This is a genomic window from Limnospira indica PCC 8005, assembly GCF_000973065.1.
Lineage (GTDB): Bacteria > Cyanobacteriota > Cyanobacteriia > Cyanobacteriales > Microcoleaceae > Limnospira > Limnospira fusiformis.
On record NZ_FO818640.1, the window covers coordinates 1,322,610 to 1,380,280 of the forward strand.

51 protein-coding genes and 4 pseudogenes (2 of these 55 cut by a window edge) are annotated in these 57,671 nt (G+C 46.0%); 23 read left to right on the plus strand and 32 right to left on the minus strand.

Annotated elements, in window-relative coordinates; genetic code table 11:
- From XZ46_RS05925 to galE, 3 genes are all read left to right on the plus strand, one after another.
- Positions 1-199, plus strand: partial view of a fasciclin domain-containing protein gene (locus XZ46_RS05925; RefSeq protein ID WP_008049083.1) — the 3' portion only. The gene continues 407 nt to the left of window position 1, outside the view; only the last 199 of its 606 coding nucleotides appear in the window; the start codon falls outside the window, past its left edge; its stop codon occupies positions 197-199.
- Between the two features lie 76 nt (positions 200-275).
- Positions 276-653, plus strand: coding sequence for a V-type ATP synthase subunit I domain-containing protein (locus XZ46_RS05930; protein ID WP_006616978.1), 378 nt, complete (start codon positions 276-278; stop codon positions 651-653).
- A 20-nt stretch (positions 654-673) separates the two neighbouring features.
- Complete coding sequence (gene galE / locus XZ46_RS05935; RefSeq protein WP_006616977.1) at positions 674-1,672, plus strand: UDP-glucose 4-epimerase GalE; 999 nt, start codon at positions 674-676, stop codon at positions 1,670-1,672.
- Here galE and XZ46_RS05940 read toward each other — a convergent pair.
- Together XZ46_RS05940 and XZ46_RS05945 are read right to left on the minus strand one after the other, a co-directional pair.
- Positions 1,669-2,895, minus strand: a complete 1,227-nt coding sequence (locus XZ46_RS05940; protein ID WP_008049088.1) for a lipid-A-disaccharide synthase-related protein — start codon at positions 2,893-2,895, stop codon at positions 1,669-1,671. The two genes, galE and XZ46_RS05940, sit on opposite strands and share 4 nt — an antisense overlap.
- A 34-nt stretch (positions 2,896-2,929) precedes the next feature.
- Entirely contained in the window at positions 2,930-8,266 is a 5,337-nt protein-coding gene (locus XZ46_RS05945) for a PAS domain S-box protein (protein ID WP_006617061.1), read from the minus strand.
- 208 nt (positions 8,267-8,474) lie between these two features.
- Between XZ46_RS05945 and XZ46_RS05950 the strand changes: the two genes are divergently transcribed.
- Positions 8,475-12,422: a calcium-binding protein gene (locus tag XZ46_RS05950; RefSeq protein ID WP_008049091.1), complete on the plus strand. Its 3,948-nt coding sequence runs from the start codon at positions 8,475-8,477 to the stop codon at positions 12,420-12,422.
- Positions 12,423-12,765: 343 nt separating this feature from the next.
- Here the strand turns inward: XZ46_RS05950 and XZ46_RS05955 are convergent, their stop codons facing one another.
- A complete protein-coding gene (locus XZ46_RS05955) occupies positions 12,766-13,191 on the minus strand; it encodes a hypothetical protein (RefSeq protein ID WP_008049092.1) in 426 nt (141 codons plus the stop codon).
- Between the two features lie 85 nt (positions 13,192-13,276).
- Positions 13,277-13,669: pseudogene (locus tag XZ46_RS28435) on the minus strand (zinc ribbon domain-containing protein); the annotation flags it as partial.
- Positions 13,670-13,832: 163 nt separating this feature from the next.
- Between XZ46_RS28435 and XZ46_RS05960 the strand changes: the two are divergent.
- On the plus strand, positions 13,833-15,263 hold the full coding sequence (locus XZ46_RS05960) for a family 10 glycosylhydrolase (protein WP_006670960.1): 1,431 nt from the start codon (positions 13,833-13,835) through the stop codon (positions 15,261-15,263).
- A 406-nt stretch (positions 15,264-15,669) separates the two neighbouring features.
- Here XZ46_RS05960 and ureG read toward each other — a convergent pair whose 3' ends face one another.
- Positions 15,670-16,269, minus strand: a complete 600-nt coding sequence (gene ureG, locus XZ46_RS05970; RefSeq protein ID WP_008049095.1) for an urease accessory protein UreG — start codon at positions 16,267-16,269, stop codon at positions 15,670-15,672.
- Between the two features lie 27 nt (positions 16,270-16,296).
- Positions 16,297-16,911 carry a cob(I)yrinic acid a,c-diamide adenosyltransferase gene (cobO, locus tag XZ46_RS05975; protein ID WP_008049097.1) on the minus strand — a complete coding sequence of 205 codons (615 nt, stop codon included), beginning with the start codon at positions 16,909-16,911 and terminating at the stop codon, positions 16,297-16,299.
- 97 nt (positions 16,912-17,008) lie between these two features.
- Here cobO and XZ46_RS05980 point away from each other — a divergent pair, with 97 nt between their 5' ends.
- Both XZ46_RS05980 and XZ46_RS05985 read left to right on the plus strand, forming a co-directional pair.
- Positions 17,009-18,235, plus strand: coding sequence for a molybdopterin molybdotransferase MoeA (locus XZ46_RS05980; RefSeq protein WP_008049099.1), 1,227 nt, complete (start codon positions 17,009-17,011; stop codon positions 18,233-18,235).
- A 151-nt stretch (positions 18,236-18,386) separates the two neighbouring features.
- Entirely contained in the window at positions 18,387-19,013 is a 627-nt protein-coding gene (locus tag XZ46_RS05985) for a response regulator transcription factor (RefSeq protein ID WP_006621040.1), read from the plus strand.
- Between the two features lie 78 nt (positions 19,014-19,091).
- Here the strand turns inward: XZ46_RS05985 and pckA are convergent.
- Positions 19,092-20,621, minus strand: a pseudogene (gene pckA, locus XZ46_RS05990) (phosphoenolpyruvate carboxykinase (ATP)); the annotation flags it as partial.
- A gap of 18 nt (positions 20,622-20,639) precedes the next feature.
- Positions 20,640-20,813 (minus strand): hypothetical protein, encoded by a 174-nt coding sequence (locus tag XZ46_RS35250; protein WP_006621038.1) that lies wholly within the window; start codon positions 20,811-20,813, stop codon positions 20,640-20,642.
- A gap of 590 nt (positions 20,814-21,403) precedes the next feature.
- Here XZ46_RS35250 and XZ46_RS05995 point away from each other — a divergent pair.
- Positions 21,404-22,822, plus strand: coding sequence for an NADP-dependent isocitrate dehydrogenase (locus XZ46_RS05995; protein WP_006621037.1), 1,419 nt, complete (start codon positions 21,404-21,406; stop codon positions 22,820-22,822).
- A 197-nt stretch (positions 22,823-23,019) separates the two neighbouring features.
- Positions 23,020-24,120 carry a recombinase RecA gene (gene recA / locus XZ46_RS06000; protein ID WP_008049115.1) on the plus strand — a complete coding sequence of 367 codons (1,101 nt, stop codon included), beginning with the start codon at positions 23,020-23,022 and terminating at the stop codon, positions 24,118-24,120.
- A 118-nt stretch (positions 24,121-24,238) separates the two neighbouring features.
- On the opposite strand, the gene XZ46_RS06005 is transcribed toward recA, so the two are convergent.
- The 9 genes and pseudogenes from XZ46_RS06005 to XZ46_RS06045 form a co-directional block, all read right to left on the minus strand.
- A complete protein-coding gene (locus XZ46_RS06005) occupies positions 24,239-25,111 on the minus strand; it encodes an alpha/beta fold hydrolase (RefSeq protein ID WP_006670314.1) in 873 nt (290 codons plus the stop codon).
- Positions 25,112-26,107: 996 nt separating this feature from the next.
- Positions 26,108-26,741, minus strand: a pseudogene (locus XZ46_RS38530) (reverse transcriptase N-terminal domain-containing protein); the annotation flags it as partial.
- Between the two features lie 764 nt (positions 26,742-27,505).
- Positions 27,506-27,850: a DUF1815 family protein gene (locus tag XZ46_RS06020; RefSeq protein WP_006618255.1), complete on the minus strand. Its 345-nt coding sequence runs from the start codon at positions 27,848-27,850 to the stop codon at positions 27,506-27,508.
- A 416-nt stretch (positions 27,851-28,266) separates the two neighbouring features.
- Positions 28,267-28,446, minus strand: a complete 180-nt coding sequence (locus XZ46_RS06025) for a DUF2839 domain-containing protein (RefSeq protein ID WP_006670312.1) — start codon at positions 28,444-28,446, stop codon at positions 28,267-28,269.
- An 89-nt stretch (positions 28,447-28,535) separates the two neighbouring features.
- Entirely contained in the window at positions 28,536-30,041 is a 1,506-nt protein-coding gene (locus XZ46_RS06030; RefSeq protein WP_008049133.1) for a reverse transcriptase N-terminal domain-containing protein, read from the minus strand.
- A 609-nt stretch (positions 30,042-30,650) separates the two neighbouring features.
- Positions 30,651-30,710 (minus strand): DUF2839 family protein, encoded by a 60-nt coding sequence (locus XZ46_RS37965; protein WP_368664009.1) that lies wholly within the window; start codon positions 30,708-30,710, stop codon positions 30,651-30,653.
- Between the two features lie 45 nt (positions 30,711-30,755).
- Positions 30,756-31,958 (minus strand): N-acetylglucosamine-6-phosphate deacetylase, encoded by a 1,203-nt coding sequence (nagA, locus tag XZ46_RS06035; protein ID WP_008049134.1) that lies wholly within the window; start codon positions 31,956-31,958, stop codon positions 30,756-30,758.
- Positions 31,959-32,013: 55 nt separating this feature from the next.
- The gene (locus XZ46_RS06040) at positions 32,014-32,415 is read right to left on the minus strand and encodes a type II toxin-antitoxin system VapC family toxin (protein WP_006621028.1); all 402 of its coding nucleotides are present in this window, start codon (positions 32,413-32,415) and stop codon (positions 32,014-32,016) included.
- The gene (locus XZ46_RS06045; RefSeq protein WP_006621027.1) at positions 32,403-32,639 is read right to left on the minus strand and encodes a hypothetical protein; all 237 of its coding nucleotides are present in this window, start codon (positions 32,637-32,639) and stop codon (positions 32,403-32,405) included. The genes XZ46_RS06040 and XZ46_RS06045 overlap by 13 nt, the downstream gene beginning before the upstream one ends.
- Positions 32,640-32,873: 234 nt before the next feature.
- On the opposite strand from XZ46_RS06045, the gene purE reads away from it, so the two are divergent.
- From purE to cysS, 10 genes are all read left to right on the plus strand, one after another.
- Positions 32,874-33,419, plus strand: coding sequence for a 5-(carboxyamino)imidazole ribonucleotide mutase (purE, locus tag XZ46_RS06050; RefSeq protein WP_006621026.1), 546 nt, complete (start codon positions 32,874-32,876; stop codon positions 33,417-33,419).
- Positions 33,420-33,859: 440 nt separating this feature from the next.
- Positions 33,860-35,350: an ammonium transporter gene (locus tag XZ46_RS06055; protein ID WP_006621025.1), complete on the plus strand. Its 1,491-nt coding sequence runs from the start codon at positions 33,860-33,862 to the stop codon at positions 35,348-35,350.
- A 360-nt stretch (positions 35,351-35,710) separates the two neighbouring features.
- Positions 35,711-36,574 carry an SGNH/GDSL hydrolase family protein gene (locus XZ46_RS06060; protein WP_006621024.1) on the plus strand — a complete coding sequence of 288 codons (864 nt, stop codon included), beginning with the start codon at positions 35,711-35,713 and terminating at the stop codon, positions 36,572-36,574.
- A 104-nt stretch (positions 36,575-36,678) separates the two neighbouring features.
- Positions 36,679-37,230, plus strand: a complete 552-nt coding sequence (locus XZ46_RS06065) for a DUF3747 domain-containing protein (protein ID WP_006621023.1) — start codon at positions 36,679-36,681, stop codon at positions 37,228-37,230.
- Between the two features lie 266 nt (positions 37,231-37,496).
- Complete coding sequence (locus XZ46_RS06070) at positions 37,497-38,180, plus strand: pentapeptide repeat-containing protein (RefSeq protein ID WP_006621022.1); 684 nt, start codon at positions 37,497-37,499, stop codon at positions 38,178-38,180.
- Positions 38,181-38,583: 403 nt separating this feature from the next.
- On the plus strand, positions 38,584-39,582 hold the full coding sequence (gene hemB / locus XZ46_RS06075; protein ID WP_006621019.1) for a porphobilinogen synthase: 999 nt from the start codon (positions 38,584-38,586) through the stop codon (positions 39,580-39,582).
- 145 nt (positions 39,583-39,727) lie between these two features.
- Entirely contained in the window at positions 39,728-40,159 is a 432-nt protein-coding gene (locus tag XZ46_RS06080; protein WP_006621018.1) for a SufE family protein, read from the plus strand.
- Positions 40,160-40,208: 49 nt separating this feature from the next.
- On the plus strand, positions 40,209-41,210 hold the full coding sequence (locus XZ46_RS06085; RefSeq protein ID WP_008049141.1) for a CobW family GTP-binding protein: 1,002 nt from the start codon (positions 40,209-40,211) through the stop codon (positions 41,208-41,210).
- Positions 41,182-41,538: a phosphoribosyl-AMP cyclohydrolase gene (hisI, locus tag XZ46_RS06090; RefSeq protein ID WP_006621016.1), complete on the plus strand. Its 357-nt coding sequence runs from the start codon at positions 41,182-41,184 to the stop codon at positions 41,536-41,538. Before XZ46_RS06085 ends, hisI begins: the two co-directional genes overlap by 29 nt.
- A 40-nt stretch (positions 41,539-41,578) precedes the next feature.
- Positions 41,579-43,039, plus strand: a complete 1,461-nt coding sequence (gene cysS, locus XZ46_RS06095) for a cysteine--tRNA ligase (RefSeq protein ID WP_006670306.1) — start codon at positions 41,579-41,581, stop codon at positions 43,037-43,039.
- A gap of 70 nt (positions 43,040-43,109) precedes the next feature.
- Here the strand turns inward: cysS and XZ46_RS06100 are convergent, their stop codons facing one another.
- The 3 genes from XZ46_RS06100 to XZ46_RS06110 form a co-directional block, all read right to left on the minus strand.
- The gene (locus tag XZ46_RS06100; RefSeq protein WP_006621014.1) at positions 43,110-43,697 is read right to left on the minus strand and encodes a DUF3318 domain-containing protein; all 588 of its coding nucleotides are present in this window, start codon (positions 43,695-43,697) and stop codon (positions 43,110-43,112) included.
- 1,112 nt (positions 43,698-44,809) lie between these two features.
- Positions 44,810-45,490, minus strand: coding sequence for a hypothetical protein (locus XZ46_RS06105; protein ID WP_006621012.1), 681 nt, complete (start codon positions 45,488-45,490; stop codon positions 44,810-44,812).
- A gap of 38 nt (positions 45,491-45,528) precedes the next feature.
- Complete coding sequence (locus XZ46_RS06110) at positions 45,529-46,962, minus strand: NupC/NupG family nucleoside CNT transporter (protein WP_006621011.1); 1,434 nt, start codon at positions 46,960-46,962, stop codon at positions 45,529-45,531.
- 242 nt (positions 46,963-47,204) lie between these two features.
- Here XZ46_RS06110 and XZ46_RS06115 point away from each other — a divergent pair, with 242 nt between their 5' ends.
- Positions 47,205-47,468: a hypothetical protein gene (locus XZ46_RS06115; protein WP_006621010.1), complete on the plus strand. Its 264-nt coding sequence runs from the start codon at positions 47,205-47,207 to the stop codon at positions 47,466-47,468.
- Positions 47,469-47,550: 82 nt separating this feature from the next.
- On the opposite strand, the gene XZ46_RS06120 is transcribed toward XZ46_RS06115, so the two are convergent.
- From XZ46_RS06120 to XZ46_RS06170, 11 genes are all read right to left on the minus strand, one after another.
- Positions 47,551-47,787, minus strand: coding sequence for a DUF4327 family protein (locus XZ46_RS06120; protein ID WP_006621009.1), 237 nt, complete (start codon positions 47,785-47,787; stop codon positions 47,551-47,553).
- 155 nt (positions 47,788-47,942) lie between these two features.
- Positions 47,943-48,608 carry a methyltransferase family protein gene (locus tag XZ46_RS06125; protein WP_008049146.1) on the minus strand — a complete coding sequence of 222 codons (666 nt, stop codon included), beginning with the start codon at positions 48,606-48,608 and terminating at the stop codon, positions 47,943-47,945.
- 76 nt (positions 48,609-48,684) lie between these two features.
- A complete protein-coding gene (ribH, locus tag XZ46_RS06130; RefSeq protein ID WP_008049147.1) occupies positions 48,685-49,290 on the minus strand; it encodes a 6,7-dimethyl-8-ribityllumazine synthase in 606 nt (201 codons plus the stop codon).
- 109 nt (positions 49,291-49,399) lie between these two features.
- A complete protein-coding gene (gene psbZ, locus XZ46_RS06135) occupies positions 49,400-49,591 on the minus strand; it encodes a photosystem II reaction center protein PsbZ (protein WP_006617715.1) in 192 nt (63 codons plus the stop codon).
- 126 nt (positions 49,592-49,717) lie between these two features.
- The gene (nblB, locus tag XZ46_RS06140; RefSeq protein WP_006670303.1) at positions 49,718-50,380 is read right to left on the minus strand and encodes a phycobilisome degradation protein NblB; all 663 of its coding nucleotides are present in this window, start codon (positions 50,378-50,380) and stop codon (positions 49,718-49,720) included.
- A 142-nt stretch (positions 50,381-50,522) separates the two neighbouring features.
- Positions 50,523-50,996: a CBS domain-containing protein gene (locus tag XZ46_RS06145; protein ID WP_006670302.1), complete on the minus strand. Its 474-nt coding sequence runs from the start codon at positions 50,994-50,996 to the stop codon at positions 50,523-50,525.
- A 148-nt stretch (positions 50,997-51,144) separates the two neighbouring features.
- Positions 51,145-51,591 (minus strand): hypothetical protein, encoded by a 447-nt coding sequence (locus XZ46_RS06150; RefSeq protein ID WP_006621002.1) that lies wholly within the window; start codon positions 51,589-51,591, stop codon positions 51,145-51,147.
- Between the two features lie 173 nt (positions 51,592-51,764).
- Complete coding sequence (locus XZ46_RS06155; protein ID WP_008049154.1) at positions 51,765-52,559, minus strand: DUF1822 family protein; 795 nt, start codon at positions 52,557-52,559, stop codon at positions 51,765-51,767.
- A gap of 21 nt (positions 52,560-52,580) precedes the next feature.
- Positions 52,581-53,117 carry a hypothetical protein gene (locus XZ46_RS06160; RefSeq protein WP_228116496.1) on the minus strand — a complete coding sequence of 179 codons (537 nt, stop codon included), beginning with the start codon at positions 53,115-53,117 and terminating at the stop codon, positions 52,581-52,583.
- A gap of 140 nt (positions 53,118-53,257) precedes the next feature.
- Entirely contained in the window at positions 53,258-53,461 is a 204-nt protein-coding gene (locus XZ46_RS06165) for a hypothetical protein (RefSeq protein WP_006620999.1), read from the minus strand.
- A gap of 72 nt (positions 53,462-53,533) precedes the next feature.
- Positions 53,534-53,695 (minus strand): hypothetical protein, encoded by a 162-nt coding sequence (locus XZ46_RS06170; RefSeq protein ID WP_228116497.1) that lies wholly within the window; start codon positions 53,693-53,695, stop codon positions 53,534-53,536.
- Positions 53,696-54,877: 1,182 nt separating this feature from the next.
- Here XZ46_RS06170 and XZ46_RS35800 point away from each other — a divergent pair.
- The 3 genes from XZ46_RS35800 to XZ46_RS06185 all read left to right on the plus strand — a co-directional run bounded on the left by XZ46_RS35800 (position 54,878) and on the right by XZ46_RS06185 (position 56,706).
- Positions 54,878-55,111 (plus strand): hypothetical protein, encoded by a 234-nt coding sequence (locus XZ46_RS35800; RefSeq protein ID WP_006620996.1) that lies wholly within the window; start codon positions 54,878-54,880, stop codon positions 55,109-55,111.
- Positions 55,112-55,585: 474 nt separating this feature from the next.
- The gene (locus tag XZ46_RS06180) at positions 55,586-56,041 is read left to right on the plus strand and encodes a hypothetical protein (RefSeq protein ID WP_006670298.1); all 456 of its coding nucleotides are present in this window, start codon (positions 55,586-55,588) and stop codon (positions 56,039-56,041) included.
- Between the two features lie 131 nt (positions 56,042-56,172).
- A complete protein-coding gene (locus XZ46_RS06185; RefSeq protein WP_006670297.1) occupies positions 56,173-56,706 on the plus strand; it encodes a DUF1499 domain-containing protein in 534 nt (177 codons plus the stop codon).
- 74 nt (positions 56,707-56,780) lie between these two features.
- Here the strand turns inward: XZ46_RS06185 and psbD are convergent.
- A pseudogene (gene psbD / locus XZ46_RS06190) lies at positions 56,781-57,671 on the minus strand (photosystem II D2 protein (photosystem q(a) protein)) (it continues 175 nt past the right edge of the window).

The following is a 57,671-nucleotide window of genomic DNA, read 5'->3' on the forward strand; positions in this document are numbered from 1 at the left end:
TGATGGAGATGACAGTGATGCCATCACCTCGGAGGAGTTAATATATAGATATTTGGCAACTCAGGAAAATTTGTTGATTCCGGTGGAGGTGGGTTCGGAGACTGTCACAGTTGAAGGGTCCCATAGTATGGATGGGGATATTCAGACAGAAAATGCCTTGATTCATGTCATTGAGCAATTAATTATTTTGACCAAATAATCGGCTCTGGTGTTACAATGGGGTGAGGCTGCATTGATGGTCAATAGAGGCCCTGAACTCTCAAGGAGATGATTTTGTGAACCAGGAACGACCAACCCTACAATTTAACTGGTCAGGAATTGGCAATTGGATCGTGGTTATAGGAATCATGGGTTTGTTAGCCTCAGTTGGTTTGGGCTGGCTAGTCAACTCGATTCTGATTCTGATTGGTCTGGCTGTCATCACCCCGATTATTTTAGTGTTTGGGGCGCGGTGGTGGCTAAACCGGAATTTGATTGAAGATTCCTGTCCGGTCTGTTCCCATGAGTTTATAGCCCTAAATCAGACTCAATGTCAATGTCCGAATTGTGGTGAGCCTATTCAAATTGAACAGGGACGTTTTACCCGTCTGACTCCACCGGGAACTATTGACGTTAAGGCGGTTGATGTTTCGTCACGAGTCCTAGAAGATTGACAATTAAAGGATGTTTGAAAGTGTCTGAAAATCAGGTAAATGTCTTGGTTACGGGAGGGGCTGGTTATATCGGTTCCCATGGGGTTTTGGCTTTGCAACGGGCGGGTTATAATCCGATAGTTCTTGATAATTTGGTTTACGGACATCAAGAATTGGTGGAAGATGTGCTGAAGGTGGAATTAATCCAGGGAGATACTAACGATCGCCTTTTATTAGATCAGCTATTTTCTAGCCGGAAAATTGACGCGGTGATGCACTTCGCCGCCTATGCTTATGTGGGAGAGTCGGTAACTAATCCTGAGAAATATTATCGTAATAATGTGGTGGGAACTCTCACCCTTTTGGGGGCGATGAACTCAGCGGGAATTGATAAATTTGTGTTTTCTTCTACCTGTGCGACCTACGGGGTTCCCCAAATTATTCCGATTCCTGAAAACCACCCCCAAAATCCCATTAGTCCCTATGGCGCGAGTAAGCTAATGGTTGAACGAATTTTGGCGGATTTTGACACGGCTTATAATTTGCGATCGGTCAGTTTTCGCTATTTTAATGCTGCTGGTGCTGACCCTGATGGATTACTGGGAGAGGACCACGACCCGGAAACTCATTTAATCCCCCTCACCCTATTTACAGCCCTAGGAAAACGAGATCATATCTCTATTTTTGGAACTGATTATCCGACTCCTGACGGTACTTGTATCCGCGATTATATCCATGTTAGTGATTTGGCAGATGCTCACGTTTTGGGGTTACAATATCTATTGTCGGGGGGGAAAACTGAGTTTTTTAACCTCGGAAATGGTAAGGGTTTCTCGGTTCAAGAAGTGATTGAAAGCGCTAGGGAAATCACGGGACGAGAGATTAAAACGGTAGAATGCGATCGCCGCCCCGGAGACCCCCCCAGTTTGGTGGGAACTAGCGAAAAAGCCCAGGAAATCTTGGGCTGGAATCCTCAATATTCCCAAATTCACGATATCATTAGCCATGGCTGGCAGTGGCATCAAAAACGTCATGGCTAACCCTTGACATTTGGGAAAATTTGTGATATGAGATAGTCAGCAATATGATCGCCTGCCCCGGCTTCACCGAGACGGCGGCGACCATTAGCGGCAATAGTGGCTAGTTGTGGGGAGTCCTGTAGAAGCGATCGCACCACTCCTGCCACTGCTTGGGGATTTTCGGCAAGAATTAGTGACGGACCGAGTAGGCGACTTTGTGCCTCAGCAAAGGCTGGTGTAAATTGCGGACCTTTTCCGGGAATAGCGATCGCAGGTTTTCCCAGACCGACAAACTGTTCGGTAGCCGTCCCCGCCATAGCGATCGCCATATCGCCTAGGTGGAGACAATCATTAAACCCCTCACGGGTCAGCAGCATAGTCATTTGGTCGCGCTGAAACAATTGTTGTTCCTTGCTGGTATGACCATCAACTGGAACCCACCCGGTCGCCTTCAGAACCGAACCGAAGGGGTCTAAATCTAAACTAGGTGCGATCGCAGCCAAACACCGGAGGGGTGAGATTTTTAGCTGCGATACTGCTTCTAAAATTAACCGCCAATTCTCATAGGCCTCTGGACTACGAGAACCCGGCAATAAAGTCAAGTTTAACACACCCGGTGGCGACGGCGCAATAATTCCCCCAGGTTCCAAATTATCCATCATAGGATTACCCAAATCAACAGCCGGAATTGACCACCTTTGCAGAGTTTCCGTGGTCAGTCTATCGCGGGGAAACACCACCCGACAACGGGGATGAGTCATTAACCAACGTTCCCAGGGTAAATATACGGAACCTGACCACCCCTCCCATTTTTGCCACCAGGACTGGCGAGATAACTGTCCGTTTTCATCCCGCAAATAATATTCAGATTTCGCCGTCCCCACAAAAGCATATTCTGCACCACTTAACCAGGCTAAAAATAGGGGGACAATATCCCCCACCGCCAAAATAAATCCCCCCTCTTTCCCCCACTGGCGGACGGTCTGCACCTGGGAATATAATAACTGTAATAACCCCCCTTTCAAATCTCCCAGGAGTTGGGAACTGTCCATATAAATAAATCCCCCAGAAGGCATTTTTTGGACTCTCCCAATAATCGGAATATCCGGTAATTGCTGGTAGGCTTTTCCTTCCCCTACTAAGGGTAAAGCGGCTAGGTTATTAACTGGTGTTCGCAGATGTTGCAGTATTCTGACAGCGATGATATCTTCCCCGTGACCATTACTTAAACACAATAGTTTCATATTCCTGAATGCTGCATCAATTATAAGTCTCCAATTATAAGTCTAAAATTTCCTGAATTTTGGCGTTGAGTTGTTTTAATTTAACGGGTTTGGCTACATAATCATTTGCGCCAGCTTCTAGGCATTTTTCGCGATCGCCTGTCATAGCCAAGGCGGTTAAGGCAATAATTGGCACTTGGGTCATGGTGGGGATTTGGCGGATACGGTTAATTGCTTCTAAGCCATCTATTCCCGGCATTTGAATATCCATCAGAATTAAATTAGGAGATTCTGATTGTGCTAAATCAATCGCCTGTTGACCGTCCTTAGCAATAATTAAACGGTAGCCTTTAGCACCCAAATAACTCGACAAACTCATGATATTAGCTTCGTTATCTTCAGCAATTAAAATCAGGGGAGAAACTTGAGCCACATCTTCAGTTTTCGTCAGGAAATCCGAGGTATTAGATGATAGATGGGGGGTGTTAGTTCCGATTAAGATATCATCACAAGGAATCTCAAAAATAAACTGACTTCCTGACCCCACTTTACTAATCACATTAACAGTACCTCCGTGCATTTCGACAATGCGTTTAACTAGGGATAATCCTAAACCTGTTCCCTCATATTGACGATTGAGAGCGCTATCAATTTGAGTAAAGGGTTTAAACAGTTTTGATAATTGTTCTTCATTAATACCAATTCCCGTATCAATCACAGCAAAACGGACTCGGGATTTATCGCTGTCTATCGGGGGTGGCTGTAACTTAACTTCCAGGCTAATTTTACCTCGGGATGGGGTGAATTTAACCGCGTTATTGAGGAGGTTAATTAACACTTGACGCAGGCGGCGTTCATCAATATATAAGTCTGGTAAGGCTTGGGGAATTTGTACATTAATGGAAATCCCTTTTTTAAAGGCTTGCTGCTTAATAAAAGCTATACTAGATTGACACAGGGGGCGAATCGAAGTATAATTAAGGTCTAGTTTCATTTCCCCGGCTTCAATTTTAGCCAGATCTAAAATATCGTTAATTAATTCCAGGAGATGACTGGCGCTGCGTTCAATAGTTTGTAATGCTTGTTTTTGCCGATCGCCTAAAGTACCAAATACCTCTTCTTGCATACCCTCGGTCATTCCTAAAATAGCATTAAGGGGGGTGCGTAGTTCATGACTCATATTGGCGAGAAACTCATCTTTCAGACGGGTAGCGCGCATCAATTCCTGATTAGTCTGGCGCAGTTTGGCTTCGGTTTCTCGGCGATCGCTAATATCTCGACAGACACAAATTAACAGGTTATCTTCCGTTAGGGTCAGAGATAATTCTTCCGCAAAACTCGTCCCGTCTTGACGAGTGGCGATCGCTTCTCCAGTCCAGTAGCGATCGCGCATTACAATCGGGAAAACCTCATTTTCAAAGCGTTGAATTTCTGTAGGAGAATAGATTTTTCTCCAACTATGACCGACTAAATCTTCAGGTTCAGAATAACCAAACATGACCAAATGAGCGTGATTTACATACTGATACAAATCATCCTGAACAATAGCAATACCATCCCCCGCAGCTTCAATACTCGCCAACTGTTTAGCAATTTCCTGTTCAGCGGCTTTCTTAGCCTCTTCCGCCTCATTTCTTTTCCGGTGTAAACGATACCCTTCAATTAAATTGCCACAGGTAACTAAAAAGGCTTGTAAATAATCAATCATTTCCTCATGATAGCCACCTGGTTTATTGGCAATTCCCACTATTCCCACGAGAGTCGAACTGCTAAAAAATGGCAACCCCAAAAAACTATTTAAAGGGGGATGACCATTAGGAGTCCCTCCCCGGCGTGGGTCACTGCTAGGACTGTTAGCTATAACAGGTTTCCCGGTCATAATTACCGCCCCAAATAAGGTATTCATATTATCAAATTCCATGCCTTCTTCATGGTTTTCTTGATAAAATTTCTCCGTGGCTTCATCCCAAGCCACATTACTTATGCTATGGGTTTTTAGATAAGGAACTCCCCGAATTTTTAGGAAAGTTTCTTCCATGGTTGCTCCCCCATTATCTCGGAACATTACCTCGCCAATAAAGCCATATTCACTATCAGTTAAAGTTAGCAAGCTGCTAAGTAAACCATCAAAAATAGTTAGGCGATTTTCCGATGTAATAAACTGGGATTGTGCGAGGGTAATTGACTGTAGAAGGTTGTGGTTTTTTTCTAAGGCTATTTGCGCTGATTTTAGGTCGGTAATATCAAACAAAGTTGAACGACTATAAAGATATTCACCTTGGGGATTATAAACGGCGCTATAATTCAAGAGTACCGGGAAAACGTGACCATTACTACTAATCATCTCCAGCAACATATCTTTGAGATATCCTTGCTGTTTAAATAACTCAAAATTACTCTCAAATATCTCTCGACTGTCCGGGGTGAGAAAATCTGCTAAACGTCTCCCAAGTAATTGTTCACGAGAGTATCCTAACCATTGCAGTTCCGTATCATTAACTTTGACATAGCGACCCTCAGCATCGAGGGAATGATAGCCACAGGGTGCTTTATTATATAAGTCCTCAATCTCATGGGAATAGTCTAATAGCCTAGCTTCCGCCTGTTTGCGAGCGGTGATATCAAAGCGAATAGCTAAATATTGAGAGACTTTTTTATGGGAATTTAAAAAAGGGACAATGGTACTTTCAGTCCAGTAAATAGAACCATTTTTAGAGCGATTACAAATTTCTCCATGCCAAACTTTACCACTAGAAATAGTCCGCCATAAATTCGCGAAAAAACCAGGGGGATGGCATCTTGAGTTAACGATACGATGGCTTTTACCGATTAATTCTTCCGAGGAATAACCGGAAATTTCACAGAAGCGATTATTGACGTAGGTAATCACTCCACTCGCATCAGTAACAGCTACGATCGCTGAATGGTCTATGGCTAACTTTAGATCGGATAACTCCCTTAGTAATTGTTGGCGGTCGGACTCGGCTTGTTTACTCTCGGTAATATCAACATTAGTACCGATCATCCTTTGAGGTTCTCCTTCGGGGTTGCGAATAATTAGAGCATTTGCTTTAATAAAAACTATAGAACCGTCAGGACGTACAATCCGAAATTCTGGATTAAATTCCCTTTCCCCTCGCAGACTTTCCTGTAAAATTGCCTGAGTTAATTCAGCGTCTTCTGGGTGTAGGGAGTTTTTCCATAATTCCACTGTCTGGGGACACTCTAAAGGTGAGACTCCATAAATTTTATACATCTGATCATCCCAGGTTAGATGATTCTGAGAAATATCCCAATCCCAAATTCCCATTTGGGCTGACTTAATCGCTAATTGTAGGCGATCGCTAAGGTGAGAAAGTTCCTGGGTTCGCTGTTTGACCGTCGCTTCTAAAGATTGATTAAGATCTTGTAATGCGGTTTCCGCTTTTTCCCGTTCACAAAGTGCCGCTTTCTGTTCGCTAATATCTGTAATAGTACCCACATAGCCATTTACTGTTTCTTCTACACTAAATTCCGGGACAATTTGACCAAACACCCACAACTGATTTTCCCCGGCTTCTAAACGATATTCTTCCTTAAATGGGTGATGATTTACTTGAGTCTGTTTCCAGGCTTCATTAATGCGATCGCTATCTTCAGGATGCACAGAAATTTGCCAAGATAAACCAATTGTTTCCCCAGGAATACGTCCCGTCATCTGACAATATTCCTCATTGACATAGATACAATCACCCTCCTTATCCGTCCGAAAAACTCCCACCGGGATTAAATCTGTCAGAGTCGCATAACGTTCTTCTGTTTCTTGTAAACAGGTTTGAATTTGTTGGCGTTCCTGTAGTTCCCTTTGTAGGTCATCGTAGGCGATCGCTTGTTGAATAGCGATCGCTACCTGTAGCGCCAACTGTTGGACTATCTGGATTTCTTCTGATAACCACAGCCGCGTATTACTACATTGATGAATCGCAAATAAACCCCACAAACTCTTAGATTGGCTTTCCGCTTCATGGTTAGATAAAACAATTGGAACTACTAAATCTGCTCGGACTTCAAATTGTTTGAGCAGAGATAAATGACATTCACTTAATCCCACCTGATCAATATCTGGTGCTACGAAAATCTTTCCGTCTTGATACATTGATGGGTTGTCCTGAAAACAGGTATCTTTAATATTTTTATCTAAGCAGGATGTATAGGGTTCCATTACTGATTCCGCTACGATATCACCGCTCAAATCTGGGTTGAATTGGTAGATTACTACCCGATCACAATTTAACAAAATCCGGACTTGTTTAACCGTTTCCTCCAGGATTTCCGGTAAATTTAACCAAGACCTAATCCGGTTGGTAATCTCAAATACCAGTTGTTCTCTGTGGTGCGCCTGTTCTAGTTCTAAAGTCCGTTTTTTGACCTGTTCATCTAGTTGTTTCGCCTGAGTTTCTAAAATGCTAATTTTTTCTAATTCTAACTCCGATATGCGACCATCTAAAATCTTCGTCATTTTATACAGATCCAGAGGATTTAGCACTTTGAGCATACTGGTTTGGGTCACTATCCCTAAGAGTTCACCATGGGAACCTGTGACTAGAACTCGCCGGATATATTGGGATGACATCAACTCATGAATTCTCCACAGATTCTCATTGGTGGCGACCGAAAACACTGGGGTACTCATTAACTGTTTACTGCTATAGTTTTCTAGGTCTAAGCAGAAGGTATTAAACTTGACAATATCTCCCTCGGTCAGGATCCCGACCGGAACATTGACAGCCGTTGAATTGTTCACGAAATCGGTTTCTACTAAAACTACACAATTGACCCGGTATTGTGTCATTAAACAGGCAATTTCTAGCAGGTTACTCTCAGGACTAGCACAAATAACCTCTGTTGTCATTACCTCTTCTACCGTTCGTAATCTCAGCAGGTCTATGGGGTGGCTAATATAACGCAGAGTTTCATGGGTTATTAACCCTACTAGGCGATCGCTATCATCCACTAGCGGTAGGTGACAGATTTGATTTTTCCTCAGCAAATCAATCACTTCAAAAAAGTCGCTCAATTCTGACTCCCTCCAGCTTAATACTGAGGCGGTCATGACTTCCCCTACCAATAACTGCTCTAAGGGTCTTTTTTCTGTACAGAGTCGGATGATATCTCCCTGAGTCAGAATACCTACTAATTGCTCCCCTTCTACTACCAAGACGCAACTGGAACGCGCCTCTCCATAAACTTCCTCTAATAGAACACTGGCTTTTGATGATATACTACAACTGGCGCGACTTTCACTCATCAGCGCGATCGCTTCCCTCGCCGTTGTTTCTACTGTTACTAATAACGGCTCTCTAATAATCGCGCTTTCTAATTCGGTCAGGGTATATGATGAGTTGCTTGCCATAGTCTTTCACCACGAAGCGTGGTATTGATAAAACTGCTGCCTATTATATGCCTCTTAATTATAATTGAAATAACTCTTTCTGTCAACCAATTAACTTAATCTTGAGGTGGAGCCCTTGCCAAAGTCGGTTAAATGTGATAAGGTAATCCGCCAGGGGTTAACTTAGGTTAATTATCAGCCAACATATATATTTTTTTAAGCTAATAAAATGCGGGAACTATTTTTTGACTTTGAAGATTTCCAAACTCGCAACTTTGCACCCATTGGCACAATCGATGGGGTGAGATTTTCCCCCAACGCCATAGCTTTGGTCAGTGTTGACGAAGGGGGAGAAGGCTTATTTGATGCCACCAGAACTTCCCCCCCTGGAACTACAGTTATCTCATATTCCGAAGCTATTATAAACACCGAAGATTCCGAAGATTCCGAAGATTCCGAAGAGATAGAAGTCAATGAATTAGTGACAGGCGATCGCATTACCATTGACCTCAGAAATTTATCACCATTAAGCATAGGAGGGGGTAACTTTTCCTTTCACTACACCTCCCCAAATCGAGAACATACCGTCGAACTATTTGACCGAGAAGGCAATTCTCTAGGGACTGGCGTTTTATTAGCCACCCCAGGAGAAACATTTAACGAATTTCGGCGCTTTAGTACCACCCTCCCTCGGAACACCGGAATTATTGCCATTGGTTCGGAAGCGACCGAATTAGCCATAGACAATATTAGAATCTCCTATTTTACCACCCTCGTCGCTGACCCGATTATGACCTCAACCCCCCGCTTAGTTGTAGGTACAGAAAATAATGATTTTCTCCAAGCCGCAGAACCCAGATTAACTATCCCCCTCCCGCCAGATTTTATTAGGGATGAAAAAGCCATCACTAATATTGAGAATGTCAGTAACGGGAGTGCTACCATTCTCCCTGGGGGAGTCGGAGTAGAATTTATCCCCGATACAACCTCCCTTGGCGGTTCTGGTAGCTTTGATTATACATTGCGCGATCGCCATAACCAATTTGCTACCGCTACCGCAACCATTAGTTTTCAGCCAGTAACAGCCATACAAGGGAGAGGCGGAAATGATACCCTAGTGGGAGACCAATTCGACCAAACCCTTGACGGGGGGACCGGAAACGACTCTATCTTGGGGGGAAGTGGTAACGATACCCTCTTAGGGGGTCCTGGTGATGATACCCTCTTTGGCGGTTTAGGGGACGACCTCCTACAAGCCGGGTCAGGAGATAATATCCTTGATGGTGGTCCTGGTAATGATACCCTGTTGGGGGGTATTGGTAATGATTCCCTATTTGGTGGGGAGGGGAATGATTGCTTATCTGGTGGCGGGGGGAATAATTGGCTAGAAGGTGGTGCAGGCGTAAACACCCTCACGGCTGGTACAGGGAATGATACCTTAGTCTACCTGTCCCCTAATGACAGAGGTACACAACCCGATCGCATATTAAACTTTACACCAAATAGCGATCGCCTAGTTTTTCAAAGCCAATCCCTAGAGGAAGGTGGTTTTGGTTTATCCGCTCTCAATACCGAGACCCAAACCCTCAACCCCGAACAGTTTACCACCAATCGAGAATCCCTACCCGAAAATACAGAAATCCCGATTCTGCTTTACGATACCATTACCGGACTTCTGGAATACGATATAGACGGCTTGGGAACCTCTCCACCTATAGCGATCGCGCAGTTACAATCAGAAGATGGCAGCATCCCCAATTTATCCCCCAATGATATTATCCTAGTTGATCCGGTTTCATTGACTCGCCCCGAAACCGTCAACATCATCGCCAGGGAAGTTCGCGCCGCCACTCCCCAGGAAATAGACGGAACCGACTCCGATGATACCATTTTTGCGATCGCGCCAGAACCCTTTAATCCCGTCGAAATTCCAGTTTTAGACAATGATAGTCCCGAGACAGGTTTATCTATCAGCAGCGTCAGCAACATCACAGGCGGGGACGTAGCCTTACTTAATAATAATACCATTGTCAGATTTACCCCCACATTGCCTGGGGGAACCCAAGCCAGCTTTACCTATACCGCCAGTGATGGCAACACCCAAGATAGTGCTAATGTATTTATCGATATTCTTCCCGTCACCCGTATTAACGGCTTAGGTGGCGATGATGTTCTGATTGGAAGTTCAGGACCAGATCTCCTCTATGGCGGACAGGGTAATGATTGCTTATTCGGAGAAGCAGGCGATGATACCCTCTTAGGAGATAGTGGTGATGATATCGTCTTTGGTGGTAGTGGTGATGATATCCTCTTTGGCGGTCCGGGAAATGACCAGCTATATGGAGGGGCTGATAATGATATTCTCTATGGCGGAAAGGGTGATGATTTCTTATCAGGAGATGATGGGGATGATACCCTGTTTGGAAATGCCGGAAATGATACCCTATTCGGAGGTGCTGGCAATGATGTTTTTGCCTATATTTCCCGCAGTCAAATCACCACCGGAACTGATTTGATTTTGGACTTTACCCCCGGAAGCGATCGCCTTCTATTTGACCGTGAGGAATTCGGCTTTATTCAAATAGGTACTACCCCGGAAAATATCCTGAGTCCTCAACAATTGGTTCTCGTGGAAACCGGAACTTATCAAGATAATCTCAGCCTCATAAATAGTCCCATTCTCGCCTATGAATTACAGACCGGAAACCTGCTCTATGACCCGGACGGTTCAGGAACACAACCCCCCGAAATTATTGCTAATTTACAAGGCAACCCTCCCCTATCTGTTAATGATATCATCTTGATTGGTACAGCCGGAGACGATACCCTAGATGATGGTGATGATGATGATCCTACAGATGAAGATACTAGAAATATCACCGCCTTCGCTTTAATTAATGGTACTCCCGGAAATGATGCGATCGCTGCTAACGATACCATCGATTTTGTTGGCGTTCCCGTCACCATTCCCGCTTCTGATAATGAACGCATAGCCGTGATAAATACCATCACCGATTTAATCGGCGGAAATGTGAATATCCTAGAAGGTGGTACAGCCGCCGAGTTTATTCCCACCCTCCCCGGCGGAAATCTTGGCAGTTTTAGTTATGAAGCGATCGACTCCGAAGGAAATCTAATTAGAGTTCCGGTTAATGTTAATATTCTTACTGCCATTGATGGTAATGCAGGTGATGATACCCTCATTGGTTCTGATGGTGATGACTCCCTATTTGGTAATCTAGGTAATGATTGTTTAATTGGTGGTGCTGGGGATGATACCCTCGTCGGTGGTGAAGGAAGCGATACCTTTGCTTATCTATCTCCCAATCAAATTAATTTAGGAGTTGACCTAATTGTTGATTTTACCCCCGGAAGCGATCGCCTTCTATTTGACAGTGATCAATTCGGCTTCACCAGAGGTACTACCCCCGAAAATAGCCTGAGTCCTGAACAATTTATTTTCCTCGAAACCGGAGAATTTAATCCCGATAACCTCGACACCATTAGCAGTCCCATTCTCGCCTATGAATTACAGACCGGAAACCTTATCTATGACCCCGACGGTTCAGGAACACAACCCCCTGTAACCGTCGCCACATTTATCGGTAATCCCCGATTATCTATTGATGATATCCTCTTAATTGGCGTACCCGGAGAAGATACTCTCGAACCACCCAACGGCGAAGAGACTTTGACTGGTGGGACTATTCCTTTTATTCCGACACTAGCACCAGACAATGATCCAGACACAGACGAGAAGTTAGAAGGATCTTTACAGGGAACCGGAGAAATAACTGGATTTTCTAACTTTAGAGATGCACTAACTGGTAACGGTTATTTGATTTCCGATTTAACTGGTCAGTGGGATGCTAATCTGATTGATACAGTCATTGATACAGACAATCAAGAAACTCGTCGCTACAGCGATGGAAGTCTTGATTTACAGCTCAGAGGCGAAGATTTAGTTGGAGGTTCTTTCCCAGACCTGACACTGATATGGGGAGGTTCTTTCCCTGGACAGACAGATTCTTGGTTTCCTCAAAATCAATCAGAGAATAGTTCACCTGGGGTGCAACAAGCAGCCGAGGCGCTGTTAACTGACATCGGCGACCAAGGAATTAGATTTGTTTTTGATGACTTTTTTGGACAATGGATAATTGAATTAAACACCATGTAGGGGCGGGTTCTACTGTCAATCGTCAGTTCCCACCGACAATACCAATAAACCCGCCCTCACCCACCAGTAGGGGCGAAAAATTTTTCGATGCTACCATTGGTAATTAATCATTATCACTCATTCGTAGGGTGAGTCAGAGGGATAACCTATCGGGTGAACGGCAAATTTTGTTCATCTGATGCACCACCTTTCCCCTAGAAGGTGCGTCAGCATTAATCATCTCTGGAATTCCTAAGTATCGGGGTCTGACGCACCCTACAATATCGGGTTTCTCCCCCACAGGTCAAGAAACCCGGTTTCTCGAAGAAACCGGGTTTCTCCCCAATTATTAATTAATTCTTTCTTAGCGACCAGAAGGGGGTAAAGACCGAAAAATACCTCTACCTGTCGGTATTCTGCCATTATCTGGAGTCACTATAGAACGACCATTACGGGGAGATGGACCTCCATTCAAGTCTCCCCTACTCCTGTTAAAGTTGTTTTGTATGGTCTGTAGGGAATCAGATCCTGTGGTAATGGTTTCTGCTGCGCTACTACCATTACTACTCTCTAATGGGTCAGCAACACCCCCCAAAGCATCCCTAAGAAAAGTGTTGGTAAACCCAGGGTCTTGGGTTTCCTCAAAAAAAGGAGCCCTGATCCGCCCTTGAGCGATCGCATTTTCTGCTATAGTCCCCGTAGAGGCGATCGCGATCGCATCAGAACTTACCGCAGCCGTAATAGTCACCATTGGTAGGAGCCACAATAGTCTTGACAAATTAGCCATCATCTCAAATCGTCCTCAAATTATCAAATTAGTAGCTATGCCTTGAAATTAGATCCCAGACCTCCAATTTTCTGCTAAACTGATACATTTACGCGACATTTATCCGGCTATTGCCTGACAATGCGACGATAGCACTATTACCCGTTAAGGTAACAGAGGCGGTATCCCGCAAAGCTTTTAGAAAGATTCCAAAAGCACCGTTCCAGTCCCTGGGTAGAGTGACCCCGCACTCAGGACATCGGAACACTTTTGAGCCACCTAGCTGGGAATGCACATGACCACAGTGAGTACAGGTTTTGCTGGTGTATTCTTCCGTCACATCTACAACTGTTAAGTTATTTCCGCGCTTATGTCTCAGGGTTAGTTTGAATCGATAATGCGCCCATGTCAGCATGGCTCCGGCAGTCTTAGACCTGATTAGACGCTTTACCTTGGCAACCATATTGGAAGTCTCGAAGGTGGGCAAAAAAATCAGGCTGTGTTATGGGATGGTCAGGGATGCGACCCAATCAACCAAGGGGTTGAAGTCCTCACCGGGTAGTCCCCACGCTCATTTCAGCTCTATTTCATACCCGAAGGTCTCGCACCATACTTGGTATTATACCGTATTGCCGTAAAATGTTAACCTAATTGGAGATTAAATCATGCTCCTAACTACAACTATGAAATCAACCTTGGTCAAAAAAGCCAGTTTCCTCATTGCCTTATTTTTTGTCAGCCTAATTGCTGTCATACAAATTCCAGCGATCGCACTCCCCCCAGCTTTCCGTACACCACCGACTTCCCCCGACTTACCCCTGTTTCCCCCAGAAGTTTTTGATGAACCTCTACCCCTAGAGCCACCACAGCCTACCATTACACCTCCTCCCGCACCAGCCACCGAGGAAACCATTACACCTCCTCCCGCACCAGCTATCGAGGAAACCATTACACCCCCACCAGTTCCTGATATACCCCCACCAGTTCCTCAGCCGCCGATCGCACCTCCACCCATTCCCCAAATTCCCAAAACCGAAATTCGTGGCGTTTGGATGACCACCAATGATACAGATGTGTTAATGAATCAACCGAGACTCGAAGAAGCAGTCAGCAAACTCGCCCAATTCAATTTTAACACAATTTATCCAGTGGTTTGGAACTCTGGTTATGTCACCTATAAAAGTTCTGTAGTTAAAGAAGCCGGAATTCAGCCTTTTGTCCGCCGGGGTTTCCAAGGACAAGATATGCTGGCTGATATCATTGAACGCGCTCATCGTCATAACTTGTTAGTGCTTCCCTGGTTTGAGTTCGGTTTTATGGCTCCCCCTAGTTCCGAGTTGGCTTTAAAACATCCCAACTGGCTGACTCAACAGCGAGACGGAACTAAAACTTCCATAAGCGCCGCTGGGGAAGTCGTTTGGTTAAATCCCTTTCACCCGCAAGTCCAGAAGTTTATGACTGATTTAATTGTAGAGGTGGTTACCGACTACGATATTGATGGCGTACAGTTTGACGACCATACCAGTTTACCTAGTACATTTGGATATGACCCTTATACCATTTCTCTTTATCAAAGAGAGACTAATCGCACCCCACCTAGTAACCCCCAAGACCCCGCTTGGGTGCGTTGGCGTGCTCATAAAATCACGGCTTTTATGAGACAATTGCACCAAGCTATTAAAGCCAAAAAACCTCATAGCATTATTTCCGTTAGTCCGAATCCTTATCATATCGCCTATAACGGTCATTTACAAGATTGGGTTACTTGGGTTAGAGATGGTCTTGTTGATGAGTTGGTGGTGCAGGTTTATCGGGATGAATTGGACTTTTTTATTGCTGAGTTAAACCGACCGGAAATGAAAGCCGCACAAAACAAGATTTCTACCGGGGTTGGTATTCTCACCGGTTTGAGAACTAGACCAGTTCCTATCAATTTCATCCAGTCTAAGGTTCGTGCCGCGCGCGATCGCCAATTCGGTGTCGCTTTCTTTTTCTATGAAAGTCTCTGGGACCACGCCGCTGAACCCCTCGCCCAAAGACAGTATAGTTTCCAGTCTATGTTCCCTCAACCTGCTATTCGCGCTTCTATTCGCTAACCGACTTCAATTGTGGGTCAGTTTGGGGCTATGCACAAAATGTCGCTTTTGTCAAGAGGTCGATTTTTGGCCGTCCCTTACTTCCCCAAAACTCGTGATTCGTGAATTATATTCTTTAGCCAGAAAATATTTTGATGGGCGCTAGAATGAGGGTTTCAGCGCTTTTTTTTGCGTGTAGACACAGGAACCCCTTGGGTGCGATTTATTCTAGGATACCAGAACCCCTATTATTTCGTCAACCTTTTGCGAGCTATTTTCAATAAAAACTTATTAATTCTTAATGTCGTTCGGAACATCAAAATTATCTGGGTGGAAGTATTAGCAAAACTTAACTATTTGCGCCAATAATAGGGGGGAGGCGATCGCCTATAGGTGTCTGTGATGTGGTATAGATATTAAGGTTTGGTCAGTTAATGATATGAGACTGAATAAAATCGAGGATAGTAGTTAATCCTTGCTTTTCCTTGAGGTTAGTAAAGACAAAAGGTTTATTTCCGCGCATCTTTTTAGCATCTCTTTCCATGACGGTTAAATCCGCGCCGACAAAGGGAGCCAAGTCAATTTTATTAATCACCAATAAATCGGACTTAGTAATTCCGGGTCCTCCTTTGCGGGGAATTTTATCACCCGCCGCCACATCAATAACATAGATAGTTAAATCGACCAATTCCGGGCTAAAAGTCGCCGCCAAATTATCGCCACCACTCTCTAAAAACACGACATCCAAATTAGGGAAAGTAGACTCCAACTCTTGAATAGCACTAAGATTAATCGAAGCATCTTCGCGGATAGCGGTATGGGGACAGCCTCCGGTTTCGACACCGATAATTCTATCAGTTTCTAAGGCTTGCGATCGCATCAAAAACTGAGCATCTTCTTGGGTGTAAATATCATTAGTAACCACAGCCATTTGAAAGCGATCGCGCATAGCTTTACAGAGTGCATCAAGTAAAGCCGTCTTACCCGACCCCACCGGACCTGCAATTCCCACTCGAAAAGGACTCATTAAATCCCCCTGATGATTATAGACAACTTAAAACTCGATACCCGGTTGAGCCTTAACCCCTTGTTCCCGGAAAGGATGCTTAACCAAAGTCATCTCGGTAACCAGATCCGCGCGTTCTATCAAACTAGGGGGAGCGCCACGACCGGTCAAAATCACATGGGAGTCGTGAGGTTTCTTTTCCAAACCCGCCAAAACCGTTTCTACGGTGAGATATCCCAACTTAATGGCGATGTTAATTTCATCTAAAAGTACCAACTTAATCTCGGGATTTTCAATTAAAGATAGACTAAGTTTCCAGGCTTCACTAACCCTTTGGATATCGCGATCGCGGTCTTGAGTTTCCCAGGTAAAACCTTCCCCCAAAGCATGAAACTGTAATTGTTCCGGCCAGAGACTGAAAACGGCCTTTTCTGCTGGTTCCCATGCGCCCTTAATGTACTGGACGATCGCCACCCGATAGCCATGACCAAGCGATCGTAAAACCATCCCCAAAGCGGCAGTAGTTTTACCCTTCCCATTGCCAGTATTGACAATAATCAAACCCTTTTCCACCTGTCTCTCAGCTACCCGCTGGTCTTGAATTTCCTTGCGGCGCTGCATTTTTTGGCGGTGTTGTTCCGCTGTCAAACCCGTAGTTTCCATAGCGATCGCATCACTGAGTAGGACCTGATCAACTGTAGCATAGAGGCGACTAAAGCTGCTATAGAATATGGAGACGAAAACCCAGAAATGAGATTGTATGTTATCAGCCCAAGCCGCAGAGGCAATTATCCTAGAACAAGTAGGACCACCCCACCAACAAGATATAGAACTGGTCAAATTATCCGAGGCTACCGGACGCATTCTCGCCGCCCCGATTACCAGTGAATTAGACTTTCCCCACTGGGATAACTCCGCCATGGATGGTTATGCCGTCCGTTATGCTGATGTCGCCCAAAGTAGCGCCGAAAATCCTGTAACTTTGGCAGTCATAGAAGAAATACCCGCCGGATATTGTCCCCAAAAAACTATCGCCCCCGGACAAGCGGCGCGCATTTTTACAGGAGCCTGTTTACCTGCTGGGGCTGATACAATTGTAATCCAAGAAGATACCCAACCCGATGGCGATCGCATCAAAATCCTAACCACCCCGGAACTGAGAGCCTTTGTGCGTCATCAGGGGTCCTATAGTCGCGCCGGAGACCCTCTACTCCCTGCCGGAATTAGCTTAGGAGTTGCAGAAATCGCAGTTTTAGCCGCGGCCAAATGTGTGCAGGTCCCAGTTTATGCTAAACTCAAGGTAGGATTGATATCAACCGGGAACGAATTAATCCCCCCAGAGCATCCCATAGCCCCAGGAAAGCTAGTAGACTCTAATCAGTATGCTTTAGCGAGTTGGGTGATGCAAATGGGCGCAGAACCGGTTATTTTAGGGATTATTCCTGATGAACCGGAAGCCCTCAAAACAGCGATCGCCAAAGCCCTACTCAGCGCTGATATAGTATTATCAACTGGGGGAGTGTCCGTCGGGGATTATGATTATGTTGGTCAAATTCTGGCTGACCTTGGGGGAGAAATTCTGGTCAACTCAGTAGCCGTCAAACCCGGAAAACCCCTTACCTTCGCGACTTTTCCCCATTGTTTGTATTTTGGTTTACCGGGAAACCCGGTGTCAGCCTTAGTCACCTGCTGGCGGTTTGTCCAACCAGCCTTGAGAAAACGAAGCGGACTCACTTCTGAGTTTTGGGGACCAGAATGGTGGCGGGTGCGATCGCCAATGGAATTGCGATCGGGGGGTAAGCGAGAAACCTACCTTTGGGGAAATCTGCGATCGGTCAATGGCGAAACCCAATTTATCCTCGCTTCAGGAAGCCAAAATTCTGGAAACCTGATTAACCTCGCCCAAACCAACGCCCTCGCTATGCTTCCAGTCGGTCAGACCTGCATTGAAGCCGGGGAATTTGTCCAAATTCTCAAAGTCCGTTGAGATTTTGGATATATTTGGTTCCACAGGACTCCTCTTGCATCTCTATGTAACGGGGGATTATTAACCACAATAGCTAATATATTGACTATAGTTTCCGCCGTCATTTGTGACCATTGGCAACCCTGCTATTATAACATTCCCGTGAACAATAATGCGCGTTCTAATTGTTGAAGACGATCCTATGATGCAACTAGGGTTAGAGCAAGTCTTATCTGACTGTCCAGGTATTACCCTGGTTGGTATTGCTGAAGATGGTTATTTAGGTGTCGAAGCCGCTAAGGAGAAAAAACCTGATGTTGTGATTATGGATATCGGGTTACCTCGCCTTGATGGTATTGCAGCCACCAAACAGATTAAAGAAATCTTACCAGAAATCAGAGTCGTTATGCTCACCTCCCACACAGCAGAAACGGAGGTACTTGCTTCCCTTTCCAGTGGTGCTGATGCTTATTGTGTGAAGGGAGGAAGTGTTGATAGTTTGATTGTAGCAATACAGGCAGCCTATGAGGGAGCAACCTATCTAGATCCTCAAGTTGCTCGTTTGGTTATGGAACACCTCAAGCCACCCCTACCTCAAAGTAACTTGGGTACTTTATCCCCCCGGGAGTTAGAAGTTCTCAAACTTATGGTGGAAGGTAAAAGCAACCCAGAAATTGCTGAGGCGCTTTATTTAAGTCCTAACACCATTAAAACCCATGTTCGGGGGATTATGAATAAATTAGCCGTTGATGACCGGGTAATGGTCGCTGTCGTCGCTTTGCGATCGGGTTTAGTATAATCAAAATCGCGACGAAAACGCCGCGACCTAATTTTAGACCTTCTTCAGGTATTGGGGGAATTATCCCCCAACCCTTGATTAATCGACAACCGGACCAGCGGCGGTTACTTCCTCTGGTACGTTCACATATTTGCTGAAGTTTTCCACAAACAATTTAGCCAAGTATTTCGCTTGTTTTTCATACTCTTGGGAGTCAGACCAGGTTTTCACCGGATCAAGAATTTCCGTCGGAACTCCTGGTACAGCATTAGGAACCCAAATCTTGAAGATCGGATGCTCATGGAATTCCACATTATCCAAGTCTCCATTCACCGCCGCCGACACCAAGGCGCGAGTGTATTTGATGGAAACACGACTGCCAACTCCGTACACACCACCAGACCAGCCAGTGTTCACCAAATATACATTGGTTTCTGGGTGATCCGCAAGGCGTTTACCCAGTAAATTGGCATAAACCGCCGCTTCTAAGGGTAGGAAACACTTACCAAACCCAGCGGAGAAAGTCGCTTCCGGTTCTTTAATTCCCCGTTCAGTTCCCGCCACCTTGCTGGTGTAACCAGACATGAAGTGATACATCGCTTGTTCGCGGGTTAGTTTGGAGATGGGGGGGAGAACTCCGAAAGCATCTGCTGCCAAAAATAGAATGGTTTTGGGATGACTACCAATACTAGGAATAATCGCATTGGGAATGTAGTCAATGGGATAAGCCACCCGGGTATTTTCTGTTAAGCTACCATCATTGTAGTCGGGAATGCGAGTGTAGTGATCAAGCACTACATTTTCCATCATTGAACCAAACCGGATCGCATCCCAGATTTGCGGCTCATTTTCCCGATATAAGGCGATCGTTTTCCCATAACAACCACCTTCAAAGTTGAAGATACCATCTTCTGACCAGCCGTGTTCGTCATCCCCAATTAGATAGCGTTCCGGGTCAGCCGAAAGGGTGGTTTTTCCGGTTCCTGATAGACCAAAAAATAACGCCGTATTACCAGCGTCATCCACATTAGCTGCACAGTGCATAGGTAGCACATCAGCTTTGGTCATAAAGTAATTCATTAGGGAGAAAACTGATTTTTTGATTTCTCCGGCGTACTTGGAACCACCAATAATTACTAGCCGTTTCGACAGGTTAAGTACGATAAAGGCTTCACTATTGATGCCATCATCTTCGGGATCAGCATGGAGTCCAGGAACTGCAATTACAGTAAAGTCAGGATTGTGGGTTTGCAGTTCTTCGTCTGTTGGACGAATAAACAGTTGATGAACCAACAGGTTTTGAGATGCCAGCTCGTTGATGATCCGCACACCAAAACGACGCTTGGTATCTGCTCCTACAAAACCATCAAAGATATATAAATCACGACCTTGGACGTAGGAACGTACCCGCCGAAATAGGCGATCGAAGTTGCCTTCGGAAATAGGGACGTTCATTTTGCTCCAATGGATTTCGTCCTTATTATTCTCTTCTTGAACAATGAATTTATCGTGAGGAGAACGACCTGTATATTTACCGGTTTTTACGCAAAGGGAACCATTGGCTGCTAATACACCTTCACCCCTAGCTACTGCGTGTTCAATCAGAATAGCAACTGGTAGGTTGTGATAAACATGACCTAGGTTTCTTCAACCCAGACTTTCTAATTCATAGGTAGGATCACCCTGTAGAGGACGCTCGACATATTTTCCGGTTTTAGCTACTGGGAAGTCTTGTTCTTGGTCAGATAACCTTTTATTGATTAGGCTGGGAATTGAAACGTTTTGATAATCACTGCGATCGACTGTACTTACGTTATCCATAATTGATAACCTCTAGTGGTTTTGAAGTGAAGTATTTACGGGCAACTATTTTGGGAGTGGCTGGGGAATATTAATAAGTAACCTAAAACCTTAACCCCAACGCTTGTGGCTTTAATAACAAGCCCCTACACCGAACTCAGCCTGTCCTGTGAATATATAGATTATGTACACTCAGCTAGAAGCGTTATCCTCAATGGAAAGTTTGAGCTTGAAGTTCGGAAACCAGATTTGTATTTTGATGTTTATTCTCAATGCCCGCTCTCGTGTGCATGAAGGTAGTTGTGCTTGGCAATGTTTTTGGTTTGATCTACCTCCACCTCAAAAAATGATACACCGATCGCCCTAATTCTGAAGTGAAATTTTTGGAAGCGCTAATTGTACTTTTATTGCATTTGTTTAAGTTATAATTCTGAATGCAGATTTTGCATCATAGAGCACCGAAATTTCCTCAATCATAGTTTATGTTCCCTAGCTTTGGGAAGGGGTAATTCTAAAGAAAAGATAAATTTCTGTGGCGATCGCTGCGGAGTGCAGGCAAAAATCATGACAGAATAAGGGAAACCTGAAGGTTTATAGTAAGAACAGAGATCATGTACGAAAAAATTACCCCCCCCGATACAGGCGAGAAAATCACCTTCTCTGACGGAGAACCCATTGTTCCCGATAACCCAATTATTCCCTTCATTCGGGGCGACGGCACGGGTGTAGACCTCTGGCCAGCGACAGAACGAGTGATTGACGCAGCAGTGGCCAAAGCCTACGGCGGCGATCGCCAGATCAGTTGGTTTAAAATTTACGCCGGGGACGAAGCCTGCGAACAATACGGCACTTATCAATATTTACCGGAAGACACGCTGACGGCAATCCGAGAATATGGTGTGGCTATCAAAGGCCCCCTAACCACCCCCATAGGCGGCGGCATCAGATCCCTGAACGTGGCGCTACGGCAAATTAATGACCTATATACCTGCGTCCGTCCCTGTCGCTACTATCCTGGTACTCCCTCCCCCCACAAACACCCGGAACAACTCGATGTGATCATCTATCGGGAAAACACAGAAGACATATACTTAGGGATTGAATGGCGCGAGGGTACGGAAATCGCCCAAAAACTCATCGACACCCTCAACAATGAGCTAATTCCGGCTACCCCGGAACATGGCAAAAAACAGATCCGCCTAGACTCGGGTATCGGTATTAAACCGATCAGTAAAACTGGTTCCCAACGGCTAGTCCGTCGCGCCATTAAACACGCCCTGCGCCTCCCCAAAAATAAGCAAATGGTGACTCTGGTGCATAAGGGCAATATCATGAAATACACGGAGGGGGCTTTCCGAGACTGGGGTTATGAACTAGCAACTACGGAGTTTCGCGAAGAATGTATCACTGAACGAGAATCATGGATCCTCGGCAACAAAGAACATAAACCCGACATCTCCCTGGAAGATAACGCGCGCCAGGTAGAACCGGGTTTTGATGCGCTGACCCCAGAAAAACGCCAAGAAATCTGCGATGAGGTGAAGGGGGTTCTGGAGGCGCTATGGGAAAGTCACGGTAATGGTAAATGGAAAGATAAAATTATGGTCAACGATCGCATCGCTGACAGCATCTTCCAACAAATCCAAACCCGTCCTAGCGAATACTCTATCCTGGCTACCATGAACCTTAACGGAGACTACCTATCGGACGCAGCCGCCGCTATGGTAGGAGGGTTGGGTATGGGACCAGGTGCGAACATTGGTGACACCTGCGCGGTATTTGAAGCTACCCACGGTACAGCACCTAAACACGCTGGACTCGATCGCGTTAACCCCGGTTCGTTAATCCTATCGGGAGTGATGATGTTAGAATATATGGGCTGGCAAGAAGCAGCAGACCTGATTAAAAAAGGTCTGGGGGCGGCGATTTCTAACCGTGAGGTAACTTATGATCTGGCCCGACTCATGGAACCCCCGGCTGAACCCCTCAAGTGTTCAGAATTCGCCGAAGCTATCATTCGCAACTTCTAACCTATAGCAATGGGCGATCGCCTATTAACCAGAAAATAGGCAACAAGCCATCTGCTAACATAAAATGGAAATCCCTCTACCCCTTCCCTGAGCTTGTCGCCGGGAGCAGAGGGTTGGGTAGAGGGTCAGATGATCACATAGATCTATTTTTTAGCCCCAATTTTTCCAATTTTTACTCTGAGCAGGATTCAAAGCTAATGGCCAGCAAAACCGAGACCTCCGAAAAGCAGAAAGCCCTAAATTCAGTCCTTAACCAAATCGAAAAGAATTTTGGTAAGGGGTCTATTGTCCGCCTAGGAGACTCCGCCCGCATGAAGGTGGAAACTATCTCCAGTGGCGCACTCACCTTGGATTTGGCCCTAGGTGGTGGTTTGCCCAGGGGAAGGGTGATTGAAATTTATGGCCCCGAAAGTTCCGGTAAAACTACCCTAGCCCTCCATGCGATCGCGGAAATCCAAAAAACTGGCGGAATAGCAGCTTTTGTGGACGCTGAACACGCCCTCGATCCTACCTATGCAGCGGCGCTGGGAGTAGATATTGAAAACCTCCTAGTTTCCCAACCTGACACCGGGGAAATGGCTTTAGAAATAGTAGATCAATTGGTGCGATCGGTGGCGGTTGATATTGTAGTGGTAGACTCCGTAGCTGCTTTAGTTCCCCGCGCGGAAATTGAAGGGGATATGGGCGATTCTCACATGGGACTACAGGCGCGGTTAATGAGTCAAGCCCTGCGGAAAATTACCGGAAATATCGGTAAATCGGGCTGTACGGTCATTTTCCTGAATCAGTTACGCCAAAAAATTGGTATTGTCTACGGCAACCCAGAAACTACCACGGGGGGGAATGCGCTTAAATTCTACGCCTCGGTCCGTCTTGATATTCGCCGCACCCAAACTCTGAAAAAAGGCTCGGACGAGTATGGCATTCGCGCTAAAGTTAAAGTGGCTAAAAATAAGGTCGCGCCACCCTTCCGAATTGCTGAATTTGATATTATTTTTGGACAGGGGATCTCAACTATCGGTTGTTTGATTGACCTCGCAGAAGAAACGGGAGTGATTAAACGCAAGGGCTCCTGGTATAGCTATAACAACGATAACATCGGTCAAGGACGCGATCGCACCATTACCTATATGGAGGAAAACCCAGAATTTACCAAAAAGATTGATGATGAAGTCCGTGCCGCTTTAGCCGGGGGTGCAGTTGTATCAGCCACCTCCGTTGTTAAACTCGATGATAATGATGTCGAAACAGATGATCATGATCTTGAAGACGTTGACGACAATACTGATGAAGAATAAATCATTGAGTTAAATCAAGTCCCCTTTCACCAGCGGAAAAAGGCACGTAATCGCCTCCCCTGGTGGAGTCTGGCACTCCTCACCCCTGTCTCCAACTATAATCAGGGGGAGGAGTTCATTAGTTCCTGAGAAAACTCAATAATTCCCGGTTAACCAGTTGCGGAACTTCCTGCTGCATCCAGTGTCCACAGTCGGCAACTAATTGTAGTCGAAAAGGTGCGGTAATTAACTTATCTAAACCCTCAACCAGTTTCTGGCTAAGAAATGAATCATCTTCTCCCCATAGTACCAATGTGGGTACATTGATTTGGGGCGGACGCATCCAACTGGAAAATAAACCGGCTGGTTGCAGAAGTTGACGATAGTAATTAATTGCCGATCGCAATACTCCCGGCTTCTCTAACGCCGCCTGATAAATTTCGGTTTCCTCCGCACTAAAAGCCCCCTTGCGGATAGCGTGTTCTCGCAGAAAACCACGGATAAACTCTTTCAAATTTTGCTGAATTAGCCATTCAGGAACCCCCGGAACTTGAAAAGCTAAGACCAACCAACTGCGACGAATTTGATCAAAATTACCCATAAGTTCCTGAACCAACCTATGGGGAGGCGGTGCGTTTAAAATAGCTAAACGGTTAACTGATTCTGGAAATTTTTGGGCTAAATTCCAGGCGATCGCACCCCCACAATCATGACCCACAATATGGGCTTTTGCATATCCCAAGCGCTGAATTAACCCTCGGATATCTTGGCTGAGGGTATCGAGATCATAACCACTTTCCGGTTTATCTGAGTCATTGTAACCCCGCAAATCAGGCACAACTACTTTAAAATAACGAGAAAGCGCCGGAATTTGGTAACGCCAAGCATACCAAAACTCAGGAAAACCATGTAACAAAACAACTAATTCACCTTGTCCTTGGGTCACAGAATGAAGGTGAATGTTATTAGTTTCAACATATAGGTGTTCCCACCCAGACTCCAAACCTGTCATATCCTGCCACAATAACTTACCCCAAACCACATCGATTCTTAGAGAACTAGCAGCAGCTTGGGATTGCCAAAGAGCTTGAACATCATGCTCTGGTAGGGGTCGATAATGAAGTCACCTCCATCACCTCCCATTCAAAACCGTGCCGGCGAGTTTCCCTGCACACGGCTCCTGATGTGGATACCCTTTTTTGTTATAGGAACAGAGTTACTACCCCCCGCTTTCGTACTTCAATGTTCTGAGCTTTATGCAGCGCGTAGTCTTTCAACTCGCTCTCGCCATTATACTCCTACTAATCGCAGTATCTATATCCACACCCTGCTGACCTGTGGGCATATCCCAACCATTACAGTTGGGCATTGGCTTATGGTCACATCCTTCACCCTCTAAGCATACGCTTAAATTTTTCACTACTACTACGAGTGCAACTCGCAATAGAGCATTAGAGGGGTTAAAACGTTCCGTCTCGACGGGCATTCCATCTTTAGATTTGTCCTCAGAACCGGGGTACTTTTAAAGGTCTATGTAGGTGATGACATAAATACCCTACTTTTCCCCTTGTTCTTTTGAACGCAGCGTTTCAACCTATTTCGCTACTCCGTATTAACGATGATTCAAGCCGGACATTCGGTTTCCCTAATCATGGATGGTTGGCAGTGGTCGAGTAGGAGGTAGGTTCCGACCTACGCCTTCCGTTCCCCGCTTCTATCCTGGAGTTATGATTTCCAAAACTGGGGGTGGCTATCGCCGTTACTCTCTACTCCCTGATTTCTCAGTTCGTTTATGACCTTGAGTTCCCTGCCTTGCTTAGTTACCTAAGCGTCGGGACATATAATCAGTTATGAGGATGCTCAGGAGAGGTCTCCTTATATCCAGATTCGGAGCTGGAATCCTCACCGGGTAGTTATTTCGGGCATTTCAGCCCTATTTCATACCCGAACGTCTCGCACCTGCATCAAGAACATAGTAATTTCCTTGATTTATGGCTGAATTTATTCAGCCTATTGCGTCTTGGGCTGACCGTCCGGGACGGAACCCATAGCTTGTGCCTTCAAATCTCGATTCCCATTCAGGTTCGAGCGCTGATTTAACCACGGCTTGCCTAGCTCTGTCTTGGATTGTGGGAATTCCTAGAGGGCGTTTTTCATCCCTCCCAGGTTTTGCAATCCACACCCGTGTAGGGTGCGTTACATTGAGAGACTTGGCAGAGAAACGAAAAACTTTCTGGTAACGCACCATGTAGGGTTTTGCTTTGAGGTTTCCCTTAATGCTCTCAGCTAGTTTTAACCTTTGTTTAGGCGATATTACTATCACTCCATCGACTCCGGCTGTCTTTTGGTCTTGACCCGCTTGGGGGGCGGGTTCATTAAGCTGACTGTTGGGAAGCATGGCTGACCGTGGAACCCGCCCCTACAGCCGCACTGCTAAGAGTCGAGCATAATATGACTTCACCAGTAGACGTTGCCACCTTCTAGCCTTTGCATCCTGCCCGGATTTAGCTGCTTGGTATATCCTCTTTTGGAGCTTGAAAACTTTCCGTTGGACCTTAGCCCATGGGATAGCCTTCCATACAAACGCACGTCTTGATTGGCTTTGATTTCTCAAAGCCTTTCTTTGAACTCGCTTTCGTCATAGTAACTCCCACTAGACTCTAACCTTGCAATCAAACCGTAACCTGTCAGCATATCCCAGCCATTACAACTGGGCGTTGGCTTTTGGTCACATCTCACATCCTCTAGGACTTGCGCTTACATTTGTCACTACTGATATCTCGACCAGATATTCAGAGTCCAGGAGGACTTAAAACGTTCCGTTTATATGGGCATTCCATCTTTAGACTTGTCCTTTCCACCGGGGTACTTTTAAAAGTCTGTGTAGGTGTTATGTAGAAAACCCTACTTTTCCCCTTACCCTTTTGGGCGCAGCGTATCAACCTATTTCGCTGCTTAGTAATAACGATGGTTCAAGTCGGAACATTCAGATTTCCTTAGTCATGGATGGTTGGCAGTGGTCGCTTTTGGTAGTAGGTTCTACTTCACGCCTTCCGTTCCCCGCTTCAGTCCCAGGGTTGTGATTCCTGAAATTGGGGGTGGCTATCGCCGTTACTCTTTCCCATAATCGCCCAAGTGGTTTTAATACTCCTCCTTGTGGTATACTTGGATTGGATATTCGATTTCTTTTATGGGATTGACCTTGAGTCCCTTGCCTAGCTTTCGCTTTGAGGACATATAAACAGTTATGGGATGGTCAGGGTACGAGTCCCTTTTATTCCACCAAGGGGTGAAAGTCTCACTAGGAGGTTATTTCAGCCATTGCAGCCTTATTTGACTCCTAAACGTCTCGCACCTATATATTTACATTAGCATTTTAAGACCCGGTTGGATTGGTAATTATCCCTTATCCCTGATGAATGCTTTGGGGTACAGCCGCCGGTCCGAGTATATCATGCTTGACCAGACTCGCGAGTTCCTCTAATTGAGCGATCGCCTCTGCGCCTTCCAACTTCATCAATTCGCGATCGTCGCGCATCTCCGTCCAGGTAATCCCATAATCCGACACCAAAAACCGGATCAGATGATTTTCACTCAGGCTGACCATAAATGAGGCGCTGTTCATTTGACCCCCACAAGTATAGCAGGAAGCCAGGTAGCCCCGTCGTTCCAGCACAATAGCTAGGGCTTGGAGATTCATCACCAAATCCTGAACGAATTTTCGATGTTGCTCCGCAAGTCTGATAAACATAGTTTTTCTCCTGTCACCACAATCTTTAGATTATCTTCAAAATTTAACATAATCTCAGGACTGGGTATCTCGATGTTGGTAAAGTATCACTTCTACTAACCTAATTCACCATGATCCGTTGAATATTTCAGTCCAACCAGAGCCTGAATCAACTGAAAACAACTTGAAAACAAAGCGATCGCGTTATTCCCAAATCCTTGATGGCATTAGGCTTAGAGATAGCCTTCTCAGATCTAGCATAGTGATTCGAGTTTTGCCATAGCTAAAACAAATCCTTATGATAAACATAACTAAATTTAACAAAACTCAATCTTTTTGAGCAGTCCTAGCCAGGGAACCTGTAAGGCTAATTTATCAATTAACCCTACAGGTTAAGATGATTAACTGATTCTAAGGGTGCAAATTACCCCAATTAGCTAATCAACCGTCCACCAGCCCAAAGCCGGACCAACCAACCGAATAGTTAGCCAAAAAATCACTAAAAAGCTAATCCCAAACCAAGCCCCCTTAGTAGTCCATTGCATAAACTGTTCACTTTGGGTTTTAGTAATCGGTACCCAAGGCAAGATAGTTAAACTAAGCCAAGATGTCGCCATCCTAACTCGTCTTCAAAACCGGACGTGAAAGTTTCCCTTCATCCGGCTCCTCAATGTTACAGCTCCTGTCATTAGCACCTCAGCTCTAATCACTGATAATTTCCACAATTGGCTGTACTCCCATAGCTTAAATTGCCATCCTCAGCAGAGGCTGCCTCTTTTCCTTTAACATACCTAAATATATGTATCTGGGAATGTTTGAATAAGGCTATTTCCTCATGTCCTCGTACAGCAAAAGCCCAATTTCTGTTATCAATACTCTGCCAGTATTTGTTAGCCACCCATTTTTCGCTCTGATGGGGATGACGGCGATTTGCCCATCTTCTCAGCTTTCCGAATAGCAGGTAATCCAATTTATTCAACACTTCTTTAGAGACTACTGTTGAGTAATAGTTACTCCATCGGAGAATGATTCGATTCAATCTCCTGATTAGTGCCGCTTGAGGGGCAGCTTGATGAGCATCAATTACCCTCACCAGTAGCTTATAGTGTTCTGTGACTGCATTTCGGGATGGCTTGATGATAGTCTTGAAACCCAGAGATTTTCCCTTTCTATCCTTTCCAGAGTGATATTTTCCGACTCGGTATTGTTGAATATGGAAACCGAGGAAGTCGAAACCCGCATCCTCCCCATCAAGAGTATGGGCTATCCTCGTTTGTTCTGGTTTTAATTCAAGACCCCATGGCTTTAACCACTCCCTGATTACCTGTTGGGAGTGATGGATTACAGCAGCATCTTGGTGAAGTATAACCAACTTATCCGCGTATCTAATTAAACATAGTTGATGGCGGTTAACTGGCTCTCTTCCAGATAGCTGATCAGCCATCTTTAGGATATCTTCTTCGATGCCGTGGAGGGCAATATGTGCCAGTAATGGCTGGATTAAGCCTCCTGGGGGAGTGCCTTCCTTGGTCGGAAATAGCTGTTTTCCATCCATTACACCGGATTTGAGCCATGCTCGTATTTGTCGGCGTAATTTAGGGAATGTTCCTAATTTATCCAACAGGCGATCGCCATTAATGCGATCGCTCAAGCATTTAGTGATCTGGGTATCTAACACCCATTTAGGCTCTGACTCCAGATGATTGGATATTGCTTTTATGGCATCATGGCATGAGCGTCCTGGTCTAAATCCATAACAGTTAGATTCAAATTTGGCTTCCCATTCCGGTTCTAATGCTAGTCTCACCAAACCTTGACCCGCGCGACAAAATATAGTCTGTTCTCCATTCCGACTTGGAGCATTTACGACCGTTTCTGTCGAGTCTACTCTGTGGGTAGGCTTGGGTTTAGCACCTAGCGTCAGTTGTCCGACAAGGTTGATTCGTGCTTGTGAGCATAGGGATTTTACCCCGTCCACACCCGCCGTATTTTTACCTTGATTATCTTGAGTTACCGATCTAACCGCTAATACCTTTGCTGACCAGGACTTTAATAACAACTTTTGGAGATAGCGAACTGCTTTGAAATCACCACGCTTTGAGGCTTTATAGATTCGTTTTTGCAGGCGGAATAAGCGACGTTCAACCTTTTTCCAGTTGATGTCACCCCATTCCAGTCTTTCCGTAGTCTTTACACTCGTTTCAGATTTCATTTCCTGTTACTGGCAACTCTATATTCCGTAACATCGTGGAACTGTCAGCCTATTCTAGGCATTACCCTAGACCTTCGCTTCTGTCCCAATCCTGACCACATACAGCTTGCGGCTGGCTACCTACTCAGTTATCGACCAATACCTGAGAGCATATACATGGGTTACTTCGTTCCGAATTACCTTTGGTTGTACCTTTAGGACGATGCTTTACGCCGGGTTTATAGGGAGTGTATGTTGGTCTGTGAACAATCAGCCAACCCCATTTATCCTTAGCCTTTTGGCTCCAGCGTGTCAGCCTTTTCGCTGGTTTAAGGTGACGACGTTTTGATCACATCTTCAGATTTCCTTATCCATGGGTACTTGCTCGACAGAGTGCCAGTTTAGGCTACCAGCAGAGCTGCCTTTTCATCCCGCTTCACCAAGTCGCGATAGTCCGATCGCCTCAGTGGGGATGATGCTGTCACGTCTACACCAGACGGGAGGGACTTTCACCCTCAAGGTAATTCAGTTGTCAGGGAACAGGTTTTTCTGTTTTTATCTGTCCCCGCTGGTAATCCCCCAAACCTATAACCAGTAGGCTTTAGGCTGGTTTCTACCAAACGAATCGCACTATTCCTCCTTACCGTACTTTTCCCCCATCATCTCTTTGCGACGTTTAGCTTCACCCATAATTTTGGCGCTTCCAACAAATGTACTAACTATCCCCCACCATTCCTAACAGTTTAGGGAGGGGAGATAGTTGTCTATTTTAGATCCAATTCTCAACCTTTGTCCCCTCAGACATCCCTGCTCCTCTGTCCATCGCAATAATCGGGTTATTGGTTGACCGATGATTTCCGTTGATAATCTGATCGCTCGACGTGGAGTTTCTGTTACTAAAGCGATCGCCTCAGCAGCAGAACAGATCCCCCACCTGACTAAATTTTCCGCTCCCCTCAACAGCGATAAAGTAGTTCCCGCCAAAGTTCCATCCTCCAGCCGAGCCACCCCCCCTGTCACCTCAATGCGCCGGTCATCCCACGGATAAACACCATCCGCCAATCCCAAAGGCGCTAAAGCATCACTAACCACAAAAATCTCACCCTTACTCCCCCGTAACAGTACCTCCAGCATGGTTGGACAAACATGATGTCCATCAGCGATCGCCCCACAAAATACCTCTGAGCGACATAAAGCCGCCCCCAATAGTCCTGGTTCCCGGTGGTGTAGGGGAGGCATGGCATTAAAAGCATGAGTTACCATTGTCGCCCCCTGGTTAAATGCTTCATCAGCCACAGTTAAATTAGCCTGAGAGTGACCGAGACTGACGATAATGCCTAAACTCATCAAATAGGGGATAACTGTCCCGGTGGGGTCTAATTCTGGCGCTAGAGTCATCACCTTAACCACCTTCCCATAATCCCCTAGAACCCGTTTGACATTATCTGTGGTTGGGGGTAATAGACAATTTTGAGGATGTGCGCCCCGTTTTTGCACATTCAGAAATGGTCCCTCAAGATGAACTCCTAAAATCTCCGCCGCCGAGTGCTTCCCGTCCTTCCCGTCTGGTTGAAATTCCCCTAGGGTAGCCAGCGATCGCCTAAATTTCTCTACGGTGGTTGTCACTATGGTAGGCAAAAATCCATCAACCCCCTGATCCCATAAATACTCACAAATACCTTGCAGTTGTTGATAATTCTCCCCCGTTAACTCCGGGAAAGCTAACCCTAACCCACCATTAATCTGTAAATCTATCCCCCCTAGGGAAATCCAATCTCCACCTACATCAACCACTGCGGCGGCGGGGTCTGGTTTCGTGGCGATCGCCTTAACTACACCATCACGAATTTGTAGGGTATGTAATCCAGGTTTACCTAGAATCTGACTGTTAATTAAATCTACTGACACATCATTAGGCGGGAGGCTTTCATTCATCATCTTACATAATCATTGATTTATAACTGGGTTAAAAAAACTCTCGCTTTACCCAAATTTATCTCATTAAATAATCTGTTAATTCGGGATATCTAGTAAACTGGCGATCGACACTTGCTAATTGACCTTGATAAACTAACGCCGTTGCTATGATTATCCTATCAAAAGGGTCTTTATGAATCGCAGATAAATTCACCGCTTGACAAGCGACTTCCGCATTCAAAGGCATCAGACTAATACCTGTGGGCGTTAGGGCTTCATGTAGCCACTCATTTACTGGACAGGGTAACTCTAACCTTCCTTTTTTGTAAGCTACTGCGACTTCATAACAAGATACTGGGGAAATACCAACTTCGTCAGCAGCATAAATTTGGTCACACCAATGAGCCGGAAATCTTTCAAACTCTTGTGTAATCAGCCAAATCCATATATGGGTATCTAGGACAATCACTTTAGACATTCCCAGTCATCCTCATCTACAATTGGACTAATTATATCCCCAATGGTTTGGCCTTTTCCGGCAATTGAATCTGGCGGAAATCGCCGTTTCTTATTTCCCTCTCGATTAGATAGATCTGGCTCCGGTAATACAGTGATAATCACTCGTGCTTTGTTCAGGTCTGGCTGGTCTGACAACCATTTAAACTCACCGTTTTCGTAGATCGCTTCGTAACTTTTTAGCATGATTTACTGTTACCTCTCAATAATAGTGGATGATTCCGGGTCTCTCTGCTGCTGGCTTGTAGTCCAACCAGACTGGCGCCATGTCAACCCTCGTATTTCGCCTCTCTCATGATTATAAACATTGTAGCTCAATTTGGGGGGACAATTCCTCAACAGACGTAGTTACTCCCAACTATCTCCACCCCTAATGCTATAATCCGGGTCTGTAGTTTCACTTCGTTATTAACAACTGCTATGGACTCAATCTCTCAGGACCCTAACTCCTCCCCTGCTCAAATTGGTATTATTATGGGCAGTGATTCTGACCTACCTACCATGTCAGCAGCGATCGCCGTATGTCAAGATTTTGGTATTAGTTGGGAAGTAGCGATCGTATCGGCACACCGTACCCCAGACCGGATGTTTGAGTATGCCAAAACTGCCCTAGGACGCGGATTAAAAGTTATTATAGCTGGTGCAGGCGGCGCGGCTCACTTACCCGGAATGGTTGCATCTCTCACCCCTTTACCTGTGATCGGGGTTCCCGTCCCCAGCCGTCACCTAATGGGACTAGATTCTCTCTATTCTATCGTTCAAATGCCAGCCGGTATTCCTGTGGCTACAGTGGCGATCGGAAACGCTAAAAATGCCGGTCTACTCGCTGTTCAGATTTTGGCTTCTCACCAACCTGAACTCATGGCAAAAGTCCAAGCCTATCGACAAGAGTTAACCGAATCTGTACTCGAAAAACAAACAATCCTTGCACAGTTTGGATATCAAGAATACCTTAAACAAATGTAGTGGAAAAACCCCATTATTACACCAGTTTGTATATAACCATACCGGGCCCATAATCTATCAGTCCCTTTATAGCAATTTGCTATATATTTCTGTATTGCAGTATACAGAAATCTGATTAAGATAATGTTAACAAAGTAGATAAAAATCGTAGCTTCAAGTCATAGCCCTGGACTAGAAAGAATCTGATTATCCCTCGAAACTTCTCGTAGTTTATCCGTACTTTTTATGGTTAAATGGTAAGTCCACCTGTTAGCAAATGAACTCAGTTGAGTACAGATGTGGGAGTTTTATCGGTTAACCCACACCTGTTAAAGTCCGGCTAGTTAACACCTACCTATTAAGTAAGGTAGGCATAAAGATTAAGCATCTCTCTAACCAGACGGCTATCATTTGCCGCCTCATTCTTTCCACATTAACGTAAATTGAACAACTGTAAGCAAATGTTGAAACGCCAAAAGTCGAGAACCAGAAGTTATCGGCAATTTGCTGAGGTAGTTGGATCTGCGCCTCAGCCTACTCCGTCAATTTTGCAGCCCAAAAGACCCAGATGGCTTTCTCCTAGCCTACTAGGGTGCATTCCTCTCACGGCCCTGATTATTATATTTTGGAGTTTAGCAGCAGTCGCCCAAGACGACGCACAACCCATAACTCCCGAATATGTGCAGGGTGTTTTAAATACCATTTGGATTGTGATTGCCAGTATTTTGGTAATCTTTATGAACGCTGGTTTCGGGATGTTAGAAACCGGATTTTGTCGTCACAAAAACGCCGTTAACATTCTCTCCAAAAACCTAATCGTATTTGCGATCGCCACCCTAATTTACTGGTTCTTTGGATTCTCAGTCATGTTCGGAGGGGAAAACCCCTTTATTGGTGGTGGTGGCTTCTTCCTGACTGGAGAGCCCAGCGTTTACGGACTTGACCCATTCCCCGAAGGATTACCCAAAGAAGTTTTCTTTCTGTTCCAGGTCGCCTTCGCAGGTACCGCCGCCACTATTGTATCCGGCGCAGTAGCCGAACGGATCGAATTTGTCGCCTTCCTAATATTTAGCCTATTGCTGGTGGGAATATCCTACCCCATTACCGGACACTGGGTCTGGACTGATAACGGCTGGTTAGCAAGTATGGACTTCCATGATTTTGCCGGATCAACCGTAGTTCACTCCGTGGGAGGATGGGCCGCCCTCATGGGGGCAGCATTCCTCGGACCGCGCATGGGCAAATACGGTCCATCCGGTGAACCTAGGGCGATTCCTGGTCATAACATGAGTATTGCTACCCTGGGATGTTTAATTCTGTGGATCGGCTGGTTTGGATTTAACCCCGGTTCCGAATTGGCTGCTAATGAGAATGTTCCCTATATCGCCTTGACCACGAACTTAGCAGCCTCTGCAGGCGGTGTAACTGCTACCCTCACCTCCTGGATTAAGGATGGTAAACCAGACCTATCCATGATTATCAACGGCATTCTCGCCGGTTTAGTGGGAATTACCGCCGGTTGTGATGCTGTACCCTTGTGGGCTGCAGTTGTAATTGGTGCGATCGCCGGAGTTATCGTCGTCTACTCAGTCGCCTTCTTCGATCGCATTCAGATTGACGACCCGGTGGGTGCTACTTCCGTTCACTTAGTTTGTGGAATTTGGGGAACCCTAGCCGTCGGTATCTTTGGCGGCGCTAATCTCGGCGTTCAAATCCTCGGTGTCCTGTCCATCGGCGGATTTACAGTAGTCATGACGACTATTTTCTGGTTAGCCATCAGAGCGATGGTCGGTATCCGCGTCAATCCTGAACATGAATATGAAGGACTCGACATCGCCGAACATGGTATGGAAGCCTATAACGGATTCCTCAAAGAAGTAGGCCCAGCAAGTGTCGGAGGTATTGACCCCGGTATTCCTAGCCGCGAAGGTGGAATTGGCAGAAGCTATTAAACTCTAATCTCATCTGCCATCTTATCTGCTAAAAAATCGTCTCCTAACTGGCACATAGCCCCTACAGGAGGCGATTTTTTCTTTCCACACATTGCTAGACATTGCTAGGGCGATCGCCCCATATATCCAGAGTCTGATGATGAGACAATGCCAAACCTCCTCTTTTTCTAGGGAGGATGTAGCACAACAGCCGTTTTAAACTTCTACATCACAGAGTGGCCAATTGTAGAGGCGATTACTGTTGGTGTAAACCTGCGGCAGGTCGGCGAGTAGCGCGAACCCAGAATCTACCCTTCCCTAAAATCAAAGGTAGAGTGTCAACATAGAAGTAGACAACTTTAGGGCGTTTCTCAGATTCTCGTGTTGATTCCGTTAAAAACTATTCCAGCTTGGGTGATGTTATCCCTCATCGGTAACGGGATACTAACTCTGGTGATTGTCCTACTATTGCTAAGGGGACAATCATTATCCGACACTTCCCAAGCCCAAGCGCAACCCTCAGAAGAAAAACAAGTTGGTGCAGCAGTACAAACCCAACAGACCCATGAAGTTCAGCCTAACGGCACTAACTCCTCATTTCAGCCACCATATCGCTTGACCTACGAAGATTCGGTAGAACAGCTAAAAGAAAAAGCACTTCTCGCGGCTCAGAATCGCCCCGCGCGCCTAACCATTTTAGCCGGAGATTCATTAAGTTTATGGTTTCCCCCTGAACTATTACCCCCAGGGAGAACCTGGTTAAATCAAGGTATATCCGGGGAAACCTCGGCGGGATTACTACGACGACTCAAGGTGTTTGACCTGACCCAACCAGAAACTGTATTTATCATGATCGGTATCAATGACCTGTTACGGGGAATTGACGATCAAACGGTTTTAGCCAACTGGCGGGAAATTATTAGAGATGTGCAATGGGTTCATCCCAGCGCTCAAGTGGTCGTTCAGTCGATTTTACCCCACAGCGATCAAAATGCTAGTTGGGAAGGACGCGATCGCCTACTTAAAATTCCTAATCGTCGTATACGCCGACTTAATAGAGAATTAGAAGCGATCGCGATCGCCAATGGTGCTTATTTCCTAGACCTACATCCTCTATTCACCGACGAAAAAGGAAACCTGCGCCCGGAACTCAGCACCGATGGTCTACATCTCAATGATCGTGGCTATTTAGTCTGGAGTACCGGATTACAATTTTTTAGCCACAAAACACTAGGTTCCCCCTAAAGCGCTAAACTAAACCTCGGAGCATAAACTTCTTACCTACAGACCTACAGATGCGATCGCACAGTCCGCAGTTCTAACACTCAACAGTTGAACAGATTTTGAAGATGAAGATCTCACTAACACAAACCATTACCACCCTAGCAGCAGCTACCTTCTCCATTATCACTGGATTTTCTGGTGCCAATGCAGTCCAATTTGGTCAACAGGAAGTTGATCAGGAGCGATTCGTAGCTATGGCTGTTCCCCGCGCCTTTGGTTACTCCCTAGTAGTCGTTGAACAAATTTCTGATTCCCGACCCTGTTGGAGTGAAAATGGCAGCCGTCCCGTTCAAGTTGAACCCCTACTTCTCAACTTCGACTTTAGCGGAATTTGTGGACGCGCCACCGACAGTAACGGCTATTCGGTTCGCATGGGAGGACAAGACCTCGCCCTCAGCCATAGTCTCACCGTCCAAGCTACTCCAGGAGAGATTTTACTGGTCGCTAACTCTCGCGCTGATGTCTACGCACCACCCATTATCATCGGTCGCAGCTTTGGTCGGTCTAGTGGCTTTACCAAAATCTTTTTAGAACCGGGTTGGCGCTTCACTAAACGAACCTACAACGATCGCACCCTCGGTCATATTTATTTTACCCACGACCACCTACCTCGCTGAAATCCACAATATTCTTCGCCCTGACTCAATATCCACCCGCCATGGGGCGATCGCCTGAAGATCTCACTAACCCCTATCAAATCAGATATGATCCCCTAAATCATAGAGATAATTGCTGATATACTCGCCGATTACCGGATTTCATCAACGTTAAAATTTATGTCTCAGGGGAGAAGCGATCGCCCATATAATTCCGTTATGCTATATCCTAGAGTACATGAGGAATAAAACATAATTCCTATCTGTCCATTCAGGAGGACAAAAAGATGAAGACTTTATCAACAGTCATGATTCTAGGGGCAGCCACAACCATAGTATCCCTAGGCTTCGCCTCTCCAATTCGAGCTGAAAATCCAGCAGACCTGAGACAACTACTAGAAACCAGATTTTGTCAAGGTTGCGATCTTAGAGGGGCTGATCTATCAGGAGCCCATCTTATTGGGGTAGACCTCCGAAATGCTAACCTGGAAAATGCTAACTTAGCTAATGCTAACCTCGAAGGTGCAGACCTTAAAGGGGCAAATCTAACTGGCGCTAATTTGAGCGGTGCATTTCTAAATCAAGCCGAATTGAATGACGCAGTTCTTGATTTAGCTGACCTCAGTGGTGCTAACCTGATTAAGGCTCGACTAACAGGAGCAACTTTCGCTGGGGCGAATTTACAACAAACCCAAATGTTGCCACCTATCATCGGAATTACCCCCCCAGTTGCTACCGGTTCCCTCGATGACCTGGACGGCGATGACTTGAGTATTGGTCGCGACCCCTCTCGGTTGGCTATGCCTATGGGTGGCACGGATTTGGATCAGGACTTTCAGTATACTCAAGAATACCTCGAATCATTATTCGAGCCGATTCAGATTGATCGCCATTCCCTTCCCCCCCTTGAAGGTTTCGCACCTGGCGACAATAACCCAGTTAACCTTAAAATACCCCAAATTCGGTTCTAGTTAATTCTGCTCATCAGGCGATCGCTTAATCACTTAATCAATCACTAGCGGAATTGTGTTAAGTTTTGTAACAAAATGTTAATAAATGTTGCGAAAAATTTTTTTCTGGGGGGGTTGCTTGCTTTTTGGCTGGGCTTGTGATACCATTTTAGATAATGGAAATGTTGGCAATTTTTTTATGGTGAGTAATATTTCCATTATGAAAGAGTATGTCAATACTATGCCATGAGTTCCGGTAGATGTCAACCCCCACAGTAATCTGGCCGAACATTTTTTTTAAAATTGAATAAAAAATCAACTTTTTGGGGATTGTATTGATTTGTATCAACAGGCCAAAACGATAGCGATCGGTGGGATAATAAACAGTCAATTTGGCTGTATAAAAGAAAACAACTGTTATCTCATGTCATCAGAAAACCATAGATTAAACCTTGTCCAACGTCCCCGTCGTCTACGTCGTACCGATGCGCTGCGGCGGATGGTGCAAGAAACACAACTAACAGTTAACGACCTGATATATCCCCTATTCGTGATGGAAGGGGAAAATCAGAAAGTGGAAGTCCCCTCAATGCCGGAAAGCTACCGCTACACCCTAGACCTATTACTGAAAGAAGTAGCAGAAGCATCGGAATTAGGGATTCGGGCTATTGCGTTATTTCCCCTAGTAGCGGAAGAAAAAAAAGACAACGCGGGTACGGAAAGCTATAATCCGGAAGGACTGGTACAGCGGACAGTCAGAGCCATCAAACAAGCTGTTCCCGACATCATGATTATCACGGATGTAGCCCTAGACCCGTTTTCCAGCAAAGGTCATGATGGTATCGTCAGCGATAGCGGTGAAATCCTCAACGATGAAACGGTGGAAGTTCTAGTTAAACAATCGATATCCCACGCGGAAGCGGGAGCGGATATAGTAGCACCCTCGGACATGATGGATGGACGGATCGGCGCAATTCGTGAAGGACTCGATGCAGCAGGTTATACAAACGTTGGTATCCTGGCTTACTCGGCTAAATACGCTTCGGCTTACTATGGCCCCTTCCGGGATGCGTTAGACTCGGCTCCGAAATTTGGCGATAAGAAAACCTATCAAATGGATCCGGCTAATAGCCGCGAAGCGATCAAAGAAGTTATGTTAGATGTGCAAGAGGGAGCGGATATGGTGATGGTGAAACCAGCGCTGGCCTATCTTGATATTATTTCGCAGGTTCGACAAGCTACAAATGTACCTGTGGCGGCCTATAATGTTAGTGGTGAGTATGCGATGATTCGCGCAGCCGGACGTATGGGCTGGATTGATGAGAAAAAGGTGATGCTAGAAACGCTCACCAGCATGAAACGAGCCGGGGCGGATCTGATTCTTACCTATTTCGCTAAGGAAGTTGCTCTAATCCTTCGCTAGACTTTTGGGGGGGTCTCTGGTTTGACTGGTGAACCCTCCCCTCGATCGCGATCGCCATCAAGTCTACATCAACGAATAGGAAAATTTGCGTTAAAATACAAAATCGGCTTATTGACTTGTTGTATATTTATGCTCGTAGAATATCATGGCTTCACCTGTGACTCAACGGCCCCCTGCACTAGATCGCATTGTTCAACGCTTTAAACGCGCCTCCTCTAATAAGCTGCGTTACGAGCAACTACTGACTTTAGCTCAAAAATTGCCGGAATTTCCAGAGGAGCAAAAATTGCCAGAAAACAAGGTTCCTGGTTGTGTTTCTCAGGTTTATGTGACGGCGAGTTTAGACTCGAATGGCTGTATTCAATTTCAGGGTGATTCGGACTCTCAATTAACTAAAGGATTATTGGCTATGTTAATTAAGGGAATGAATGGGTTAACTATTGAACAAATTAGCCAATTAAAACCCGATTTTATTGAAGAAACTGGGCTACAGGCTAGTTTGACTCCCTCCCGTGCGAATGGGTTTTATAACATTTTTAAAACCCTACAAAAACAGGCTAGTGCTTGCGGGGAGTGAAGGGAGCATATTACAGGGATTTTGTCAAGTATATTAGGTCACAAAAGCCGTGAAAACTACGAGGGAAAAACTAACCATAAACCGGGAAGTTCCTGTAATTGTAATTACCGGATTTTTGGGAAGTGGAAAAACTACCCTAGTTAATTATATTCTGAGTCACCGTAATGGTCGGAAAGTGGCGGTTTTTGTGAATGAATTTGGGGAGATTAGTATTGACGGTCAACTGCTGATCAACGTAGAAGATGATATGGTGCAGTTAAATAATGGTTGTATATGCTGTACCCTGAATGACCGCCTAGCAGATACAATTGTGGAGGTTTTACAACGAAATACGTCCATAGATTATCTACTGATTGAAACGACAGGAATAGCGGACCCGTTACCGATTATTATGACTTTTGCGGGGACGGAATTGCGAAAGTTGACTCGACTTGATGCTATTTTTACGCTGGTAGATGCTGATACGTTTTCGCCAGACCTATTGGCTAACAGTGAAGCTGCGCTTAACCAAATTGCTTGGGGTGATCTGATTTTGCTCAATAAAATCGATTTGGTATCCCCAGAAAAATACGATCGCATCCAAAAACAGATCCGCCAGCTTAAACCCGATGCTCGTATAATGACGAGCGAATACGGTGAGGTTCCCTTAGCGAGTATTTGGGGAATAGAATATTCCCACCCAGACTTTGGGGAGCAACCAGACCATGATCACCATTCGGAACATCTAGCTAATGATGGATTTGTGGCTGTATCCTTTAGCAGCGATCGCCCTCTGAGTGTGGAAAAATTCCAGACCTTCTTAAGCGATCGCCTACCAACGAATGTATTTCGCGCCAAAGGATTGATCTGGTATCAAGGTAACAACTCCTCTCACCTATTCCAACTCAGCGGAAAACGCTATCAGCTTACGCCTAATTATCCTCGCGGCGAACCCCCAAATCAATTAGTATTTATCGGTCGAGACCTGAACCGCGAAACCCTCACCCAAGACCTACAACAATGTTTACACGAAATCCCTAACCATGAACCAAGACCAATTATGGATCGATAGCCTAAAATTTAATCCACAAGGTTTAATTCCAGCGATCGCCCAAGACCATAAAGACGGTACAGTATTAATGATGGCTTGGATGAATCGCCAATCGTTGCAACAAACCCTAACAACGGGTGAAGTTCACTATTGGAGTCGATCGCGATCGCAACTGTGGCACAAAGGAGCCACATCAGGACACATTCAAAAGCTCAAAGCCCTATACTACGATTGTGATGCTGATGTCCTCCTGCTCAAAATCGAGCAAATTGGGGACGTAGCCTGTCACACGGGGGCTAGATCCTGTTTCTTTAACGCCGTCCCTATCAAATCAGCCATCCTTAGCTAAACCCTAGCCAGCCTAAGCATTTACACTATTAAGACTCAACATGGTTCTAAAAATCTATAACACCCAAACCCGCCAAAAAGAAACCTTTACCACCCTAGAACCCGGAAAAGTCAAAATGTACTGCTGCGGGGTTACAGTTTATGACTATTGCCATTTGGGTCATGCACGATCCTACACGACCTGGGACGTGGTACGCCGCTATCTGGAATGGTCAGGATATGAAGTTAACTACGTCCAGAATTTTACCGACATTGACGACAAAATCCTTAACCGCGCTAAAGAACAAGAAAGCACTATGGAGGCGGTATCCCAACGCTTTATAGACGCTTACTTTGAAGACCTGCGGCGGCTAAATGTACGGGATGCTAAGGCTTATCCTAGGGTGACAGATCATATCAAGGAAATTCACCAACTTATTGAGCAACTCACGGCTACAGGACACGCTTATGCTGTCGATGGAGACGTTTATTACAATGTCGGTCACTTTCCCGATTATGGTAAACTCTCCCGGCGACAACTCGAAGACCTACAAATGGGGGCTAGTGGTCGCGTAGCTGTGGCTGACCCGGAAACTCTCAAGAAAAAAAATCCGGCGGATTTTGCTCTCTGGAAAGCTGCTAAACCGGGAGAACCCGCCTGGGATTCTCCTTGGGGTCCCGGTCGTCCGGGGTGGCACATTGAATGTTCGGCTATGGTCCGACAACTACTGGGAGAAACTATTGATATTCACGGCGGCGGGGGTGATTTGGTGTTTCCTCACCATGAAAATGAAATCGCTCAGTCTGAGGCGGCGACTGGTAAAACTCTGGCTCGATATTGGATGCACAATGGTATGGTGACGGTCGGTGGGGAAAAAATGTCTAAGTCTTTGGGCAATTTTACGACGATTCGTGAATTGCTCGATCGCCCTGTAGACCCTATGGTGGTGCGCTTATTTATTCTACAGGGTCACTATCGTAAACCTCTCGATTTTACTGATGAGGCGATCGCCTCAGCTAAAAATGGCTGGGAAACCTTGAAAGATGGGTTATTATTTGCGGAACAATACGGCGCGCGCTTGGGGTGGTCTGCTGATTCATCTCCCAGTAAATACGACACGACAGAAGATGCACTCCAACGCTTCCGAGTGGCTATGGATGATGATTTTAATACTCCTGGGGGTTTGGCTGTGTTGTTTGAATTGGCTAAAGAGTTGCGCCGCCAAGGGAATTTATTGGCTCATGAAGGTAAGACTGATACCCCGAGCGATCGCATTTATGCGACCTGGAAAACTTTGGTGGAGTTAGCGGGAGTTTTCGGGTTGGAAGCTGTAACACAAGCACAACCACCAGCGGCGACTCAGGGAATTAGCGACGCTGAAATTGAGGATTTGGTTAAACAACGACAGTCGGCTAGAAAGGCTAAAAACTATGCGGAAGGCGATCGCATTCGTGACCAACTACAGGCTAATGGTGTGACGCTAATTGACCGTCCCGGCGGCGAAACCCTTTGGCGACGTTGAAAACACAGGGGAGCTGATTCTCCCCTCTGGTAAGTTAGGCTATTCAAACTTGGCGAATGGTGCGATCGTATTAATTATGGCCCTTATAAGAGTTGGCGATCGCTTTGAGATGCTGACAGCGGACTAATTCCATAAAACTCAATCCCCGGCGACCCTCAATTGTAGCCACAACTTCGATCGCCTCTGCTAAAGCGGCTGCTGCGATCGCTTCCTCATAACCCCGTCGCGCGGCTACCCTAATGGCGATATCATCAGCTTCTAACTCCATCTCAGAGCGTTGATTAGCCTGCCATACCCGACGCACACCTATAGCAGCTAATCCTCCAGCCAGGAGAACACCAACAGCATCCTGCTGCATAAATTGTACCCCAACTCCGACTATTCCCGCCACCACAATGCCTTGATTCCAGTCAGGTTTAAACCATTGCACATTAGTAACCCAACTAACAGTCCGCAACAACAATAAATCTCGCTGAGGTCTTGATAGCTGTTTCCACAAGTCAAAATTAATCAAAATGGGTCTAGTAGTTTTCCACGGAAGGGGAAATTCACATTGAATTACAGTAGACTGTCGAGGATTAGCAATTAGTCTAGCCATCATGCGACCGGAGGCTGGCATTAAATCTAATAGATGACGGATTTCTGTATCAGGATTCATAGTTAACAATTAATAATTAATAATTGATTATTATCACCCCCGTAGGGTGCGTTATATGGATAACCTATCGGGTCAACGGCCAATTGGGTTCATCTGACGCACCACGACACCACCCCCATATCGTGGTCCAGAAACCCGGTTTCTTTGAGAAACCGGGTTTCTCAGGGGAAACGGTGGGGCGGGTTTATTAATATCCTGGTGGGGATGGAAAATTGACGGCAGAACCCGCCCCTACAATTGATTATCGGCGGTGGGGCGGGTTTATTAATATCCTGGTGGGGATGGAAAATTGACGGCGGAACCCGCCCCTACAATTAATAATTATCAATTAATTATTATCACCCTGGTAGGGTGCGTCACAGGGATAACCTATCGGGTCAACCGCACCAACCCATATCGTGGTCCAGAAACCCGGTTTCTTTGAGAAACCGGGTTTCTCAGGGGAAACGGTGGGGCGGGTTTATTAATATCCTGGTGGGGATGGAAAATTGACGGCAGAACCCGCCCCTACAATTGATTATCGGCGGTGGGGCGGGTTTATTAATATCCTGGTGGGGATGGAAAATTGACGGCGGAACCCGCCCCTACAATTAATAATTATCAATTAATTATTATCACCCTGGTAGGGTGCGTCACAGGGATAACCTATCGGGTCAACCGCACCAACCCATATCGTGGTCCAGAAACCCGGTTTCTTTGAGAAACCGGGTTTCTCAGGGGAAACGGTGGGGCGGGTTTATTAATATCCTGGTGGGGATGGAAAATTGACGGCAGAACCCGCCCCTACAATTGATTATCGGCGGTGGGGCGGGTTTATTAATATCCTGGTGGGGATGGAAAATTGACGGTGGAACCCGCCCCTACAATTAATAATTATCAATTAATTATTATCACCCTGGTAGGGTGCGTCACAGGGATAACCTATCGGGTCAACCGCACCAACCCATATCGTGGTCCAGAAACCCGGTTTCTTTGAGAAACCGGGTTTCTAAAAGAAACGGTGGGGCGGGTTTATTAATATCCTGGTGGGGATGGAAAATTGACGGCAGAACCCGCCCCTACAATTAATAATTAATAATTATTAATTATTAATTATTAATTATTAATTACTTTTACAGAGGTTGTAGTGTGTCGGATAAAGCTGCAACTGCTCCCTCTATGTTGGGGGCTCCTGCTGCTGTGGCAGACACTAATAAAACTAGGATTTGATTACCAGCTTGACGAGCAAAAATTACTCCTGACATAGGCTGGCTTCTGGCTCCGATTTTTAAGGTTCCTGTCCAAGGCATTTGTACTTCCCCAGTCCCCAAAGTTTCAAAATTTCCGGGTCTAAAACCTTCCCCGCGCTCAAAGATTTCGATCGCAATTTGCGCGATCGCTAATTCGGGTAAAGTGCGATCGCTTTCGCGATATCTAGCTACCACTGTATAAGCCAAGTTACCATCTGGTGACTCAAACAGGGGAAAATTGCCCGCAAACCCGACATTAAAATCTTGAATAATCCCCACCTCAAAACGACCTTGGGGGTCCTTGAAGGCGCTACCACTTAGGGGTAATGCTTCCACAGAATTTGTCGGTTCCGGCGGCGGTGCGGGTTCTGGGGTGGCTTCTGGGGTAGCTTCTGGGGTAGCTTCTGGGGTGGGTGTCGGAGTGGGTGTCGGAGTGGTCTGTTGAGCGATCGCCGATTCTCCTGATATGCTGGTAAATGGTAGGCGATCCATATTACCGAACACCAATAAAAGTAAAGCGGTGATGAGTCCCAAGCCTATAATTTTCAGGCGTTTTGGTTGCATAATTCCTCCTCAAAATAAGCCCGAATTAATCTAGTTAATTATTTTCCAAAAATAGCAGGATTTCCAAAGTCAAAGAATCCCGCCATACAGCCTGTCATTAAAGTGGCTAAAGTACCTGCCCATAAGGCAGTAAAGCCTAAAGATGCGACTTCCGAACGTCGGCTAGGAATTAAGGAAGATAAACCACCGACGAAAATTCCATAGGAGGCAAAATGAGTAAATCCGCACAAAACATAGCTAACAATTAACATGGCGCGGTTGCTAATTTCGCCGTTAGCATTAAGTTGAGCGAGGGCTTGATAGGGGGGGATATTAGTTTCCAAAAGCCTTCTGCCAATTAACAGGGAAGACTGCCATAGTTCTTGCCATTCGAGGGAAACCCCAGTTAAAAAAGTCAGAGGTAAAAATAAGGCTCCCAAAATGTTTTGTAGGGTAATGACCTGAAATAGATTACCTATCCAACTAAGGAGGAAAAAATCACTTTCGGAAAATCCTGCCAAAGTAGCAAAAACCAAATTGACTAAAGCGACCATTCCCAAAATTGCAATCAAGGCGGCGGCTATTCCTACTGCCATTTTCACGCCATCTAAAGCACCACCGATTAAGCTATCCATAGGGTTAGGGAGGCTGGCTTTATCGGCTTTTGGTTCTTCGGGAACTTTCCCCAGAGTTTTGGGTTGATCAGTTTCTGGAACTAGAATTTTGGCAATGACAAAACAGGCGGGAATTGTCATTAAAGAGGCAGAAACTAGGTGTCCGGTGATGTTGGGAAAAGTCGGTCTGAGAAATCCTGCATATAATGCTAAAACGGAGGAAGCGATCGACCCGAAACAACTGGCGAGAATGGCACAGAGTTCGCTGCGGGTCATGTCTAATAAATAGGGTTTTACCGCGATCGCAGATTCAATACCCACAAAAATATTAGCAGCACCGGATAGGGATTCAGCGCCACTAATTCCCATGGTTTTCTGAAAGATTTTGGCGAATATTTGTACAACAGGCTGAATGATATTCAGTCTATATAATAAGCTGACCAAACCTGCAAAGAAAATGACTTGGGGAAGGGCGCGAAATGCTAGAACATAAGCAAAACCGGGGTTAAGATTATCGGGACCAATGCGATCGCCCGGAACTGCGACAAAGGGAGTTCCCACAGCCCTAGCAATCCAACGTCCAGCGGGACCCGGACCAGCGCGAAAGTCTGGGTCAGCTACCAAAATTGATTGTGGTCCACCAAATAAGAATCGCGCCCCAGCTTCGGAAGCGTCCAAAATTGAGTTAAGCAGGGTGCTGAGTCCCTCGACTAATTGGCTACCTAAGACAAATACAATGAGTCCAATAACCATTTGTAAGCCTATTCCCCAAAAGATCACATTCCAGGGGATGACGCGCTTGTTTTCGGAACCTAACCAAGCAATAAAGCACAAACCAGCAATTCCCAGTAGGGAAATTAAATTCAGCAGTAGATTCATAAATCTTTCCCTAAGTGCGGAAACTGAATAATGGAGAAGCTGCACCCGCAACCATAGCTTTGACTGATCCGGGGGTGGATATAGACCTTTGAGCTAAGTCATCACCCGATGATAAATGGGTAGCTAAGGATTTTGGTTACTACGAATCTTGCACCAGATCCGGTTGAAATGCAAGCATATTTGAATTGGGTATGTTGCCATAGCCAAATACACTCTACAATAGGGCAAAAAGTCTGATTAAAATGGATGCTTTTCAGCTAACACCGCCTAACTGGACCAGTGATGCTGTTCACGCCTTTGAGTTTTGCTGTCCCCAATGTTCGGCCAGCAGTTTAGAAGCTCAACAGGTGTGGATTAATCGCCGATCGCCTGTGTATGGGGATAATAACCGCCGCAAGTGGCAAGAATTTTATCACTGTCAATGTGGTTGTGCTTGGTGGGCTTGGAGTAGCGATCGCCCACCGTCCCCATTCAAGGCTAATATTGATTCTCCGACGGATTCTTAAAATAGCAGTTACCAGGGCGCAATTAGCCAGCGCCCTAATCAAGCTGACGCGAAGATTTATGCTAATATCCTTATCTATCAATCTAGTCTTCCTTCCAGTCCTCACGACCTAAAAGGTCAATGACTCGATCTCTGAGCAAAAAATCATTTTGTTCTAATTCACACTCGACCCAATCCCACTCACGGGCTGGGATATACTGGCACATGGTGTAAATTGGTTGATGGCGATCGATTAATCCTTTTTCTACGAGGTTACGCGCCTCGTCTTGAATGACTTGAATGGAATATTTGACGGCACTAGGAATCACAGCTTGTACCATATCACAACCTCCTACCCAGTTAATTGGGTAAATAACTAAAACTCAACGGTATCCGGGACTACCCTATCGGTATTCCCTAAACATATTGTCTCGCAATATGTCTATTTTATCTCTATATCTTTACTATTTTTAACAGTAAGATTAAATTCAGGGAATCATCCATCATTATTTGGGGCGATCGCACTAGGGTTAGAGTCGGGGATTTTGCCCCATAATTTGGGCAAGAGTAGCCCCGAATTTTGGCGATATTGTTCAAATTCTGGGTAGCGGGAGAGGGATTCATCTTTTTTGAGCATATTGGGCAGAAAAATAGCGATCGCAAATAAGCCCAGAATCAAAAACGGTAGCCAATGCTGTGCTAACATAGCAAAAGATAGGTAAATCAGAAGTTCTCCCCCATAATTAATATTCCGAGAACGGGCAAAAAATCCCTCAGTAATTAATCCGGGTTTATATTTTAAGGTGTAGTATTTTTGAGCATCACTGCTGTAGTGCAAAAATACCCCGAACAGGTTAATAGAAATGGCGGCAGAAATTAATATAGGGGCTGGTTCTGAGTGACTACTAACTAATATAAATGGAGCCACCCAATATAAGATTAAAAACGTAAACACGCCCACTCCCTGCCACCAAGGAACTTGTTTTTCCCACTGTTTATCTGGATAAATACGGCTTTTTAGCAACCACAAAATCCCATAGGTTCCGTGGAGAGCGAGATAAACCCAGGGGCCGATAGTAAAGTTATTATATGCGACCATCAACCCCAGGACTACCAGGAAAGTCAAGAATTTATGGAGGTCGATCGCCTGTTTAATTTTCATGGTCAATCATCCCGACAATCTCCAATAATTAACAGATGAAATCTTGAGCATTTACCCAATTCTATTATTTACAGTATTATTGATTAGAGCGATCGCCTGATTCCGTAGACAATTCCGACTGTTCATCGGTATCGACACCGGCTGATAAAACCGGAGTTGATGTCGCACCAATAGTATTAGGCAAATAAGGCCCTGAGCGTCCTTTATGGCGCATTTGTCGCATTAGGCTTGCCATTTCCAGGGCATTCATAGCATAATCCCAGCCCTTGTTGCTTTTAATTCCGGCGCGTTCCAAGGCCTGTTGCATAGAGTCAGTAGTTAAGATACCAAATATCACAGGTACGCCAGTTTGGAAGGCAGAAGCGGCAATTCCCTTAGACACTTCCGCCGCCACATAATCAAAATGGGGAGTGTGTCCACGAATGACCGCCCCCAGACAAATAATAGCATCATAGCGACCGCTGAGGGCTAATTGATTAGCAACCATGGGAATTTCAAAACTACCAGGAACCCAAATATAATCAACCTGAGTCCCGTGGGGATCAGGATTTACCCCATGTCGTTTTAAACAATCTTGACACCCTTCTAGTAGTTTAGTGGTAATCAAATCGTTAAACCGACCAATTACGATCGCCAACTTTACCGAGTCAAGCTGAGTAAAAGTACCTTCAAAAACCGTCATAATATAAGTAGTCTAAATTATCTATCGAGGATGTGAGGATAGAGGTTTGGGGCGGAAGATTTCCCCATTCCTCTCACCTCTTCTAAGTTGGTTGTCAATAGCCTAGGGGCTAAACAACCAAGTAGTTAAAAACTCCTACTAAAATCACCAGAACCGCCCACAGGCCAGAACCGATAAAAATGAGGGGCTTAGACTGACTCCAATTTTGAGGAGAAGCATAAGCCACAGGGACTGCGACAATCATGAGGAAGGACACAATCACCAAAGCCGCCAAAAGCACTTGAAACAGAAGTGTTAACATTTTTTTCTCCCAAGCAGAAAGGATAAGCGTAAGTACAAATAACGATAGATTAGCCGAGATCAGCCTTTTCGGCTCGTACTTTATATTTACGCTACCAGAAATTGCACCGTCTGAGAAACCCAGATTTTAGGAATTTTGTGTTGATTGTGCTTCTTGGGCGACTTGGGAAACTTCATCAGTAGCCAATTGTTGCAAAACCTCTTGAACTTCCTCACCCCCCAGGCGAGATAAGGCTTGGGCGATGCGGTGGCGGATCTGCCAATCTGGGTCTGATGCACGAGATATCAATAGGGGTATGGCTTGACGATCGCCCAATTCTCCCAAAGCGCTGATAGCAACGGTTTGGATCAATTCGTTGCCATTAATCAAGCCATCTTGGAGGAGTTCAAAGCCGCGCGGATCTCCCAATTCTCCTAAAGCGGCAATAATGCTCAATTGCACCAACCATTCAGAGGTATTATGGTAAACCTGATGCAGGTCTTCAAAGGCTTCTGTGAGTTTCAAAGCCCCAATGGAATCGGCTGCGGCGGCTTGGACATCAGCTTCTGGGTCATTAAGCAGACAATCGCGCAACAGGGTTAAAGACCGATCGCGATCTTGGTGTCCGAGGCTGGCCATTTGGCTAACTGCTGCATATCGGACTCGGGTATCTCGGTCAGCGATCGCCGTTTGCAGGAGTTGAAAGCCGATATTTTTTTCGAGTTGACGGATTTGGTTAACTGCCCGTAAGCGATCGCCAAGATTTTCCGAACTCAGTTGTTGCATAATGGACTCTGGAGTAATAGTCATTTTGGTTAAACAGTTAAGCAGTTGCTGTCGGTTAAGGTCCGGGGCGACTCTCACCCTAGGGGGAGAACTAACCTTTAAGGACTATTCCCATCTTATTCGGCGATGAGAGAAAACTCACAACAACTGGGGAAACCGATGTGCTTTAGTCGTCATCAGTACCCATAGCCATGACTCGGATAATATCCCCACAGGTCAAAATACCGATTAATTTTTTGGATCCATCCAAAACTGGCAGCCGATGCACTTGTTTTTGGTTCATCAACCGGGCTGCTTCTGACAGAGAGCAATCTGGTTTAATGGTGATCATGGGTCCGTTACTCATCACGTCTCCCACGGTTTGACCTAGGGCTTTATGTAGTTCTTTTTCGTAGCGAGAGGGATTTTCCAGATAAATCACACTGTCGAGAATAGTGATGTAGGCTGGTGGGGTCACGCCACTTTGCTGCCAGATAATATCAGTTTCTGAGATAAAGCCCACCAATTTACCCGTGTTATCCATCACGGGAAGCCCTCCAATTCGGTTCTGGGCTAGTAGGGCGATCGCATCAGCCAGGGGCGCATCAGGACTAATCACAAGGGGATTAGGGGTCATTACATCGGCAACGGTTTTAGCCATGGTATCTGGTTCCGGTTTCACTGTCGGTCTATAGTTCTCATTTTATCAAAATTGGTATACCATGACATATTCCCGACACCCACCCGTTAGGATAGGTGCGGGGCTTCTGCTTCTCTACGGGAGAATGACGGGCGACAGCCGTCGGGAGTCAAGGGGAGATCCGAGTATCTGTGGGAATGACTAGCATGATGTTATGGCTGAGAATTTCCAAAGCGATCGCTTCTTCTCCCAGTGTGCGACCCATGCGATAAGAACCCCGCAGCATTGCCCCTAGGTGTTGATCCAAAACCGCAGCCGTCATGTAAGATTTTACCAAAACTATCGGTTCTTTCACCCAAGTTTTGGTGACCGGACTCCACCAATTGCCATGGGAAAAGGTGGCGTTGTGGCCTCCGGCGGGTCGGGTCAGTTCTTCCAGCCAGCCTTTCGCCTGGGAATATTTCTTAGCCGGAATGTGCCAGCGGACGGCGTAGGGTAGGCGGTCTAGGCTGATAGCAGAGGTGAAGATCGCATTTTCTACCAGGGGATATAAGCCGTTTTGGGCGGTGTTGATATGGGGAATCACGTTGGGCAGAATGTTGGCTATATGTTCCATGATTGTGCCTGCAATTCGATAGTTATATTTGGGGAGAACCCCCCTAGATAACTAACTGGGAAATCGTGATTTTTTATGCAGGGGCAGGTTGCACCCTCAACCGCGATCGCCACCAACAAGCCCCAGGAGGCTCCTAGAGCCTTGCCATCCCTTGGGGGTAGGGGGGCTGGTGATTAATCTTCTGCTCCCCGCAATGACTCGAATAACCGCCGCAAAATCGATCGCAGTTCTTGGCGAGACTCATCTTCGGCATTTTCTCGCACTGCCAATTCTCGCGCTGACTCGGCTACAGATTGGGCGATTAACGCTTCTACTTCCTGGGCGGCGGACTCCACTTGTAGGGGTTCCATGGTTTCCAATAATAAGGCTCTTTCCAGTTGGGCGACAACTGCTTGGCGTGCTTCCGCAGACCATTCACCCAAACCCGACCAATAGGACTCTAATTCGGCAAATCGGGACGGGTCGGCGAGGGGTTCGGCGAGTTCCAATAAATCCAACAGTCGATCGCATTCTAACAGGTCTTCGCGATCGATACTCAATTCCGGGTCTTCTATTTCTAGGGTGGGGGTAAATCCGACAATTTTTCCCCAGGTTTGGGGCGGGTTAATTTCTACTGCAATATAGGCTATGCGATCGCTTATTACGGCACCTTCGGGAATCTCCAAACTTTCGGCATTCGCTGGGAGGGGGATACATTCCACAATGCCCAAACTTTCCCCTTCTTCCCAGATTTCCAAATCCCCCCAATCCGTCAAAACCTGGGCGGCGATATTCCAGGCGCTACTGCTGCGGAAATCCGATTGATAATCGAACCTTTTTAGATATCGATGCACCACCCAAACAGCGATCGCTCTTTCCGCAATCTCTGGAAATTGGGAGGGTTCAATGTCACGGGAAACCCTTTGTAAATAATCGGTGATTTGCGGGGGTATCGGAATCAGTTGACCGAATAATTCTTGAGTGTTCATGATGCTTAAATAATCCTCTGGTTAACAGCTTGTTTCAGGGTAAATATCCCCATCATATAAATCTAGTTCCTGAGATAGGCGATCGCCCATTTTTTTCAACAGGGGACTGATGGTGCGACTCCAAGCAGAGTTGACGACACCCGGCGGGATCTTAAAATGTTCCGCCACCAATTTTAGGGTGTATTTTTCCCCGCGAGACACGCAATCATAAATGAACAATAAAGCATCTTGAACCGTAATCGGCGGCGGTGGGGTTTTGCGTACAAAAGAACTCCTTAACTCCCCCGTTGGGTCATTTTCAATTTCTCGGCGAATGCGTTGTAACCGAGGAATATCTACCGACGGCTGCGGTTCATTTTCAATATTGTAAGGTGTTTCTGGGTCTGGTGTGGGGGGATGATCATCGATTAACTGTCTGCGTTTTTTCAGGATGTCTTGATATGCCCATTTGCAGCGAATATTCCAGAGAGTGAAGGGACTAGCAGCGTTGTCAATATCGGGGTCATAAACTTCGCCACCCCGGACATTTCCATGAATTTTGCGATCGATATAATCCAATCCCAAGCCGCCGCCGTCGCTTCAATATATATCAAATCATCGCGATATTGTGGCGGTTCTCCCTTCCAAAAACAGTGTTCCGGTGCAGCTATCATCATTCGCATCGCCTCCCGTCGTAGGCGTTTACGTTCTTTCACCGATTAGGTTTTTAGCGATCGGCGCAAAATCTCTTTTACTTCCTTATCGGGACATTTAGAATCTCGTGTCATTGCCAGATTTATCAACTCGGTAGACCTCCTGAGATTATCCCACATTTCCCCCAGTGCGATCGCACTTTCCATAATCTTCTTAATCCCCCCAAAATTTCTCCTAATTAGGGGTTGACTTTGAGGAGGACTTGACATATCATAATAGCATGGGAAAAGGTGGGCGCATATATATGCCTGTGGGGGATAACCCATCGGGTAAACGGCTAATTAAAAACCGGGGTTTAACTTAACCGCCGAAATCAAGAAACCCGGTTTCTCAGTAGCCGTAGGGTGTGTCACCTGACGCACCGCATAGTCCTGTTGAAAAAACCGGGGTTTGACCGCCGAAATCAAGAAACCCGGTTTCTCAGCAACCGTAGGGTGTGTCATCTGACGCACCGCATAGCATAGTCCTGTTGAAAACGCGGTTTATCAACCGTTGACGGCGACGGGTTTGGGGGCGGGTTTATTAATATCCTCGTTGGGAGGGAAATTTGACCGCAGAACCCGCCCCTACAATTAATAATTAATAATTATCACCCTCGTAGGGTGCGTCACCTGACGCACCGCATAGTCCTGTTGAAAAAACCGGGGTTTGACCGCCGAAATCAAGAAACCCGGTTTCTCAGCAACCGTAGGGTGTGTCATCTGACGCACCGCATAGTCCTGTTGAAAACGCGGTTTATCAACCGTTGACGGCGACGGGTTTGGGGGCGGGTTTATTAATATCCTCGTTGGGAGGGAAATTTGACCGCAGAACCCGCCCCTACAATTAATAATTAATAATTATCACCCTCGTAGGGTGCGTCACCTGACGCACCGCATAGTCCTGTTGAAAAAACCGGGGTTTGACCGCCGAAATCAAGAAACCCGGTTTCTCAGCAACCGTAGGGTGTGTCATCTGACGCACCGCATAGTCCTGTTGAAAACGCGGTTTATCAACCGTTGACGGCGACGGGTTTGGGGGCGGGTTTATTAATATCCTCGTTGGGAGGGAAATTTGACCGCAGAACCCGCCCCTACAATTAATAATTAATAATTATCACCCTCGTAGGGTGCGTCACCTGACGCACCGCATAGCATAGTCCTGTTGAAAAAACCGGGGTTTGACCGCCGAAATCAAGAAACCCGGTTTCTCAAAGAAACCGGGTTTCTCAGCCGTGGGAGAGGGAAAATTGACCGTTGACGGCGACGGGTTTGGGGGCGGGTTTATTAATATCCTCGTTGGGAGGGAAATTTGACCGCAGAACCCGCCCCTACAATTAATAATTAATAATTATCACCCTCGTAGGGTGCGTCACCTGACGCACCGCATAGTCCTGTTGAAAAAACCGGGGTTTGACCGCCGAAATCAAGAAACCCGGTTTCTCAAAGAAACCGGGTTTCTCAGCCGTGGGAGAGGGAAAATTGACCGTTGACGGCGACGGGTTTGGGGGCGGGTTTATTAATATCCTCGTTGGGAGGGAAATTTGACCGCAGAACCCGCCCCTACAATTAATAATTAATAATTATCACCCTCGTAGGGTGCGTCACCTGACGCACCGCATAGCCAAGAATATCGGAGATAAACTCATGGAACCGGAATATCCGCTTTCCCAAATGAAAAGGAGACCCAATCCTTTTGCGGAACCCTTAAAAAAACAAGTCACTATTTCTCTGGGAATTGAGGTCATCGAATATTTTGAGAAGATGGCTCAACAGGAAGGCTTGTCTGAAATGCCACGCCTTTATATACATGGTTTTTCAGGTTCAAGAGTTGCGGCGCAAACAGGGCTAAATATTCCCCGTCTTCCTGTAGTTGAATGACAATCGTGAAATTCTCGACCTGTTCGGACTGTACCCCAGTAAAGTAATGATGCGATTTCGGTCGGTGTCGCTGTGGTAGTGCCATCGGCGGTTATCCAGAAAACCCGCCACCTGTGCTAAGGTTGTTGCCATCTTCCCAATGCCTCCCAGATATCTTATCTCACTAATTATGCTAACAATGTTCTATCGATTCTGGCAGGGGTTTTTTATGCAGGCTAGAGATGGCGTTGACGGGTGCGGAAATTTTTGGGGATGGGGGCTTGACTTCCGGGGAAATTTGACGTAATATAACACCATGGGAAAGTGTGCCGCCATATATATATTCCGGGCGAGGCAAAAACCGGGTTAATGGTTGGTTTCTAGTTTTCGGTCAGGGAGTCATAGGGCGAGGTTTGTCGCTACGGGAAAGGTTTTCAGCGCGCCAGGCACAGATTCTCATAAAAGGGTTTCATTTTCACGGTAACTCTAAACTCTATGAAAAACCTGTCTATTTCCTCTTGGTCTTCAAGTTTACTGGCGAGTCTCACGGCTTGTACATTAGCACTGGCAACAGGTCCGCTACAAGCGCAACAGGTCATGTATCAACCCATTTCCATCGTTCCGGGTGAGGTGGTAGAGGACATCCTCTCGGAACGAGATATTCCCATAGGAGATGGCGGCTTTTTACGGGATTATCGCGTCCGTCTCCCAAGCAATGAACAAGTGATGATTGAGCTGATGTCGGATGAATTTGATACTGTGGTGGTGTTGTTATCGGATGATGGTATAGCGATCGCAGAAAATGACGACGGCCCGGACGGGACAACCAACTCTCTCCTGTTTGCTCGCATTATGGAGGGAGGGGATTATATTGTGAGAGTTCGCGCCTTTGGGGAAAGAAGAGGCGGAAATTTTCGCCTAAAAGTGACTCGGTTAGTTCCGGCAGGATGAGGTTTAAACTCCCGGCTTCTAAGTAATTGATGATTACCTATTCCTCCCCCGTCGCGCTACAGGGCGATCGCCTCCTGGGATAGAATCGGGGAAGTATCGATATCAATCAATTTAACGGGAGAGTTATATATATGCAGATTTCGCCCCTAAGATTCTTGCACAAGAAATTACTACCGATGGCGATCGCCTTATGGTTGGGACTGGTTGGATATTTTGGGGGGGAAACCGTCGCGGTGGCTGCGCCTACCCATCCCAGCGTCCTAGGGAGTCTGTTTTCCTTCTCAGGAAAGCGACCCGATAACCTAGGAGTACACGACGGCTATCTTTCCGATTGTCCTGCTTCCCCTAACTGCGTTTCCACCCAAAGCCAGGACGGGGTTCACTATATCGAACCTTTCACCTATTCCACCTCTGGGGAGGAAGCATTCGCTCAAATCAAACAAGTGGTGGAGAGTATGGACAACGCCAAAATCGTGACGGCGGATGACCATTATCTTAATGCCGAATTTACCTCGGCGATTATGGGCTTTGTGGATGATGTAGAATTTTATTTGGATGATGAGGCGGGGGTGATTCAAGTGCGATCGGCATCCCGACTCGGAGAGTCAGATTTGGGAGTTAATCGCGATCGGATCGAAACCATCAGAAGCCTTTTGAACCCATAAAATCAAAATCAAACCAAAACCCCCAATCCGTTGAGGAAAGGGGGTTAATTGGTGGTTATGTGAGTAGTCCCAGATTACAGAGCGTTACCGCGAGGTAGAACTTCTTCGGGGAATACAAAGTTTTGGTGAGGTTGATCGGCTGGAGCCATCCAAGCGCGAATACCTTCGTTAAGTAGAATGTTCTTAGTATAGAAGAGAAGGTTTCAAACTCAGGATCTTCTGCCGCGCGCAATTCTTGTGACACGAAGTCATAAGCACGCAGGTTCAAAGCTAGACCTACTACACCGATGGAACACATCCACAGCCCTGTTACAGGAACAAACAGCATGAAGAAGTGTAACCAGCGTTTGTTGGAAAAAGCAATACCGAAAATCTGGGACCAGAAGCGGTTAGCTGTCACCATGGAGTAGGTTTCTTCGGCTTGGGTGGGTTCAAAAGCACGGAAGGTGTTAGATCCTTCTCCGTCTTCAAACAGGGTGTTTTCTACTGTAGCACCGTGAATAGCACAGAGTAGCGCACCACCCAGGATGCCGGCAACTCCCATCATGTGGAAGGGGTTGAGCGTCCAGTTGTGGAATCCTTGGAAGAATAGGATAAACCGGAAGATGCCTGCTACACCAAAGCTGGGAGCAAAGAACCATCCAGATTGACCCAAGGGGTACATTAAGAATACGCTCACGAACACGGCAATAGGACCGGTGAAAGCGATCGCATTATAAGGACGAATGCCAACTAAGCGGGCGATTTCTAACTGACGCAGGCAGAACCCAATTAGCGCGAAAGCTCCGTGTAGAGCTACAAAAGCCCATAAACCCCCTAATTGACACCAGCGGGTAAAGTCCCACTGAGCTTCGGGACCCCACAGGAACAGCAGGGAGTGACCCAAACTGTTGGCGGGGGTGCTGACTGCAGCGGTCAGGAAGTTGCAGCCTTCGAGGTAGGAACTGGCGACGGTCCGTGAGTGT

Bases quoted from the DNA above. Each gene is read 5' to 3' on its own strand.
- XZ46_RS06040 (WP_006621028.1), bottom strand. From the start codon at position 32,415: ATGTCTAAAGTGATTGTCCTAGATACCCATATATGGATTTGGCTGATT.
- XZ46_RS05980 (WP_008049099.1), top strand. From the start codon at position 17,009: ATGTTATCAGCCCAAGCCGCAGAGGCAATTATCCTAGAACAAGTAGGA.
- XZ46_RS06105 (WP_006621012.1), bottom strand. From the start codon at position 45,490: ATGCAACCAAAACGCCTGAAAATTATAGGCTTGGGACTCATCACCGCT.
- XZ46_RS05960 (WP_006670960.1), top strand. From the start codon at position 13,833: ATGCTCCTAACTACAACTATGAAATCAACCTTGGTCAAAAAAGCCAGT.
- XZ46_RS35800 (WP_006620996.1), top strand. From the start codon at position 54,878: ATGGAACCGGAATATCCGCTTTCCCAAATGAAAAGGAGACCCAATCCT.
- ureG (WP_008049095.1), bottom strand. From the start codon at position 16,269: ATGAGTCCTTTTCGAGTGGGAATTGCAGGTCCGGTGGGGTCGGGTAAG.
- XZ46_RS06125 (WP_008049146.1), bottom strand. From the start codon at position 48,608: ATGAAAATTAAACAGGCGATCGACCTCCATAAATTCTTGACTTTCCTG.
- XZ46_RS06020 (WP_006618255.1), bottom strand. From the start codon at position 27,850: ATGTTTATCAGACTTGCGGAGCAACATCGAAAATTCGTTCAGGATTTG.
- XZ46_RS06065 (WP_006621023.1), top strand. From the start codon at position 36,679: ATGAAGATCTCACTAACACAAACCATTACCACCCTAGCAGCAGCTACC.
- XZ46_RS06055 (WP_006621025.1), top strand. From the start codon at position 33,860: ATGTTGAAACGCCAAAAGTCGAGAACCAGAAGTTATCGGCAATTTGCT.
- XZ46_RS06170 (WP_228116497.1), bottom strand. From the start codon at position 53,695: ATGACACACCCTACGGTTGCTGAGAAACCGGGTTTCTTGATTTCGGCG.
- hisI (WP_006621016.1), top strand. From the start codon at position 41,182: ATGAACCAAGACCAATTATGGATCGATAGCCTAAAATTTAATCCACAA.
- psbZ (WP_006617715.1), bottom strand. From the start codon at position 49,591: ATGTTAACACTTCTGTTTCAAGTGCTTTTGGCGGCTTTGGTGATTGTG.
- purE (WP_006621026.1), top strand. From the start codon at position 32,874: ATGGACTCAATCTCTCAGGACCCTAACTCCTCCCCTGCTCAAATTGGT.
- XZ46_RS05955 (WP_008049092.1), bottom strand. From the start codon at position 13,191: ATGATGGCTAATTTGTCAAGACTATTGTGGCTCCTACCAATGGTGACT.
- XZ46_RS06180 (WP_006670298.1), top strand. From the start codon at position 55,586: ATGAAAAACCTGTCTATTTCCTCTTGGTCTTCAAGTTTACTGGCGAGT.
- cobO (WP_008049097.1), bottom strand. From the start codon at position 16,911: ATGGAAACTACGGGTTTGACAGCGGAACAACACCGCCAAAAAATGCAG.
- XZ46_RS06110 (WP_006621011.1), bottom strand. From the start codon at position 46,962: ATGAATCTACTGCTGAATTTAATTTCCCTACTGGGAATTGCTGGTTTG.
- XZ46_RS05945 (WP_006617061.1), bottom strand. From the start codon at position 8,266: ATGGCAAGCAACTCATCATATACCCTGACCGAATTAGAAAGCGCGATT.
- XZ46_RS06100 (WP_006621014.1), bottom strand. From the start codon at position 43,697: ATGAATCCTGATACAGAAATCCGTCATCTATTAGATTTAATGCCAGCC.
- nblB (WP_006670303.1), bottom strand. From the start codon at position 50,380: ATGACTATTACTCCAGAGTCCATTATGCAACAACTGAGTTCGGAAAAT.
- XZ46_RS05985 (WP_006621040.1), top strand. From the start codon at position 18,387: ATGCGCGTTCTAATTGTTGAAGACGATCCTATGATGCAACTAGGGTTA.
- XZ46_RS06025 (WP_006670312.1), bottom strand. From the start codon at position 28,446: ATGGCGACATCTTGGCTTAGTTTAACTATCTTGCCTTGGGTACCGATT.
- recA (WP_008049115.1), top strand. From the start codon at position 23,020: ATGGCCAGCAAAACCGAGACCTCCGAAAAGCAGAAAGCCCTAAATTCA.
- nagA (WP_008049134.1), bottom strand. From the start codon at position 31,958: ATGATGAATGAAAGCCTCCCGCCTAATGATGTGTCAGTAGATTTAATT.
- XZ46_RS06185 (WP_006670297.1), top strand. From the start codon at position 56,173: ATGCAGATTTCGCCCCTAAGATTCTTGCACAAGAAATTACTACCGATG.
- XZ46_RS06030 (WP_008049133.1), bottom strand. From the start codon at position 30,041: ATGAAATCTGAAACGAGTGTAAAGACTACGGAAAGACTGGAATGGGGT.
- XZ46_RS06120 (WP_006621009.1), bottom strand. From the start codon at position 47,787: ATGGTACAAGCTGTGATTCCTAGTGCCGTCAAATATTCCATTCAAGTC.
- cysS (WP_006670306.1), top strand. From the start codon at position 41,579: ATGGTTCTAAAAATCTATAACACCCAAACCCGCCAAAAAGAAACCTTT.
- XZ46_RS06005 (WP_006670314.1), bottom strand. From the start codon at position 25,111: ATGACAGGTTTGGAGTCTGGGTGGGAACACCTATATGTTGAAACTAAT.
- XZ46_RS06145 (WP_006670302.1), bottom strand. From the start codon at position 50,996: ATGGCTAAAACCGTTGCCGATGTAATGACCCCTAATCCCCTTGTGATT.
- XZ46_RS05940 (WP_008049088.1), bottom strand. From the start codon at position 2,895: ATGAAACTATTGTGTTTAAGTAATGGTCACGGGGAAGATATCATCGCT.
- XZ46_RS06080 (WP_006621018.1), top strand. From the start codon at position 39,728: ATGGCTTCACCTGTGACTCAACGGCCCCCTGCACTAGATCGCATTGTT.
- hemB (WP_006621019.1), top strand. From the start codon at position 38,584: ATGTCATCAGAAAACCATAGATTAAACCTTGTCCAACGTCCCCGTCGT.
- XZ46_RS05950 (WP_008049091.1), top strand. From the start codon at position 8,475: ATGCGGGAACTATTTTTTGACTTTGAAGATTTCCAAACTCGCAACTTT.
- XZ46_RS06155 (WP_008049154.1), bottom strand. From the start codon at position 52,559: ATGAACACTCAAGAATTATTCGGTCAACTGATTCCGATACCCCCGCAA.
- ribH (WP_008049147.1), bottom strand. From the start codon at position 49,290: ATGACGGTTTTTGAAGGTACTTTTACTCAGCTTGACTCGGTAAAGTTG.
- XZ46_RS35250 (WP_006621038.1), bottom strand. From the start codon at position 20,813: ATGGATAACGTAAGTACAGTCGATCGCAGTGATTATCAAAACGTTTCA.
- XZ46_RS06165 (WP_006620999.1), bottom strand. From the start codon at position 53,461: ATGTCAAGTCCTCCTCAAAGTCAACCCCTAATTAGGAGAAATTTTGGG.
- XZ46_RS06045 (WP_006621027.1), bottom strand. From the start codon at position 32,639: ATGCTAAAAAGTTACGAAGCGATCTACGAAAACGGTGAGTTTAAATGG.
- XZ46_RS06115 (WP_006621010.1), top strand. From the start codon at position 47,205: ATGGATGCTTTTCAGCTAACACCGCCTAACTGGACCAGTGATGCTGTT.
- XZ46_RS06070 (WP_006621022.1), top strand. From the start codon at position 37,497: ATGAAGACTTTATCAACAGTCATGATTCTAGGGGCAGCCACAACCATA.
- XZ46_RS06150 (WP_006621002.1), bottom strand. From the start codon at position 51,591: ATGGAACATATAGCCAACATTCTGCCCAACGTGATTCCCCATATCAAC.
- XZ46_RS05995 (WP_006621037.1), top strand. From the start codon at position 21,404: ATGTACGAAAAAATTACCCCCCCCGATACAGGCGAGAAAATCACCTTC.